This window comes from Streptomyces tubbatahanensis, from assembly GCF_022699385.1.
In the GTDB taxonomy this organism is placed as follows: Bacteria; Actinomycetota; Actinomycetes; order Streptomycetales; family Streptomycetaceae; genus Streptomyces; species Streptomyces diacarni.
The window spans coordinates 3,986,508-4,043,332 of sequence record NZ_CP093846.1; the positions used below are offsets into that span (position 1 = coordinate 3,986,508).

Consider the following 56,825-nt stretch of genomic DNA (forward strand, 5'->3'; position numbering starts at 1 on the left):
CTCGACGGCCGGTGCTACGTGGAGACGGGAAGGGCATCTTCGGCCAGCCGCTGGTACTGCCGGAGCCGCTGGGGTTCAGCGTGCCGACCACCGGGTGGCGCCCGTATCCGGCCCGCTGAGCCCCGCCCGTGCGAGCGGGGCTCACCATGGCAGGCGGGCTCTACTTCGTCTCTTCCAGCCTGGGGCTGTGTTTTCTGGGGGCGGCCCCCAGACCCCCGGTTCTTCCCGCGCGCCCCGCAAGCCCTACTTCGTCTCTTCCAACCGCGGGAAGAGGGCCGCGCCCTTGGTGACCTTCGTGCCGGCGGGCAGCTGCCCCCAGCGGCCCGCGTCGGCGAGGGGCTGGTCGGCGAGGGCGCCCAGGGCCGGCTCGGCGCCCAGGGACTCCCACAGCTTGGCGCTGGACTCCGGCATCACCGCGTTGAGCAGCACCGCGCAGCCGCGCAGCGACTCGGCGGCGGTGTAGAGGATGGTGGCCAGTCGCTCCTGCGCCTCCGCGGAGTCCGCCGCGTCAGCGGCCTCGGCAAACGCCGTCTTGGCGACCTTCCACGGCGCCTGCTCGGTCAGGTAGCCGTTGACCTGCTTGATGAAGTCGAAGACCGCGGCGATGCCACCCGCGAAGTCCAGGTGCTCCCCGAGCTTCTCGTCCGCCTCCCGTACGGCCGTGGCCAGGCCGTCGGCGATGGCCTGCTCGGCCTCGCCGTGCGCGGCCGGCTCCGGCAGTGTTCCGTCGAAGTACTTGCCGACCATGGCGGCCACGCGCGAGGCGAGGTTGCCGTAGTCGTTGGCCAGCTCGCTGGTGTAGCGCGCGGAGAAGTCCTCCCAGGAGAAGGAGCCGTCCTGGCCGAAGGCGATGGCCCGCAGGAAGTACCAGCGGTAGGCGTCGACGCCGAAGTGGTCGGTCAGCTCGTGCGGGGAGATGCCCGTCAGGTTGGACTTGGACATCTTCTCGCCGCCGACCATCAGCCAGCCGTTGGCGGCGATGCGCTTGGGCAGCGGCAGGCCGTTCGCCATCAGCATGGCGGGCCAGATCACGGCGTGGAAGCGGAGGATGTCCTTGCCGACGAGGTGCACGTCGGCGGGGAAGGTCTCCTCGAACTTCTGCTGGTCGCTTCCGTAGCCGACGGCGGTGGCGTAGTTGAGGAGCGCGTCGATCCACACGTAGATGACGTGCTTGTCGTCCCAGGGGATCTTGACGCCCCAGTCGAACGTGGAGCGGGAGATCGACAGGTCCTCCAGGCCCTGGCGCACGAACTGCACGACCTCGTTGCGCGCCGACTCGGGCTGGATGAACTCAGGGTGCGCCTCGTAGTGGGCCAGCAGCCGCTCGCCGTAGGCGGAGAGCTTGAAGAAGTAGTTCTCCTCCTTCAGCATCTCCACCGGCTTCTTGTGGATGGGGCACAGCTTCAGCCCCTCGTACTCGCCCTCTCCGTCGAGGAGTTCCCCGTAGGTCTTGTACTCCTCGCAGGGCACGCAGTACGGGCCCTCGTAGCCGCCCTGGTAGATCTCGCCCCGGTCGTGCAGGTCCTGGACGAACTCCCGGACGCGGTCGGTGTGGCGCTTCTCCGTCGTGCGGATGAAGTCGTCGTTCGCGATCCGGAGGTGCTCCCACAGGGGCTTCCAGGACTCCTCGACGAGCCTGTCGCACCACTCCTGCGGGCTGACCCCGTTGGCCTCCGCGGTGCGCATGATCTTCTGACCGTGCTCGTCCGTGCCGGTGAGGTACCACACCTTCTCGCCGCGCTGGCGGTGCCAGCGGGTGAGCACGTCGCCCGCGACGGTCGTATAGGCGTGGCCCAGGTGGGGAGCGTCGTTCACGTAGTAAATGGGGGTCGAGACGTAGTACGCCTTCGGCCCCGCCTGCTCTGATCCAGTGGCCGCCATACCCGAATCCTATCGGCCGCCCGCCACCCCTTTTCCCGCCCGGCACCCCGGGGGCCGCGTCAAGGCGGGGCGGCGGGTGTCACCCGCGACGGGGGGCGTCGCGGAGGAAGAACAACGGTCATCAAACGGCTACGCGTCAGCACGAAGACGACGACATCGCACAAAAACCGGTGCGACGCGGGCACGATGTGGCCTGCGGGGAGCGTTGGCCCCGTAAGGGGGAGGCTGGCCGCTGCGGAGGCCGCCGCGCCGCGACGTGACGCACGGTGAAACGCCGGGTGCGTCGTGTGCAATGTGGCGACGAAGCGACGCCAGTGACGGTGAAGGAGGTGGCGGGGTGCAGGCCGAAGGGCCCAACCCGGGCACGTGTTGCCGCTGCGATCTGCCGGTGCGGCACCGGGCGCTGATCGCGATCATCGAGACGGGCTCGGGGCCCGGCGGCAGCGCGTACGCGTGTCTGCCGTGCGCCCGCGACTACGCGAAGACCTCGCTCGCGCCCGACTGGATCGGCGAGACGATCGCCCACACGGAGGCCGTGCGGCTGGCCTGGGACGAGGAGGGCGACGGCGACCCCGCGCCGCCGCTGTAGACCTCCGCTCCTCGTCCTCCGCCGCGCCGAGAAGACTCCGTGCCGGGAAGGCTCCGTGCCGAGAGGGCTCCGTGCCGGAAGGGTCCCGTTCCCCGCGACCCTTCGGAGCGCAGCCGGTGGCCTGTTCAGCCGGGGTTCACTCCGGCGTCACACGCCGGAGTGCCCGCGGGCCTAGCGTCGCGGCGGCGTACGACGCACAGACCGGAGGATGACGATGCGAAAGCCGTTGCCGCTGCTCACCTCGCACCCGGGTGGCAGATCAGCGATGACCTGCCGCTACCGCTGCGGTGACGCCTGCTTCCACGAGGTGCCCAACACCAGTGCGAACGAGTACGCGGGGGATGTCATCGCCCGTGCCCTCTCGCGCCGTGCGGTGCTGCGCGCCGGTGCCGTGGTGGGGACCGCGACAGCGGTGGGCGCCGGCGCGGTGGCGGGCCCCGGCACGACACCGGCCTCCGCGGCTGCCCCGACGGGCCGGGGCGGCAGGCACGGCCAGGCCCCGCAGCACGGCGACCCCCACCACGGCAAGGCCGCCAAGGGGCTCCGCTTCACGCCCGTGGCGCCGAACACGGCCGACGAGGTGACCGTTCCCGAGGGGTACGGGCAGAACGTGGTGATCCGGTGGGGAGAACCGATTCTGCGCGGGGCCCCCGCCTTCGATCCGACGCGGCAGAGCGCCGAGGCGCAAGCCGGCCAGTTCGGCTACAACAACGACTTCCTCACGCTGCTGCCCCTGCACTCCCGCGGAGGCGCCCGTGGTGGCGCCGGGCACGGGGGCGGCGCCGACCAGTTGCTGGTGGCCAACCACGAGTACACGAACGAGGAGTTGATGTTCGCGGGGTACGACCCGGAGAAGCCCACCAGGGGGCAGGTGGAGATCGCCTGGGCGGCGCACGGCCTGTCCGTGGTCGCCGTCGCGGGGCAGCGCCGTACCGGCGCGCTGCGGGCCGTGCCGCGCCACCCGCTCAACCGGCGGATCACCGCCACCACGCCGTTCGAGGTGACGGGCCCCGCGGCGGGCAGCCGGCTGCTGCGCACCTCCGCTGACCCGCGCGGGCGCCGGGTGCTGGGCACCCTCAACAACTGTTCGGGCGGCACCACCCCGTGGGGCACGGTGCTCTCGGGTGAGGAGAACTTCAACCAGTACTTCGCCCACGCCGAGCAGGTCACGGACCCGGAGCGGGCGGCCACGCTCAAGCGGTACGGCGTCGTCGGCGGGGCGAGCCAGCGGCGCTGGGAGCGGTTCGATGACCGGTTCGACCTGACGAAGGAGCCCAACGAGGTCCACCGTTTCGGCTGGGTCGTCGAGGTCGACCCGTACGACCCCGACTCCACGCCCCGCAAGCACACCGCGCTCGGCCGCTTCAAGCACGAGGCGGCGCAGCCGCGGCTGACGCGGGACGGGCACGCGGTCGTCTACATGGGCGACGACGAGCGCTTCGACTACTTCTACAAGTTCGTCTCGAAGAAGGCGATGCGCCGCGGCAAGAGTGCCGAGGACCGCCGCCACAACCTGTCCCTGCTGGACGAGGGAACCCTCTACGTCGCGAAGCTGACCGGAAACAGCCCCGCCGACGAGATCGACGGGAAGGGCACGCTGCCCGAGGACGGCGAGTTCGATGGCACGGGCCGGTGGATTCCGCTGGCCGCGGGCGACAGGTCGTTCGTGGAGGGCATGAGCGCGGAGGAGGTGTACGTCTTCACGCGGCTGGCGGCCGACAAGGCGGGCGCCACCAAGATGGACCGCCCCGAGGACATCGAGCCCTCCCCGCGTACGGGGCGGGTGTACGTGGCGCTGACCAACAACACCGACCGGGGCGCGGCGGGCAAGGCGGGCCCCGACGAGGCGAACCCGCGCCGGGCCAACAAGCACGGGCAGGTGCTGGAGTTCGCCGAGCGCGGCGACGATCCTCAGTCGCTGCGCTTCTCGTGGCGCCTCTTCCTGGTGTGCGGCGACCCCGAGGACCCGGGCACGTACTTCGGTGGTTTCCCCAAGGACGAGGTGAGCCCGATCTCCTGCCCTGACAACGTCACCTTCGACGGCTACGGCAACCTGTGGCTGTCCACGGACGGCAACGAGCTGGGTTCGCACGACGGGCTGTTCGGTGTCGCCACCGCAGGGGAGCGGCGCGGCCAGGTGCGGCAGTTCCTGACGGTCCCGACGGGCGCGGAGACGTGCGGGCCGCTGGTGCAGGACCGGCGCGTCCTCGTCGCGGTCCAGCACCCGGGCGAGGTGGACGGCGCCTCCGTCGAGAAGCCCGCGTCCACCTGGCCCGACGGGCCGGGGAAGTACGTGCGGCCCTCGGTCGTCGCGGTGTGGCCCGAGGACGGCTCCGACGTCGGACGGTGACGGGTCCGTCGAGGCGACGGTGGCGTGACGGTGACGTGACGGCTGGTCGCACAGGGTGAGGGTCGGCGCGGGGGCGGGGTTGCGCCGGCCCTCGCCCCGTGCGGCGTCGGCAGCGGTGGCGACCCCCGCCGCCCCGTGCCAGGCTGTCCGGGAGGACGAAAAGGGCAAGTACGCCCATACGCACGCCAACCGTTGCGGGTGCAGCCATGGAGCGAACCAGAATTCTGATCGTCGGCGGCGGCTTCGCCGGAGTCGAGTGCGCACGCGGGCTGGAGAGTGGTCTGCGGCCCGAAGAGGCGGAGATCGCCCTCGTCACCCCTGCCAGCTATCAGCTGTACCTGCCGCTGCTGCCCCAGGTGGCCGCCGGGGTACTCACCCCGCAGTCCGTCGCACCGCCGCTGCGCAGGCTGCTGCACCACACCTCGATCATCCCCGGCATGGTCATCGGCGTCGACACCCACGACAAGGTGTGCGTCGTACGGCTGATCAGCGGGGAGACGCAGAACTACCGCTACGACCACCTGATCCTCACCCCCGGCAGCGTCACCCGCAGCTTCGACATCCCCGGCCTCACCCAGCAGGCCCGCGGCATGAAGACGCTCGCCGAGGCCGCGTACGTGCGCGACCACGTCATCGCCCAGCTCGACCTGGCCGCGGCCAGCACCAACGAGCAGGAGAAGGCCGAGCGGCTGCAGTTCGTGGTCGTCGGCGGCGGCTACGCGGGCACGGAGACGGTGGCCTGCCTCCAGCGGCTCACCAACTCCGCCGCCCGCCGCTATCCACGGCTCGACCCCGACCTGATCAGATGGCATCTGCTCGACATCGCTCCGAAGCTGATGCCGGAGCTGGGGGCGCGGCTGGGCCGGCGGGCGCAGCAGATCCTGCGGGAGCGCGGCACGGACGTGTCGCTGGGTGTCTCCGTCGCCAAGGCGGAGGAGCGGCGGATCACCCTCACCGACAACCGGGTGCTGCCCTCGCGGACGCTCATCTGGACGGCGGGTGTCGCCGCGAGCCCGCTCATCGGCACGCTCGACGCGGAGACGATGAAGGGCCGTCTGGCGGTGAACGCCGACTTCACCGTGCCGGGGCACCGGGGCCTGTACGCGCTCGGCGACGCGGCGGCCGTACCGGACCTGACGAAGGTCGGCGGCGCGGTCTGCCCGCCCACGGCGCAGCACGCCAGCCGCCAGGGCAAGCACATGGCGCGCAATCTGCTCGCCACCCTGCGCGGGGAGCCGATGACGCCCTACCGGCACAAGGACCTGGGTCTTGTCGTGGATCTCGGCGGCACCGACGCGGTCGCCAGGCCGCTGGGTTACGAGGTCTCGGGCTTCCCCGCCCAGGTCATCGCGCGCGGCTACCACCTGATGGCCCTGCCGACCTTCACGGCCAAGGCGCGCACGGTGGCCAACTGGAACCTCAACGCGCTGACCGGTGACGACTTCCTGCGGACCGGGTTCCTCTCCCGCCGTCCCGCCACTCTCCAGGACATGGAGGCCACCGACGCCTACCTCACCCAGGAGCGCGCTCGGGAACTGACGGCGTGAGGTGGTTCTTCCGCACGGTGCTCGGCGCCGTCATCCGGGAGGTCGTCCGCGCGTTCAGCCGCGGCGGCCGGTGACGGACCCGGGCCCGGGTCCGCCCGCCAGCGACTCGGGCCCGGTTCCCTCGATCGGGGAGAGGTGGAGCGCGGCCAGGCGCCAGGCGGGGCGCACGGTGGCGGACGTGGCGGAGCTGCCGTGCGCGGGGACCGCGGAGGCCGCCGTGGTGAGGTGGTGGGTGGCGCGGAAGTGGCCGTCGACGTCGCGGCCCTCGTAGACGGACTGCTGGCTCTGGACGCCGAGGAGGACGGCGTTGTCGCCGTGGCGGCGCAGGTGTTCGGTGCGCCAGGTGAACAGGTCGTGCACCAGCGCCCCCGTCTCGTACCGTGCCAGCCAGCGGCGTTTGTCCAGCAGGAAGCCGCGCGGCCCGACGGCCACGAAGTCGTCGGTCAGCAGGGCCTCCAGCCGGGGGATGTCACCGTGCAGTTCGGCGTCCGCCCAGCGGGCCCCGAACGTCGTCAGATCGCGGGAGACCGTGGGTGTCGTGGTCGCGGCCATCCGGACCCCTCCCTTCTTGGCGCGTGGACTGCCCCCGTGGGTGCGCGCTCGCGCGCAGGCGTGGCCCGCGTCCCCCAGGGTGGGCCCCGCGGCGTTCCCGCGCGTCGGGCGGAAGGACGAGCGCGGGTTACTCCGCCGGGTGCACGCCCCCTACCCGCCGGTACCCCCGGGGGAGTACGGGCGAGGCCCGCGCATTCGGGCGCGATTTGCGGGCACAGTTGGGGGAGACCGACGACGACGAGGAAGCCGAGGAGCCCCCACATGCCCACGGTCCCGGTGGTGCGCAGCCTGCGCCGGGTGGTGCGGCCCCGCCTGCCGCGTCCCTCGGTGGATCTCTCCCACCCGGCGCGCTCGCCGCTGGGCACCTCGGTGGTCAGCTGTGTCGCCTACGACAGCGAGGGCACGCGGCTGATGGCCGAGTGCGGCGTCGAGGAGGCGCTGGCCTGCGTCCGCAAGGGCCGCGACGACGCAGCGGGCGCGGGCGGGGGCGGTTTCGTGTGGATCGGGCTGCACGAGCCGTCGGAGGCGGAGTTCGAGGGCGTCACCGAGCTGTTCGGGCTGCATCCGCTGGCGGTGGAGAACGCGATCGAGCCGCATCAGCGGCCGAAGGCCGAGTGGTTCTCCTCGCAGTCCGGCAGCGGCGGCGAGATGATGTTCGCGGTCTTCAAGACGGTCAGCTACGCGGAGCACGAGGAGCTGACGACGACCAGCGAGGTGGTGGACACCGGTGAGATCGTCGTCTTCGCGGGCGCCGACTTCGTGATCACCGTGCGGCACGGCAGGCACGGTTCGCTCGGCCCGGTGCGGGAGGCGTTGGAGGCCGATCCGGAGCGGCTGGCGCAGGGCCCCGCCGCGGTGCTGCACGCGGTCGCCGACCAGGTCGTCGATGACTATCTGCTGGTCGCCGACGAGGTGCAGACCGACATCGACGACCTGGAGAGCGCCGTGTTCGCGCCGCAGGCCCCTTCCGCGCGGGGCGGCGGCGCCTTCGAGACGGGCCGCATCCACCAGCTGAAGCGGGAGCTGCTCGAACTCAAGCGCGCCACGCAGCCGCTCGCCCGCCCGCTGGAGCTGCTCTCCTCCCGCCCGAACCGGCTGATCGACGCGGAGATACGCAAGTACTTCCGGGACGTCGCCGACCACCTGGTGCGCGTCACCGACCAGATCGCGTCCTTCGACGCCCTCCTCGACTCCATCCTCCAGGCGCACCTGGCGCAGGTGTCCACGGCGCAGAACGAGGGCATGCGCAAGATCAGCGCGTGGGTCGCCATCGTCGCCGTGCCGACGATGGTGTGCGGGATCTACGGCATGAACTTCGACCACATGCCGGAACTCGACTGGGTGTTCGGCTACCCGCTGGTCCTCGTCGTCATCGCCGTGGCCTGCGTGGCCATGCACCGCGCCTTCCGCAGAAACGGCTGGCTGTGAAACCCGACCTGACCGGCATCACCACCGTCGTCCTCGACGTCGGCGAGACGCTCGTACGCGACGACCGCTACTGGGGGTCGTGGGCGGACTGGCTGGGCGTGCCCCGGCACACGCTGTCCGCGCTCGTCGGCGCGGTCGTCGCGCAGGGGCGGGACAACCAGGAGGCGCTGCGCCTGGCCAGGCCCGGGATCGACGTGGACGCCGAGCGCGCCGCGCGGGAGGCCGCCGGGCGCGGCGAACACCTGGACGAGTCCGACCTGTACGAGGACGTACGCCCGGCCCTCACCGCGCTGGCGGCGGCCGGCGTCGCCGTGCACGTCGCGGGCAACCAGACGGCCCGCGCGGGCGCCCTGCTGCGCGCGATGGACCTGCCCGCCGCCACGGTCTCCACCTCCGAGGAGTGGGGCTGCGCCAAGCCGGACCCCGCCTTCTTCGCCCGCGTCCTGGCCACCACGGGCAGCGCACCGGCCACCACCCTCTACGTCGGTGACCACCCCTCCCGCGACGTGGGCCCGGCCCGCGCCGCGGGACTGCGCACCTGCCACCTCGTCAGGGGCCCGTGGGGCCACCTGTGGGCCGGGTGGGACGCGCCGGCCCCCGATCTGCGCGTCACGGGCCTGCTCGCGCTGGCGGAACTGCTCCAGGCGTAAGGGGCGGGGGTTCGGTGCGGGGGTTCGGTGATTCCGAACCCCCGATACGGGGGGCGGCTCCCTCGTGGCGCGGCCCGCGCGTTCGTAGCGTCGTGCCCATGAGGAACAGGCGAGACGACAACGGCGGCCACGGCGGTGCGCCCGCCCTCGTCATGACGGGGGTCACCCGCTGCTACGGGCGGCGGCAGCAGCGGGTGCGGGCGCTGGACGGCGTGGACGTGACGCTGCCACGGGGCAGCTTCACCGCGGTGATGGGCCCCTCGGGCTCCGGGAAGAGCACTCTGCTCCAGTGCGCGGTCGGCCTGGACCGGCCGAGCGGGGGCAGCGTGCGGCTCGGCGGCCACGAGCTGACCAGGATGGGCGGGCGCGCCCTGACCAGGCTGCGCCGCGAGCGGGTCGGCTTCGTCTTCCAGTCGTTCAACCTGCTCCCCGCCCTCACGGCCGAGCAGAACGTACGGCTGCCCCTGCGGCTGGCCGGCGGCGGCGCGGGGCGCGCGGACCGGGCCCGCGCCGTGGACGCGCTCTCCCGCGTCGGCCTCGGCGACCGCGCCCGCAGCCGCCCCGCCGAACTCTCCGGAGGGCAGCAGCAGCGCGTCGCCCTCGCCCGCGCCCTGATCACGAAACCCGAACTGGTCTGCGCGGACGAGCCGACGGGCGCCCTCGATCCGGCCACCGCCGAGCACGTTCTCGGCCTGCTGCGCACGTCGGTGGACACCTCGGGCGCGACGGTGCTGATGGTCACCCACGACCCGGTGGCCGCCTCCTACGCCGACCGCGTGCTGTTCCTGGCCGCAGGCCGGGTGGTGGAGGAGCTGGCCGAGACCGGGGGGTGGGAGCCCGGTGCGGCCGCCGCCGCGCGGATCGCCGCGCGTATGCGGTCACTGGCGGGGCGGGCGGGGGCGGGTGCCGGGCAGGGTGCGGGCCCGGACGCTGGGGGCCCCGCCGGTGTGGGTCCGGGGGCGCCGGCGGGCGTGGCCGGGGCGCGCGCGTCGGAGGTGGCCGTATGACGAACGGACTCGCGCGGGCCTCGGTGCGGGCGCGGCCCGTCGCGTTCGCCGGGGTGTTCTCCGTGCTGGTGCTGTCCGCCACCGTCGTGACCGCCTCCGTGGCGATGCTGCGGACGGCGTCCGGGGTGCGCCGGGCCGCCGTCCGCGAGCAGCTGACCGCCATGGGGGCGGGGTTCACGGTGGTGACCGTCTACCTCTCGCTCTTCGTCATCGCGCTGGTGATGGCGCTCGCGGTGGCCCAGCGGGCCCGCGAGCACGCCCTGCTGCGGGCGGTGGGCGCGGTGCCGTGGCAGATCCGGCGCACGGTCGCCGTGGAGACGCTGTGCACCGCCCTGCCCGCGGTGCCCCTCGGCTACGCACTGGGGTGGCTGCTGGCGCGCGGCTGGCTGGCGGGGATGGCCGCGCACGGGCTGGTGCCGGACGGCGTTCCGCTCCTCGTCGGCTGGCCGCCCGCGCTCGCGGCCTGCGGCGTGCTGGTCGTCACCTCGCAGCTCGGCGGACTGCTCGCCGCGCACCGGGCCGCCCGCGCCCGCCCCGCCGACGCCCTCTCCGAGACGGCGGGGGCGCGGCGCGGGCTGACGGTGACGGGTGTGGTGCGGGGCGCCTCGGCGCTCGTCGCGCTGTGCGGTGCCGCGCTGTTGACGGCGGTCACCGCGGCGGGCCCGCGCGAGGACGTCGGCGAGCACCTGCCGCTCGTCCTGCTCGCCCACCTGGTCGCCGTCGGGTGCGCGGGCCCGGTCCTGACACGGGCGGCGGCGCTGCTGCTGTCCTGGCCCCTGCGCGTGGTCACGGCACCGCGCGCGCTGGGCGGGGGAGCCGCGACGCAACTGGCCTTCGCACAGCTCGGGGCGCAGGCGAGGCGACTGTCCTCCGCCGTCACCCCCGTGGCGCTGGTCGTCGCCTTCACGCTGGTCAAGCTGGCGGCCCTGGCGCAGGCTGCGGAACCGTCGTGGGTCGACCTGTTCGCGACCGTCCTCTACGCCGCGTTCGCCGCCCTCGCCGCCGCCAACACGCTGGTGATGCTCAGCGCCGAACGCCGCCGCGAGGTCGCCCTGCTGCGCTCGGTGGGCGCCGCGTCCTGGCAGGTCGTGCGGGTGTGGGTCGTGGAGGCGTTGACGGTCGCCCTCGCGGGCTTCGGCGCGGGCACCGCCGTGGCGCTCGCGGTGACCCTGCCCCTGGGCGAGGCCGCGGGCGCCTCTCTGGCCGCCCTGCCGGCCACCGCGTGGGCGGGCCTCGGCGGCGGCGTGCCGGCCCTCGCACTCCTGGCGACCCTGGCACCGCTACCGGGGCACCTGCGCCGGGCCCTGCCCCGTTGACCGTACGGGTGCACGAGGGCCTGCGCGTTGACCGTACGGTGCGCGAGGGCCTGTGCGTTGACCGTACGGTGCGCGAGCGCCTGCGCGGACGGGCGCACCGGCGGGGAACCACCGAGCCGTGCACCAAGATGGCTCGCGACAGCCGCCCACCCACGAAGACGAGTCCCGTGACTGCGACCGCCGCCTCTGACGACACGCCCCGCGCCCCCGCGACGCGGAAGGCGCTGCGTGCCCTCGCGTACGCGGTGGCGGGGCTCGTGCCCGCGCTGCTGGGCCTGCCCGCGCTCGCACTCGTCGCGCTCGGCGCCGTGCTCTGTGTGACGAGGGCGGGCATCCCCGTCCTCTCCCTCGCCCTGACGGCGGTCCGCGCCCTCACCGACCTGCAACGCCTGCTCGTGCGCGGGCTGCTCGGCGAGAACGTTCCACCACCCCCGCGCCCCGGGCCGCTGCGCGCCGCACACGACGGCGCGACGTGGCGGTGCGCGGCGTTCGCCGTCCTCAACGCGCCGCTCGGCGCACTGCTGTTCGCCGTGCACCTGCCCGTGCGGCTCTACGGGCTGGCGCTGCTGTCCTACCCGCTGTGGTTCCGCGCCGTGCACCAGAACGGGCACGACGGGCTCGAACTCACCGCCGCCACACCCCTCGACACCTGGCCGCGCGTCTGGGCTGTCGCCGCCGCCGGACTCCTCGTGCTGGTGCTCGCCGAGTGGGCCGCGCGCAGGCTGACCGCGCTCGTGAGGCTGCTGGCCCGCACCCTGCTGGCCCCGCTCCGCCTCGCCGAGCGCGTCCACGACCTGGAGGAGACCCGCGCTCTTGCCGTCCGCGACGCCGCCACCACCCTGCGCCGCATCGAACGCGACCTGCACGACGGTGCCCAGGTGCGCATCGTCGCCCTCGCCATGGCGCTCACCCGCGCCCGCGAGGCGCTGAGCGCGCCCGAGCCCTCCCGTGCCGAGGCCGACAAGGCCCGCCACCTCCTCGACCAGTCACTCGGCAACGCCCGCACGGCGCTGGCCGAGTTGCGCGACCTCGTACGCGGCATCCATCCGCCCGTCCTCGACAACGGGCTCGCCCCCGCCCTCGCCTCTCTCAGCTCCGACATCGAGACCCCCGCCCTCCGCGTCGACCTGCGCACCGCGCTGCCCAAGACGCCGCGCCCGGCCGAGGCCGTCGAGACCCTCGCCTACTTCTGCGCGGCCGAACTCCTGGCCAACGCCGCCCGCCACGCCGGCGCTGCACACATCGCCGTCAGCGCCCGCACCGAGGAGGACGACCGGATGCTCGTCCTCGTCGTCGAGGACGACGGACGCGGCGGAGCCGCCGCGCGCCCCGCGGGGACGGGCACCTCCTCGGGGCTGCGCGGCCTCGCCGAGCGGGTACGCACCGTGGACGGCACACTGTCCCTCGACAGCCCGCCAGGCGGACCGACCACGGCGACGGTCCGCCTGCCGCTCGCACCCCGGGGGGAGACGACGTGACCGGAAGGACGCAAGGACCGCCACTGCGCCTGGTCGTCGCCGAGGACGCCGCCGTCCTGCGGGAAGGGCTGGTCGGACTCCTCACCGACCGCGGCCTGGAGGTGACCGCCGCCGTCGGCGACCCGGAGGCGCTGCACGAGGCCGTCGAGCGGACCCGGCCCGACGCCGTCGTGGCCGACATCCGGATGCCGCCCACCCACCGCGACGAGGGGCTGCGCGCCGCCGTCGCGCTGCGCGGGCGCCACCCCGGGCTCGGGATCCTGCTGTTCTCCCAGTACATCGAGACCAGCTACGCCCACAGCCTCCTCGCCGACGGGCCCGCCGGCATCGGCTACCTGCTCAAGGACCGGGTGCTCGACGTCGACGAGTTCGTCGACGCGCTGCACCGCGTCGTCGCCGGCGGCACCGCCCTCGACCCCGACGTCATCTCCCGCCTTCTGCGGGCCGGACCCGGACGCGAGGCGCTCACGCCCCGCGAGGACGAGGTGCTCGGACACATGGCCGCGGGCCTGACCAACGCGGCCATCGCCGCGCGCCTGGGCATCTCGCAGCGCGCGGTCGAGAAGCACACCGCCGCGCTCTTCGACAAGCTCGGCATCCCCCGCACCACCGCCGTCCACCGCCGCGTCCAGGCCGTACTGCACTACCTCGCCGCCTCCCCCCGCTGACGCCCCTCCCGCACCGGCGGGAGGACGCCCCGCCCCCCTATGAGGACGCCCCGCGCACGAGGACGCCCCCCGCCGCCGGGGGGGGCGGGGCGGGGGGCGTCGGCTGGGGGCCGAAGGCGGCTACACCACCAACGAGAGCAGCAGCAGGAGCACCAGCGCCACGACGGAGATGATGGTCTCCATCACCGACCAGGACTTGATGGTCTGGCCGACGTTCATGCCGAAGTACTCCTTGACGAGCCAGAACCCGGCGTCGTTGACGTGGCTGAAGAACAGCGAACCCGCGCCGACGGCGAGCACGACGAGGGCGGCCTGCGCCGTGGACATGTCGGCGGCGAGCGGCGCCACGAGCCCCGCGGCGGAGACGGTGGCGACCGTCGCGGACCCGGTGGCCAGCCGGATACCGACGGCGATGAGCCAGCCCAGCAGCAGCGCGGGGATGGACCAGTCCTGCGAGAGGTCGAGGATCATCTGGCCGATGCCGACGTCCACGAGCGTCTGCTTGAAGCCGCCGCCGGCGCCGACGATCAGCAGGATGCCCGCGATCGGCCCGAGGGAGGAGCCGACGGTGGACGACAGCCTGTCCTTGGTGAACCCGGCGGAGCGGCCGAGCGTGAACATGGCCACCAGCACGGCGACGAGCAGTGCGATCATGGGATCGCCGACGACGTCCATGACGCGCTGCACCGTGTTCTCGGCGTCGTCGATGACGATGTCGGTGAGCGCCTTGGCGAGCATCAGTACGACGGGCAGCAGCACCGTGGCGAGCGTGATGCCGAAGCCCGGCCGCTTGTCCAGCTCTGTGCTGGCCCGTTCCGGGACGACGCCCTCGGGCGGGGTCGTGTCGACCCAGCGTGCGGCGACCTTGCCGAACAGCGGGCCCGCGACGACCAGCGTCGGAATGCCCACGACGAGGCCGAGCGCGAGCGTCACGCCCAGGTTGGCGTCGATGGCGTCGATGGCCACCAGCGGACCCGGGTGCGGCGGGATCAGCCCGTGCATCACGGAGAGCCCCGCCAGCGCGGGGATGCCGACCCGCATCACCGAGTAGTTGCCGCGCTTGGCGACCAGCAGCACGACGGGGATCAGGAGGACCAGCCCCACCTCGAAGAACATCGGCAGCCCGACGATCCCGGCGATCAGTGCCATGGCCCACGGGATGGTGCGCCTGCTCGCCCTGGCCAGGATCGTGTCGACGATCTGGTCGGCACCGCCGGAGTCGGCCAGGAGCTTGCCGAGGATGGCGCCGAGGGCGATGAGCACGCCGACGCCGGAGACGGTGTCGCCGAGCCCGGTGGTGAAGCTGGAGATGGCCTTGTCCAGCGGCGCCGCGGCCACGGCGCCCAGCACGAGGGAGCCGACCGTCAGCGCCAGGAACGCGTGCAGCTTGAACCGCGTGATGAGCAGGACGATGACGGCGATGCCGACGAGGGCGGCGATCCCCAACTGCGCGTTGCCGGCGGACGTGATGGGGTCGGGCTGCGACCCCGCGGCCAGCATCTCGACGCTGAGATGTCTCACGGCTCTTCCTTCTTCGCTGTGGGTGGAGGGTGGTGAGGGGGGGAGGGGACGGGGGCGTGGGGGCTCGGGGCTCGGAGGTCAGGCGTGCGACGCGGCCCCGGTGGGGGCCTCGGCCGCGCCCTCGGGGGTGGTCAAGGGCGAGGGGACCGGCGCGTGCGCGGACCGCAGTGCGGCCAGGGCCCGCCGGGCGACGGCCCGCGGCCCCGGGGCGACGGAGACGGACACGCCCCGTTCGTCGGCCTGGAGGGGTTCGAGCGTCGCGAACTGGGAGTCCAGCAGGGCGACGGGCATGAAGTGGTCGGCGCGCTCGGCCATGCGGCGGCCGATCAGCGCGCGGTCGCCGGTGAGGTGGACGAAGACGAGGTGGGGGGCCGCGGCCCGCAGCCGGTCGCGGTAGGCGCGCTTGAGCGCGGAGCAGCTGACCACGCCGCCGTGTTCCGCGTGGTCGTGCGCCCAGGCGCCGATCGCGTCGAGCCAGGGGGCACGGTCGGTGTCGTCCAGGGGGGTGCCCGCGGACATCTTGGCGACGTTGGCCGGCGGGTGGAAGGCGTCGGCCTCGGCGTAGGGGACGTCCAGGTCCTCCGCGAGCAGCCGGCCGACGGTGGTCTTGCCCGTGCCCGCCACGCCCATGACGACCACGACGTGGTTCTGCGTGGTTTCACCCGCTGTGTTCATCGGCCTCACTGCTGTCCTCATCGACCTCGGCGCCGAGCACACTCAACCTCATAGGTCACATGTATTCAATAGTCGGACACGAATTAGTCATACTTAATGGGGGTGACGAGGAGCACGTAGGCTGAACGTCCCGGTGCGCTCGCCGAGCGTGCACACGACGGCCGCCGCAGGGGCCGCACGGCCCGGCACGGAGGGCCGGTCACGGCCGGACACGGGACGCACGGCGCGGGAAGACGAGGAGAACACCACTCATGACCAGCCAGGGGGCGGGCCGCGACGAGACACCCGCGCGCGAGCGCGGTCTGCACGCGCGACTGCTGGCCTCCCTCGGTCCCTCGATCACCGCGGGCGAGCACCCGCCCGGCACGGTGCTGCGCACCGAGGAACTGGCGAGCAGGTACGAGGTCTCCAGGACGGTCGCGCGGGAGGCGGTGCGGGTGCTGGAGTCCATGCACCTGGTCGAATCCCGCAGGCGGGTCGGCGTGACGGTGCTGCCGCCCGAGGAGTGGGACGTCTACGACCCGCAGGTCATCACCTGGCGGCTGGCCGGCACCGACCGCGGCCGCCAGCTGCGCTCCCTGACCGTGCTGCGCTCCGCCGTCGAACCCGTCGCCGCCCGGCTCGCCGCCGAGCTGGCCACCCCCGAGGAGTGCGCGGGCCTGACCGAGCACGCCCTGGGCATGGTCGCCACCTCACGCGGCCAGCAGCTGGAGAACTACCTGGTGCACGACATCGCCTTCCACCGCACCGTGCTGCGCGCCTCCCGCAACGAGATGTTCGCCCGCCTCGGGGACGTCGTCGCCGCCGTGCTGGCCGGGCGCACCCACCACGACGTCATGTTCACCGACCCCCGCCAGGAAGCCGTCACCCTCCACGTCAACGTCGCCGAAGCCGTGCGCGAGCGCGACGGCGCACGCGCCGAGGCCGCGATGCGCACGATCACCGAGGACGCGATGGCCGAACTGGACGTCCTCGCTCCCTGACCTGACCGCCCCGTCCGGCCCTCGGGCGGTCCCCCGGGCGGCGCCTTCCAGAGCGCGCGAGGCGGCCGCCGCGCGGACGATGGCCCCATGGCGCAGCCCCCCGGACCACCCCAGGACGGGCCACCCGACCACCCGTCCCCGGTCCGGCCGACCGAACGGCCCCCCGAACGGCCCCCCGAACGCCCGCCCGACCGGTCCCGCTGGACGTGGCCGCTGCTGGGGCCGCTGGTGGCGGGCCTGTTCGTCGCCTACTTCCTGCTGCCCGCACGGACGCTGGGCCCCGAGCGCCCGGAACTGAGCTGGGCCCTGCTGATCCTCGCGCTGACGGCCATCGCCGCCCTGCTCCTCAAGCACATGCGCGACGCCCTATTCGACCGCCCCGGCACCGTGGTCGCGCTGATGTCGCTGATGTGCCTGTCCGTCCTGGTCTTCTCCTCCGCGTACTTCGTGATGTCCCACCACCCCGGAGAGTTCCAGGGGCTGCGCACCCGCCTCGACGCCCTCTACTTCACGCTGCTGACCGTGGCGACCGTCAGCTACGGCGACATCCAGCCGCGCGGCCAGTCCGCGCGGCTGGTCATCCTCCTGCAAATCCTCTACACCCTCGTCTTCCTCACCGCCGCGGCCACCTCCCTCTCCGGCAAGCTCCGCCGCGCCGCGGCCAGCCGGCCCCCGGGCGGCGGCCGGGAACACAAGCGCGGGCCTCCCCCGTGACCGGCCCCTCGCTACCCCTCCAGCGCCGCGAGCTCGTCCCGCAGCCACTGCGGGGCCAGCGGATAGGCGGCGTACTCCCGCGCGTGCGGCACACACGCCTCCACGACACGGCCGGGACCCGAGTTCACCTCCACGACCGCCACCACGACGGTCGCCTCCCGCCACCGCCCGCACGGCAGGCAGTACCCGCCGCTCACCGCTCGCCCCGCAGGGCCGCGCGGAGCCGCTCCGGGTCCGTCAGCGCGGAGCCCGCCTCGTACGGCACGGCCCAGTAAGGACCCGGCGGCCCGGTACGGTCCCGCGCGGGCACGGGCAGCCAACACGCCACCGACAGGCACGCGGCCTCCCCCGCCGCCCCCCACTCCACCCCAGCGCGCGGCGGAACCAGCCAGTACAGCCACGCGCCGTACGGATCCCCGACGACCCCACCGCACGCCCGCCCGAGCCGTTGGATCGCCCGGCTCCCCCGCCCCCACGGCACCCGCACGGCGTCCCACCACACCCCCACGGGCGTCAGCGTGAACGGCGCGTGCGACGGAGGGGACCACGAGTCTTCGACAGCCGGGCCGAGGTCGCCTGGCGAGGTGTGCGTCATGCTGACCGTCCTGTGTCCGCGAGGGGGCGCGGCACCGCTGATGTGCCGGTGCCGCCGTACTCGCGATGCACCGTAGGTCCGCGCTGGGGGCGCCCCCAGGGACGCCGTGTGCCAATCCGTCCGCCGGGTGGGACGTGCTGTCCTACCCGGCCACGTGCAGGCGGGCGGCGAGTTCTGTCAGGGGGGAGGTGCGGCGGCGTTCGCGGGTGTGCAGGTCGGTGACGAGGCGGCGGGTGGTGCCGTGGTAGCGCATCCACTCGGGGGCGTCCCGCTCAGCTGTGAGCAGGGCGTGGGTGGCGGACTCGTCCTGGCCGAGGCCCGCGTGCGCGAGTGCGCGGTCCACGTGGAAGCGCGCGCGCCAGGTCGCGGGCAGGGTGCGCAGGCGTGGAACGGTACGGGCGGTGGCGAGGGCCGGTGCGCAGCGGTCCATCTCGACCGAGAAGTTGACCTGGGCGACGGCGGTGTTGGTGGGGCCGAAGGGCGTCGCGTAGTCGATCCGGTCCGCTCCGATACCGGCGGCTGCCGCGCTCGCCATGCGCAGCAGCTCGTCCACCCGGTCGTAGTGGCGTTCGCCCTGCCGTACGACGGCCGTCGCGGCCCGCAGCAGCAGGACGCCCCACAGCGACAGGTCGAGGGGGGCTGAGCGGAACCCCGGCTCGCTGCGGTCGGCGTACGAGAGGGCCACGTGTGCGGCGTCCTCCAGCCGCCCCTGTTTGGTGAAGACCCACGCGAGCGTCGCCGCGCCGACGGACTCCAGGTGGGGATCGTCCGAGCGGTGGGCCGCGGCCATGGCGCGCTCCATGGCGGTGAACGCGGCGTCCGGGTTGCCCAGCGCCGTCAGGGTGGTCGCCGCTACCTGGTAGGCCTCGCAGAGCACCGCGTACGCCGCCGTCCGGTCGCGGTCGCTGCCCTCGTACGCGCGGACGGCGGCGCGGGCGTCGCGGATCAGTTGGGGGAGCACGGCGCCCACCGCGCCCATGCGCCCCTCGCGCCGTGTTCCCTCGGTCGCCCGGAGGGAGGCGCGGAGCGCGCCGATGGTCGGCGGGTCCTCCGGGTCCGGGTCCGGTTCGTCCGCTCGGGCTCCGATCACGCCGTGGACCGGTGAGACCGCCCGGCGCAGCGCGAGCACGGACGGCGCGCTGCCGTCCGGCCGGGGCTCGAAGGTGACGGGCGAGCCGACGAGCACGGACACGTCGACGTCCAGGGCGCGCGCGAGCTGGTTGAGCGTCGCCATGCGCGCCGTCTGACGCCTGTTCTGCTCCAGCTTGCGGATGGTGTCGACGCAGACCGCGGCCAGCTCCGCCAGTTGCTCCTGCGTCAGCCCGCGCCGCGTACGGAGCCGTCCGAGGCGGTCTCCGATGCTGTTCTCGAACCCCTCGTGCACTGCGCACCCCCACACGTGGACAACTCAACGCTACCGGTGCCCGCCACACGGTGTGGTGCTGTCTGCCCCTGCCGGGCCGGCCTCGTGGAAAAATAAGGGTGGCCGTGCGAGTGGATCGCTGACGGGTGGATGGCCGTCCCTGCCACGCGAGTCGGAGACGACGTCGATGACGATGCGCACCGTGACCATCACCGGGACCCGGACGACGGGGCACCGGGACACCGCCCACTACGCGCGGCTCTTCGCGCACTACCTGGCCCCCTTCGCGCCGGAGGCGCACTTCCATCTCGGCGGGGCGCGCGGCATCGACAGCCTCGCGCTGGCCTGGCTGGCCGCGCACACGCGGGCCCGGATCACCGTCGTGGTGCCCGGCACCCTCGACCAGCAGCCGCCGGAGGCGCGGCACGCGGTCGCCCGGGCCGGGGACCGGGTCGCGGAGCTGGTCGAGTTGGGTGCCGACCCGCTGGACGACGCCGCGTATCTGGCGCGGAACCGGTGGATGGTGGACCGCTCCGCACTCGTGATCGGTTTCCCCGTCGGCACCAGCACCGTCTCCGGCACGTGGCAGACGCTCGAGTACGCGGCCCGCCAGGACAAGGCCCGTCTGATCGTGCCGATCCAGTAACCGTCCTCGGGGCATGGTGTGCATGGCGTGGGGGAGGCGGGGCACTCGGGCCGCGGAGGTGGAAGAACATGGGACCGTTGCTGCTCGTGCTGTTGCTCGCCCTGCTGCTGTTCGGCGCGGGGTTCGCGCTCAAGGCGCTGTGGTGGATCGCGGTGATCGTGCTCGTGGTCTGGCTGCTGGGCTTCGTCGTCCGGCCCACGACGGGAGGACGGCGCGGTCGCTGGTACCGCTGGTAGCGCCGCAGCCGGCCCGCACAGCGCCAAGGCCCGGCCCACCGGGCACCGCTCCGCCGGGCACCGCCCCGCCCCGTCACCGGGGCGGGGCGGTCCAGCGGGGCGGGGGCGAAAAGGCACATTGCACGTATGACGCGTCGTAAGGTCGCGAACATGGATACAACCGCCCTTCTTGAGGATGCCTTCACGCGGGTGAACGGCGAGGTCCACGCCACGCTCGACGGCATCCAGAGCACGCAGCTGACCGAGCGGATCGATCCGGGCGCGAACACCGTCGCCTGGCTGGTGTGGCATCTGACGCGGGTGCAGGACGATCACGTCGCGGACGCCGCCGGCAGCGAGCAGGTCTGGCACGCACAGGGGTTCGAGGAGCGGTTCGGGCTGCCCCTCGACGCGGACGACACGGGTTTCGGCCACTCGCCCGAGGACGTGGCGGCCGTCCGGGTGGATTCGCCGGAGCTTCTGGTCGCCTACCACGACGCGGTTCACCAGCGCACTTGTGAGTATCTGGGCACGTTGAGTTCCCAGTCGCTGGGCCGGATCGTCGACGACGCGTGGGACCCGCCGGTCTCCCTCGGGGTACGCCTCGTGAGCGTCATCGGCGACACGATGCAGCACGTCGGGCAGGCGGCTTTCCTGCGCGGCGTGCTGGAGCGTCGCGGCTGACGGCCGCACCCGGCCGCCGGGAGTACGACAACGGCGGAAGACACCGAGCGACAGACAAGAGCACAACCGAGCGACACACAAGAGCACACCGAGCGACACACAAGAGCAGAAGAGAGGCGCGCCCCGTGATCCCCCAGCGCACCGCGACCAGCTCGACCCTCACCCTGCACGTCAACGACACCGCGCACACCGTCACCGTCGACCACCGCGCCACCCTGTTGGACGTGCTGCGTGAACACCTGGACCTCACCGGCAGCAAGAAGGGCTGCGACCACGGTCAGTGCGGCGCCTGCACGGTGCTGCTGGAGGGGCGCCGCGCCAACAGCTGTCTGCTGCTGGCGGTGGCCCACGACGGCGCGCATGTGACCACCGTCGAGGGGCTGGGCGACGAGGAGCGGCCGCACCCGCTCCAGCAGGCGTTCCACGAGCGGGACGCCTTCCAGTGCGGTTACTGCACGCCGGGGCAGATCGTCTCGGGTGTGGGCATGCTGTGCGAGGCGGCCGAGGGCCATCCGTCGCACGCGACGCCCGCCGAGGCGCTCGGCCGCTCCACCGGGGCGCCGGCGCAGCTGAACCGCGACGAGATCCGCGAACGCATGAGCGGCAACATCTGCCGCTGCGGCGCCTATCCGCACATCGTCGAGGCGCTGGAGGACGTGGCCGCGGACGGCCTCCAGGCCCGGCAGGGCAGTGAGCACGGCAGCGAGCGTGGCAGTGAGGTGTCGGCGTGAGGCCCTTCACCTTCGAGCGGGTCACCAGCCCCGAGCAGGCCGTCTCCGCGTTCGCCGCGCAGCCGCGCGCCCGCTATCTGGCGGGCGGCACCAACCTGGTGGACCTGATGAAGCTGGGCGTCGAGACGCCCGAGCATCTGATCGACGTCTCCAGGCTGCCGCTGAACGAGGTCGCCACGACCCAGGAGGGCGGCCTGCGGATCGGCGCGAACGTGCGCAACAGCGACCTGGCCGCGCATCCGGCGGTCTGCCGCACCTATCCTGCGCTCTCGCAGGCGCTGCTGGCCGGCGCTTCGGGGCAGCTGCGCAACCTGGCCACGACCGGCGGGAACTTCCTCCAGCGGACCCGCTGCCCCTACTTCCAGGACACTTCGGCGCCCTGCAACAAGCGCGAGCCCGGCACCGGCTGCTCGGCGCGCGAGGGCGTCAACCGGGACATGGCCGTGCTGGGGCACTCGGAGCACTGCGTGGCCACGCACCCCTCCGACATGGCCGTGGCGATGGCCGCCTACGACGCCGAGGTCGAGGTGCTGGGCCCCGAGGGGGCGCGGACGGTGCCGGCCGCCGAGTTCCACCGGCTGCCCGGCGACACCCCCGAGCAGGACACGGTGCTGCGCCCCGGGGAGCTGATCTCGCACGTGACGCTGGGGCCGCCGCCCGAGGGGGCGCGCGCCGCCTACCGCAAGGCGCGCGACCGCGCCTCGTACGCCTTCGCGCTGGCCTCCGCGGCTGCCGTACTGGCCGTGGACGAAGGAGGCACTGTCCGGCACGCCGCGCTGGCCTTCGGCGGGCTGGCGCACCGGCCGTGGCGGGCCCGCACCGCCGAGGAGGCGCTGATCGGCTCGCGGGCCGACGCCGAGAGCGTGGGGCGCGCCGTGGACGCGGAACTGGCGGCGGCACGGCCGCTGTCGGAGAACGCCTTCAAGGTGCCGCTGGCCCGCAGCCTGGCGGTCACCCTCGTCACCCGGCTCGCCGAGAACCCGACCAGCCCCGCAGGGACGTGAGGACGATGGCCGTGAGCGAGACCACCGAGGGCGTCCTGGGGGCGCCCGCACTGCGCCGCGAGGGCCGGGCCAAGGTCACCGGGACCGCCCGCTACGCCACCGAGCACACGCCGCCCGCCTGCGCCTACGGCTGGCCGGTGGCCGCGACCGTGGCGCACGGCCGGGTCACCGGCGTCGAGGACGGCGAGGCGCTGGCGATCCCCGGCGCGCTGGCCGTCCTCACCCACGAGAACGCGCCCCGCCTGGTCGAACCCGACGACCCCACGCTCTTCCTGTTGCAGAACGACCGGGTGCCGCACCGCGGCTGGTACGTGGCGCTGGCCGTCGCCGAGACGCTGGAGGCGGCGCGCGAGATGGCGCAGACCGTGCGCGTCAGCTACGACGAAGAGCCGCACGACGTGCTCGTCCGCGCCGACCACCCCGACCTGTACCACCCGGAGTGGGCGAACGGCGGCTACCCGGGCGACCAGCACAGCGGCGACTTCGAGAGCGCGTACGCCGCGGCCCCGCACCAGCTCGACGCCACCTACGACATCACCCCGCTGCACAACCACCCCATGGAGCCGCACGCCTCCACAGCCCTGTGGGAGGCCGGGCACCTGATCGCCTACGACTCCAGCCAGGGCGCCAGCACGGTCTGCCAGGTGCTCGCCAGGATGTTCGACCTCGAGGAGAAGCAGGTCACCGTCGTCGCCGAGCACGTCGGCGGCGGCTTCGGCTCCAAGGGCACCCCGCGTCCCCCCGTCGTCCTCGCGGCGATGGGCGCCCGGCACACCGGACGCCCCGTCAAGCTCGCGCTGCCGCGCCGCGAGATGCCCGCCGTCGTCGGGCACCGCGCCCCCACCATCCAGCGGCTGCGGCTGGGCGCCCGCGACGACGGCACGCTCACCGCCCTCCAGCACGACGTGGCCACCCACACCTCCACCCTCAAGGAGTTCGTGGAGCAGGCCGCCGTGCCCTCCCGCGTCATGTACGGCGCCGACGGCATTCGCACCGGACACCGCGTCGTCCGGCTGGATGTGCCCACCCCGTCCTGGATGCGGGCGCCCGGCGAGGCCCCCGGCATGTACGCGCTGGAATGCGCCATGGACGAGCTGGCCCACTCCCTCGGCCTCGACCCGGTCGAACTGCGGCTGCGCAACATTCCCGAGACCGAACCCGAGAGCGGCAAGCCCTTCAGCAGCCACCACCTCGCCGACTGCCTGCGCGAGGGCGCGCGCCGCTTCGGCTGGGAGCACCGCGACCCGCGCCCCGCCTCCCGGCGCGAGGGCGACCTGCTGCTGGGCACCGGCGTGGCCGCCTCCACCTACCCGGTGATCGTCGCGCCCTCCACGGCTTCGGTGCAGTCCATGGGTGACGGCACCTACCACGTGCGGATCAACGCCACCGACATCGGCACCGGGGCGCGCACCGTGCTGGCCCAGGTCGCGGCCCAGGAGCTGGGCGTCGCGCTGGACGCCGTCCGTATCGACGTCGGCAGCAGCGACCTGCCGCAGGCGCCGCTGGCCGGCGGCTCCTCCGGTACCGCCTCCTGGGGCTGGGCCGTGCACAAGGCGTGCCGCGAGCTGCGCGAGTCGGACGGCAGCATCGTCACCGTCGACACCACCTCGGACGTGGAAGCCCAGGAGGACTATGCGCGGCACGCCTTCGGCGCGCTCTTCGCCGAGGTCTCCGCCGACATGGTCACCGGCGAGGTGCGGGTGCGCAGGATGCTGGGCGTCTTCGCCGCGGGCCGCATCCTCAACGCCCGCACGGCGCGCTCCCAGTTCATCGGCGGCATGACGATGGGCCTGGGCATGGCGCTGACCGAGCACAGCAGCCTCGACGCCCGGCTCGGCGGCTTCGTCCAGAAGGACCTGGCCGGCTACCACGTCCCCGCGAACGCGGACGTCCCCGACCTCGACGCGCACTGGATCGAGGAGCACGATCCGCACCTCAACCCGGTCGGCGGCAAGGGCATCGGGGAGATCGGCATCGTCGGCACCCCCGCCGCGCTCGCCAACGCCCTCCACCACGCCACGGGACAGCGCCTCCGCGACCTTCCGCTGACGCCGGACCGGGTGGGGGTGCTCGGCTGACGCGGGGTTTCCGAGCCCGACGCGGGGCCGGCGACCACGGCTGTTGACCGACCCGGCTCCCGACCGCGCCTCGCGGTCGGGAGCCGTCGTCCGTGGGCGCGGCGCCCCGGGTCACGACCCGCGCGGGGCCAGGGTGCTCACCTGCTCGTGCGAGGTGAGGAACGGCGCCGTCGTGTTGACCCGCGAGTAGCCCTGTGCGAAGCCGTCGTCGGAGTACAGCTCGGCCCAGCTGAGCGAGACGTCGACGTCGTGCTCCTTCGCGATGGCCTCCAGGATCTTCTCGTTCTGCTGCACGTCCCTGCGGGACATCTCGTCGTACAGCCGGCCCGCCGCGTCGGCCTTCTCGATGGTCTCGTCGAACGAGAGGTACTCGCGGTCGAAGTCGTTGGCCCACGCGCCCTCGGCCCCGATGATCATGCTGGAGACGGTCACCGCCGCGACGGGGTTGGGCGCGAACCGCGACATCGCGGAGGCGCCCGCGACCACCGTCCCGAAGCCGCCGTTGGCCCACAGGCGCTTGCTGAGGATCGCGCCGTCGAACTCCTTCATCTCGCGGACGGCGTCGCCGATGGTCGCCTCCTGCCGTCCGATGGCCATCGTGCCGGCGACCTCGCCGGAGGTCCGCAGAATCTCCTCCACCGTGTTCTCTCTGCCGGCCTGGTACTTCTCGGCCGCCGGAAGGTCACCCGCCAGGTGGTGTTCGAGTACGTGCTGCGTGTAGAGCTTCTGACCGCCGTACAGCGCCGCGTTCGCCTCGGGGTTCTGCCCCAGCTGGACGAGGAAGCGGGTCGCGTCGGCGTGCGTCATCTCGGCCTGGTGCCCGCGCATCGGGAAGAGCGTGTCGTCACCGCTGCCGTCCTTGATGGCGCGGAAGAGGTCCGGCGTGTACTCGGCCGCCGCCCTTCCGAGGTACTCGTGCATGCCGGGCTGCAACGCGAAGTCGTCCTTGATGTCCGCGGTGCCCTTGATGATGCGGCTCATCAGTTCGGCCTGGTCCCCGGTGTGCGCGGGCAGCCGGTCGGGCAGCGGCTGCTCGTAGTCGTGCCCGGTCGTCGCCGACGCCAGAGCGTGGGACAGCGCCTGGACACCGCCCTTGACGCCTTTCAGATCGCCCGTCTCGGCGACCTCGCCGTCCCTGGGCCACTCCCGCTGCGAGGTCAGATAGTCGAAGTTCCCCTCGTTCTTGAAGAACTCCGTGGACGCCTCCGGATTGTGCCCCAGAGCCTCCATGAAACCGGTGAGCGGATCCTCCCCCGCGTCGTTCTCCGGGCCGAAGTTGAGGAACGCCGCGTCGGACAGACCGCCACTGATCCACTTGCTGGGCGGATCGTTGCGGTGGTTCCTGAGCGCGTCCTCCTTGTCCAGCTTGATGATCTTGTCGCCGTAGTCGTGCAGAAAATCCGTGTCCCACTTCCCCGTGCGCATCAGATTGCTGAGCACCTGCGCGTTGTAGGGGCCCGGATTGCCGCCGATCCTGCCCTTCGCCTCCTCGGCGTGGATGCGCTCGGTGCTCAGCTCCAGCATGTCCTTCTTCCAGGCCCGCATACCGTCGGAGTCGGACTGGCTGGCCAGCCCGAGAATCACCCCGAGATTGTCCTGGAGCCCGGCCCGGCGTGCGTTCTCCGCCTTGCTGCGCTCGACCCGCACGCTGCCCGCCGCGCCGTTCCGCCGCGTCTCTGGCTCGGCCATCCCGAGCCAGAAGTCGAGCGTTTCTTGCGGGCCCATCTTCAGGGCGAACTTCTCGGCGAAATCCGGGTTCTGCGCGTTCTTGGCGAGAAGGCCGTTGAGACGGGTCAACTCCCTCTCGCTCATGTCGGTGCCCTTGTCCTTCGCGAGGTCGAGCGCCGCGTCGAGGTCCTTCTTCGTCTCGGCGTCCACGTCCCGCAGATGGCCCGCGATGTCGTCGTTGAAGCCCTTGCCCTGCGGATCGATCCGCAGGGCCGTCGACAGGTCGTGGTCCGCGTCGCTGGCGCTGCGGATGGCGGCGAGGATGCGGTGGTTGTAGTCGGCAATCGTCTCGTGGTACGCCTTCTGCAGACCCGGGGAGGTCTTCATGTCGTCCGGCGGGTCGAGATAGACGACGCCTTCCTTCTCGTTGACCCTGAGGTAGTTCTCGCCCTGCTCCGGCTTGGTGCGCACCGCCTTGTCGATGCGCCGGATCTCGTCCCGCGCGTCCTCGAACTTCGTGAGCGCCTCGGACATCACGGTGCCGATCTTCCGGGCCTGCCCCGAGGCTTCGGCCATCTGGTTCCGGATGTTCCGGAACTTCTTGAAGGCGGCATCGGCCGTCTCCCCGTACCAGCCGGACTGCTCCAGCGGTGAGGAGACCGTACGGCCGAAGGTGGTCGACACCTCGTCCATCTTTCCGGGCAACTTCTGCCACTTCTTCACGGCTTCCCGGAGCGGTTCGAGATTCACGTCGCGGATCGCGGTGTAGGCGAGATAGGGGGTGGTCATCACCGCGCTCCTATGAGGTGGGTTCCGGCGTGACGGGCGGAAGAGCGGGGCCTTGCGCACCGGGGGCCGGAACGCCGGACTCGGGCGTGGGAGGCGGGGAGACGAAGGGGCCGTACACCGGCTTCTCCGCCCCGTTCACGAACGGCCCGTACACCGGTCCCTTGTTCAGGCCCTGCCCGTCAGGGACGGCCTTGTCGATCTCCGCCTTGCGCCGCACGTCCTCCGCCTTGAACGTCTTGGCCGCCGCTCGCAGCGCCTTGGCGACCCCCGTGTAGAGGCCGTCCAGATAGCGCATCTGGCCGCGCCACATCTCCTGGAAATCCTTGAAGGCCTCATCGCTGGCGAAGCCCTTCATGGAACCGGGGACCTGCTCCGTCTCCGCCATCGTCTCGTTGTCCGTCTTCTGGAAGTCGTCACTCACCTTCTCGGCCTTGCCCGCGAAAGTGCGCAGCACATGCGGTGTGACATGCAGACCCTTTCCCGGACCCCGACCCCCACCGTTTCCCCCGCCCGACCCCTGATCCGGTGACGGTGCGTGATTGAGCCGCATGGAAGGCGACTGACCCGCACGGGCGTTGGCCACCAGCTCCGCCCACTCCTCGCCGAACGACATGAATCCCCGCTTTCGCCGGTGAACGTCTCCGACCTTTCCGGGAACCTACAAGACAAGCGGAGGAAACAGCTATCAACTGACAGTGAGAAGCGAGACGTTGATGCCTGCCGGTGTGGTATCGCTGCCCGCCGGATGGGGGCTGCCGCCGGTGGGGCCTGCCGTCTGTGGGGCCTGCGGCCGGGGGGCCCGCGCCTGGGGGCCTGCGGGCTGTGGCCGTGTGGCCTGCGGCCGTGCGGTCCGCGGTGCCGGTGAGCTCGGCGATCGCCTCCGGGGACGGCTTGACGTAGCGGCGGACGGTCTCCGGCTTTCTTGTGCTTCGACTTCGCCACGAGCATCAGCAGCGAGGTGCCCTGCTCGCCGAGGTGGGTCAGTGTGGAATGGCGGTACTCATGCGGGGCCCGGCCGGTCCCGGGCCCCGGACGGCGGTCTCGTAGAGCATCCAGCATCCGGTAGGGGGCTTCGAGCCGGGCGAGCCGGCGGCCAGTGTGGGGCCGCCGCTGTGGAGCGCGTGCGGGCCCTCGCTGGTGCGTGCGGGACGGGCCCTTGGTGCCCGTACCCGCCCGCGGCCGTACCCGCCCGCCCGCCGAGCCGGTGCCGCGCCTCGTACACCCTGACCTCGGCTCCGGCCTCCCGCGCGCACAGGCGTACGAGCCCGCGCGGGGCGGCGTCCGTCCTCCTACGCTGGAGACGGAGGACGCGTCGCCTATCAGCGAGGTGTGACAGCGATGCCCGAGCTCCCCGACGTCGAGGGCTTCCGCAGGGTCCTGGCCGACTGCGCGCGGGGCCGGACGATCGAACAGGTCGACGTACGGGACACGGGGGTGCTCCACGGGGTCGGTGCGGGGCGGCTGAGCCGCGACCTGGAGGGGCGCAGGTTCACCGAACCCGAGCGGCACGGCAAGTGGCTGCTGGCCCACACCGGCGGGCCGACCCTCCAGTTCCACTTCGGTATGACCGGGCGGCTGGTGTGCGCCGACGCCGACGACGCCCCGCACGCACACGATCGTGTGCTGTTCACCCTCGCCGGCTCCCGGCAACTGCGCTACCGCGACCAGCGCAAGCTCAAGGGACTGTGGCTCGCCGGCGACCCGGAGGCCGCCCGCCTCCTCGACGAGCAGGGTCCCGACGCGCTCGCGGTCTCCCGAGCCGACTTCGACGCGGTGCTCACCGGACGTCGCGGCGGGCTCAAGGCCGCCCTGACCGACCAGTCGCTCCTCGCCGGCCTCGGCAACCTGCTGGCCGACGAGATCCTGTGGCAGTCCAGGCTGCACCCCTCCCGCTCCACCGGCTCCCTCACCGACGGCGAGCGCGCGGAGCTGTACCGCACGATGCGCCGGGTGCTGCGCACCTCGGTGCGCGCCGCACAGGTGCCGCCGCGCGACGACTGGCTGACCGGCCACCGCGACGCCCCGGACCCCGGGGCGCCTTGCCCCCGCTGCGGCACGCGCCTGCGCTCGGGCCGCACGGCGGGGCGTACGACGTACTGGTGCCCGCACTGCCAGCCGGCCCCGGACTGAGCCCGTTCCGGCCCGGGGTACCGGGACCGCCGCTCACCCTTGCTCGTGTGCCTCGTCTGCCACATCAGAAAAACAGGCTCCCTATTTGTATAGGTGTACAATGCAAATAGATCGCCGTCGCGGCAGCGGACAGCAGCGGGGACGGGACGGCCGACGAGAACGGAGGATGTGACCCGGATTGGCCTGGACGGCATCGCTCGCACACACCGTACGCAAGGGCTTCCACACGGAACGGGTCTTCGCCGACCCCTGGGCCATCGGCCGCGCCGTGCTCGCCGTCGCCCTCGGAGCCGCCCTCGGCTGGGCGCGCGACGACCTCCTCGCCACCACGATGATGAGCGTCGGCGCCTTCATCTGCGGCATCGGTACCCTCCTCGCCCCCCTGCGGCACCGCCTCGTCAACGCGTCCGTGATGGCTCTGGCCTTCAGCGGCGCCACGGCGCTGGGCGTCTTCCTCCAGCCGACCGGCTGGTACTTCCTCATCGCCCTGTCCTTCGCCGCCTTCCTCGCCGGCCTGTGGCGTGCCCTGGGCGCCGCACCCGGAATCCGCGCCTGCCTCGTCGTCATCGGCATGCTGATCACCGCCGACGTCTCGCCGGGCATCGACGCGGGCCTGGAGATGGTCGAGTGGATCGCCGCCGGCTCGGGACTGGTCGTCCTCGTCCACCTGCTGCCGCCGTACGGCCGCCGCCACGCCGCGCAGCGCCGCAAGCTCGCCGACGTGTACGCGTCACTGGCCGACTACGCCCGCCGCGAGGGCGCCATGGCCGCCCGCCGCGCGGACGGCGCCGTCGGCCCCGAGGGCGCCGCTGCGAGCGTCTCCCCGGCCCCCTTCTCCGCCGCCCGCACGGCACTCGGCCTCCTCCCGCCGTACGCCCGCCCGGCCGCCGCACCGTTGTTCGGGCTGCTCGGCGAGGCCGAACGTGTCCGCCGCGCCCTGTACGCGGCTCAAGGCGCCCGCGACGTGCCGTACGAAGCGCTGGCCGCCACCCTCGACGCGCTCGCCCGCACCATCGCCACCGGCCGCCACCAGCGGTCGGCCGCGAAGGACCCTGCCGTCGGCGTCCCCGGCCCTCCCGCCCTCCACGACTGGCGGGGGCCGCTCGCCGACACCCTGCGCGCCCGCCTCGCGGAAGCCCGACGGCTGGCCGCCCTCGCGGTGACGGATGCGCAGGGCGCCACCCACCCTCATACGGCGGCCGCCGCTCCCCGCGACGCGGCGAACCCGACCGCCAACGGTTCGGCCCTGACTCCGGCCCCGACTCCGGCCCCGGCCCCGGCCCCGGTCCCCGCCGTTACCCCCGCCGTCGCGGCACCGCACGAGGAGATCCCCGCTCTCTACCGGCCCGAAGGGCTGGCCCGTGGCGGGTTCCGCCGTCTCACGGCGGAGCTCAGCCCGAGGCTGACGGGCACGCCGCTGCTGCGGCACGCCCTCCGGGTCGGCATCGGTACCACCGTCGGAGAGGCGGCGGGCCGCGCCCTCGGCGACTTCTGGGGACACGGCCTGCCCGCCCACGGATTCTGGGCGGCGCTGACGACGATGCTCGTCCTCTTCCCCGACTACCAGCACACGTTCGCGCGCGGCTGGAGCCGCCCCGTCGGCTCCATCGCGGGAGGATTCCTCGCCTGGGGCCTGCTCCAGTTCTCCTGGTCGCACGGCGCGCTCGCGCTCGCCACCGTCGCCTTCGCCGCCGTGACGTTCGTCGTCCTGCGCACGGGCCAGCACACACTCAACCTCGTCCTGACGGCGTGGATCGTCTTCCTGCTGCACCAGATGGGGACGGCGCAGGACCTGGTGGCGTGGGGACGCCCCGCCGACACCGTGCTCGGCGCGGCCATCGCCCTGGTGATCTTCCTGGTGCTGCCCACCTGGCACCACCACCGCATACCCGACCTGCTCGCACGCTGGCTGCGAACGCAGCAACGCCTGCTGCCCGCCCTGCTGACCGGCTACACGGACGCCGCCGCCACCGACAGGGCCACGCTGGAGCAGCTGCGCGGCGCCGCCCGCCGCGCCCGCGAGGAGCTGGAGTCCGCCATCGGCCACCTGCCCCACGAGCCGCGCGGCCACCGGGCCCGCTGGAGCGCTGACGAGCTGACCCGCATCACCTCGTCCGTCTTCGCCGTGACCCGCTGCACCGCACTGCTGAGCGAACACCTGCCGGCGGACGGCACCGAAACCGTCCCCGAACTCGCCGAGTTCGCCGCTCCGCTGCAAGGCCACCTCGCCGCGCTGGAGGAACTGGCGGCGAGCGGGGAGACCGTACGCCCCGGGGAGCTGCGCGCGCTGTTCACCGCACTGTCCGCGAAGAGCGGGCTCGCCTGGGTGGTCGACCCCGCCGCGCCCGGCACCGTCTCCACGCCCCGGGCCAGAGCGCTCGCCACCTGCCTGCGCACGGTCCTCGCCCTGGAGACCCTCACCGCGGACCTCGCCCAGGACCTCACCCCGGACCACGCCCCGCCCAGCGGCCCCGAACACGGTCCCCGGGACCACGTACGCCGTCGGGGACACGCAGGCCGCCGCCGGGGCCACGCCCGCCACGCACGTCACGCGGCGCACACCCCCGCGTGACGCCGCTCCCCTCCCTCCCTCCCTCCCCTCTCTCCGTTCTCTCCGACCGCTCAGCGGGTACCGCCGTCCGGCAGCATGGTGGACGCCGCCGACGGCGGGCCCGCAGACCCGAGCAACCGCGCCATGGTCTCGGCGTCCCGCACCGCCGCGTCACCGCAGCAGTTGTTGAACAGGACGTGGACCTGCCCCGCCTGCTCGGCGAGCCCGCGCAACCGTGGCAGCCACGCGGCGAGTTCGCCCTCGCCGTACGCGTACCGGAAGCGCTCCTCCTTGCTCCCGGTACCCCAGGCGGCGCTGCGCCCGTGGAACCGTACGACGGACAACCCGGACGAGGTGACGCACACCGTGGGCGGCACCGAGGACGGCAGCTCCTGGTTCATGTCGACGGCGACGGCGGTCATGCCGTACCGCTCCAGCAGTGCGGCCGTGCCGTCCGACCGCCCCTCCCGCCACCACGCGGGGTGCCGGAACTCGACGGCGACGGGCCAGCCCTCCGTCCGCCGGGCTGTCGCCGCCAGGAACGCCTCGGCCCGCTCCCCGGGCCGGAACCACGGCGGAAACTGGAACAGCACACTCCCCAGCCGCCCCGCCCGCCGCAAGGGCGCGATCCCGTCGGCGAAGCGCGCCCACACCTCGTCCAGCACCTCCGGGTCGCGCGCGTCGGCCGGCAGCCCGTCCGGCATCACCGCACTCCGCGTGGGGTGCCCTGTGAGCAGCGAGAACGCCTTCACGTCGAACACGAACCCGTCCGGTGTCCGCTCCGCCCACAACCGGCTGTTCCGCTCGCCGGGCAGCGCGTAGTAGGTGGTGTCGACTTCAACGACCGGAAACCGCTCGGCGTAGTACCGCAGCCGCCCCTCGGCGCCCCGCCGCCCCGGCGGATACCAACCACTCGCGACCAGCGCGCGATCCGCCCACGAGCACGTGCCCACAAGGATGTCGCCCATGCCGCCGCCGGTTACCCACCCGCCCGCCAGGCAGACCCGCCGGGGACGTTTCCCTCCACGACGTTCCCTCCACGACGTTCCCTCCACGACGTGGCCCGTTCCGCCGGAGGCGGAACGTCCGTGCCTGACGTCGAGCAGGACCCGCTGCCCGCCGTGAAACGGGCGCGCCCCGCCGAGTTGCCCACCGCTCGACGGATGGTCACAGAAAAGTCACTTCTCTCGCAGGACTCTCACATTTCGTTTCCCCGAGCACTACGGTCACTTCACCCAAAACGCTCCGGGGGGCTGTCATGAACAATCCGCACACGGCACCGATACCGCCGATACCACCGGCTCCACGCCCACCCGGCACACCTGACGACCGCCCGCTCCGCAAGCGCGCACTCGTATGGGTCGTGGGCTCGGCTCTCTTCCTCGGAGGCGTGGCCATCGGCTCCGCCGGAGGCGACGGGCAACAAACCGCCGCACACGCGGCCAAACCCGCCGCGACGATCACCGCCACCACCACGGCCAAGCCCGAGCCCCGTCCGACCGTCACCAAGACCGTCGAAGCGGAAGCGGAACCCGCCCCCACGGTCACCGTCACCAAGACCGTCACCGCTCCCGCCGCCGACCCGGGGAACGGCTCCGGTGGGGGCAGCAGCAGCCAGGACAGCGCCGACAGTAACTGCACCCTCACCTCGAACTCGGGCAACTGCTACGCAGCGGGCCAGTTCTGCCGCAACAGGGACCACGGCGCGACAACGTCCACCGCAAGCGGCCGGTCCATCAAATGCGCCTACCGCTCCAACGCCTGGCGCTGGACGTACAGCTGACACGGCGCCCCCGCCGGCCCGGGCCCCCTGCCCGGGCCGTCCGACGCACTGGTACGCCGCGTCTCCCTCACCCCTCGGCCACCCGGGCCCGGCCACGTCCCAGGCCACCCGTAACGGCGTGGTGAGAGGCCTACCGGGGCAGGGGTCCTGTGACGGGGAGGCATTATGGACGGCGAGAGCGACCTCCACGCACGACTGCGGACGGGACTTCGCTTCGGGGGCGCCACCATCGCGTTCATCGTTATCGGCGCCCTGCTCTCCCTGCTCGGGACACCGGCTGTCGTGGTGTGGCCCGGAGCCGTCGGGGCCGGTGTCTGGGGCTACTGGGGTGGCGGAGAGCTCATGCGCCGCTATGACGGCCGACGCCGATAGCCCCCCACACCCCGTCCTGCGCGGCTGCTTCACCAGGAGCACGCGGCGCGCCTCGTCCTCGTGCCCGGACCTGCGGTAGCAGGAGGCGAGTTGCTCGTACGGCTGCGGCGCGTACACCCGCTCGTGGCGCAGCCACGCAAGCCGGTTGCGCACGTCTTCGCCTCGCGTGCCCGCGGTCTCGCCGAGTCAGTCGTAGGTGAGTCCGTCCAGGCCGAGCGTCGAGGGCCAGGTACGCGGGTTGTCCTGGAGTCGGCTCGCGTGCGCGTCGCGCAGGTTCACGCCGCCCGTGGGCGGTCGGGCGAACCGCAGGTCGAGCGCCTCGGCCCGCATCCCTACGCACACGACCGACGCGCCTGATCCGGTGAGTTCCGCACTCTGGAGGGAAACCAGATCGTCCACCTGCGCGCCGCGCAGCTGTATCCGGCCGTCGGCCCGCAGGCTCTGGAGCCGCACGTTCGACGCTTTCAGGGCGTCACCGTGCAACGCGAACGCGCCCGCCACCCCCACCGTGATCCCCGTCCCCCCCCCGGTCCGCGCCCCCCATCCACAGGCCGCCCGGCAGGTCGGCACCCGGGAAGCCGACCTCGCCCTCCGCGATGAAACCGCCTTCGCAGAAGACGTCGCCCCGGACGACGAGTCCGCCCCTTTCGGGGCAACTCGCCCCGGTGCGACCAGACGCGCCGCGTCGAGCCGTATGCCGCCCGCGACGGAACTGCCCGCGCTCCACGACTGCCTCTCCTGACCACCCGGCACGACACCGCACCTATGACACGTCGGCCACGCCAAGGAGGGACCCACAGCCGGAGACGCGGCCGCGGGAATCCGGCTATACCACCGCCGCCAGCCCGCCCTCACCGCCCTCGTCGCCTTCCCGGGGAGCCTCGCAGACGGCGCTGTCGCCGTCACGATCACCGTCACCGCCGCAGGCGTCGGCGTCGGCGTCGGCCTTGACGACGTACACCTCCCAGGGTTCGCGGCCGGGGCCGTGGACCCAGACCTTGTCCTGGAGGGCGTAGCAGCAGGTGGTGTCGTTCTCCTCGAAGGTGGCCAGTCCGGCCTCCCGCAACCTGCCCGTGGCGCTGGTGACCTGCTCGGTGTGCTCGACCTCGACGCCCAGGTGGTCCAGACGGGTGTCCTGGCCGGCCTCGCCCTCGATGAGGACCAGCTTCAGCGGTGGCTCGGCGAGGGCGAAGTTGGCGTAGCCAGGGCGGCGCTTGGCCGGTTCGACGCCGAAGAGCTTGGAGTAGAAGGCCACCGATCCTTCCAGGTCGGGGACGTTCAGTGCGAGCTGGAGACGTGACATGGGGCCCTCCCGAACAGGCTGTATCGACGGATGCCAATGAAGAGCTTGCGCCTCGGATCGAAGAACGTCAACATAGAAGCATGTCGAATCAAGAGCTCGGGGTGCTCGGCCAGGACGTCGAAGGATGTTGCCCGGCGCTGCTGACCGCCCCGCTGGCCGAGGACCAGGCCACGGAGCTGGCGAAGGTGTTCAAGGCGCTGGGCGACCCGATCCGGCTGCGCCTGCTGTCGATGATCGCTTCGCGCGCGGGCGGTGAGGTGTGCGTGTGCGACCTGACGCCGCACTTCGACCTGTCCCAGCCGACCGTGTCCCACCACCTCAAGCTGCTGCGGCAGGCCGGGCTCATCGACTGCGAGCGGCGCGGTACGTGGGTGTACTACTGGCTGATCCCCGAGATGACCGATCGCCTGGCCGGCATCCTCACCCGCCCTTCGGGCACCCCGCTCCCGGAGCGCGCCGAGGCCGGCTCATGACTGCCGCCGAGGGTTCCGCTGACGGATCCGCCGAGGGGTCCATTGACGGACCCGCCGAGACGTCCGCCGCGGGGCCGGTGGCCGGGAAGTTGTCGTTCCTCGACCGGTGGCTGGCGGCGTGGATCCTGGGCGCGATGGCGGCCGGTCTGGGCCTGGGGCGCCTCGTGCCCGGTATGGGAGACGCACTGGCCAAGGTGACCGTCGCGGGTGTCTCGCTGCCGATCGCGCTGGGACTGCTGGTGATGATGTACCCGGTCCTGGCCAAGGTCCGCTACGACCGGTTGGAGACCGTCACCCGGGACCGCCGGCTCCTGCTCCCCTCCCTGTTGCTGAACTGGGTACTCGGCCCGGCGGTGATGTTCGCCCTCGCGTGGGTCTTCCTGCCGGACCTGCCCGAGTACCGCACTGGGCTGATCATCGTGGGGCTAGCCCGCTGCATCGCCATGGTCATCATCTGGAACGACCTGGCCTGCGGAAACCGCGAGGCCGCCGCCGTCCTCGTCGCGCTCAACAGCGTCTTCCAAGTGATCGCGTTCTCCGCGCTGGGCTGGTTCTACCTCTCCGTCCTCCCCGGCTGGCTCGGCCTGCCGCAGACGGCGCTGGAGGTGTCGGTGTGGGAGATCGCCCGCAGCGTGCTGATCTTCCTCGGCCTCCCGCTGCTCACCGGATATGCCACCCGACGCCTGGGCGAGAAGATCAGGGGACGCGCCTGGTACGAGGCCGAGCTGGTCCCCCGCATCGGTCCGTTCGCCTTGTACGGGCTGCTGTTCACCATCGTCGTCCTCTTCGCCCTCCAGGGCGAGGCGATCACCTCCACACCGCTGGACGTCGCCCGGATCGCCCTGCCCCTGCTGGTGTACTTCGCGCTCATGTGGGCCGGGTCGATGGCCCTGGGGCGCGCGGTCGGTCTGGACTACCCGAAAGCGACGACACTGGCCTTCACCGCGGCGGGGAACAACTTCGAGCTGGCCATCGCGGTCGCCATCGCCACCTTCGGCGCCACCAGCGGCCAGGCCCTCGCGGGAGTCGTCGGCCCCCTCATCGAGGTCCCCGTCCTCATCGGCCTCGTCCACGTCGCCCTGGCCGCCCGCCGCCACTTCCCCCAGCCGGACGACGGAACTCCGGCCGCCGGGAAGGAGAGCCCCGCCCGTGTCTGAGCCTCACGCGAAGCCGTCGGTGCTGTTCGTGTGCGTCCACGATTGGTGTGCTGCGTCCACGACGGCGCATCCGCGGCCTGCCGGCCCCACTCGGCGTCGAGGCCCGTGGCCCGTGGCCCGTGGCCCGGACATGACGACCGCTGCGGGCGTACGCGTCGTGTCCGTGGCCCCGAACACGCCGAACAGGTACTGACGAGCTGCCAACTCGGCATCGACGAGGGCGACGCCACCTACGCCTTTCGCTTCAGGCGCCTCCGGCTCGGTGACCAGTCGGTGGTGGGCACCCCGCCCGCCAGGGGACGGTTGCCGACCGGGAAGGTCAGCGCTCTGTGTTCGGAAGCGCAGCCTGCGTTCGAGAGTGCCCGAGGTCAGGAGAAGACGACCGAGCGCAGTTGCAGACGGTCACCCGCGCCCTTTCCAGGCGGCAGGACGTAGTAGGCGCCTTCACAGCCGGCGTTGACGAAGACCGTGGCGGTGGCGTCCGTGCGGTTCTTCGGTGCCCTGGAAGCGGAGCCGGGAGCGGACCCCGGCGCGGGGAGGTCGATGCACTTGCCGCTGTCCGGACGGTTCAGGAAGCCGACGGCCTCGTATCCCTCCTCGGTGGTGTACGTGTAGCGGAACTGGCCGGTCGCGGCCGAGGCCGAGCCCGGCAGGGCCATGACGAGAACGAGAGCGCTGGCCGCGGCACCGATGGCCGCGGTGGCAGAACGAAGGAACATCGGAAAGGGACCTCTCGTGGAGAGCGATCTGGTCAAGGCCAGCGATGCCCTGTCCCGTTCGTCCTACGCGCAATGTCCCCCTAACGGACTTATGACCCGGATGTGTTCCACCATGTGCCCACGCCAGTGATCGCCGTCGGCTGGCATGCAGCCGTGGCCCTGCCCGCCCTGGCCACTCATACGCGTGGTTTCACTGACCCGCGTGCGACCAGCGGCAACGCATTGGCAGAACCCCGGGGCCCCTCGTGCTGACACCCGCTGGTGGCCGTTGCTTACCGACGTGCCGGGCACGCATCGGGCGCGGCGGTGAGTCCCGCAGCAGAAGCCCGATCCGGCTCGCTCCGGCTGCTGCGGTGACTGGTGCGACGGCCGGACAGAGATGCCGGTGTACGCCTCCGTCCGGCGCTGTTGATGTCCGGTGTGGATGTCAGAAGCCTTCTGATCCGGCCTGGGGTTCGCCATGCAAGGGATCTTGTTCAGAGCAGGTGTGGAGCCAGGCAGACTGCGGCTTCATCGCTGGTGACGGTCTTGTCGTACCGGGTAGCGATAGCGGGGACTCAGGCGACGCGGCAAGCGTAGGGTCTCTGGACGCGCAGAGGGGGGAGATCGCCATCGATGTTGTTGCGGGGGCTGTGGGCTCGCAGATTCTCAGTGCAGTGGTTGCTGCGGCGCTCACCGGTATCGGGACTCTGGTGCGCTGGTTCGTGCTCAAGCGGCTGCCCGCGCGTCGAACATGGCGCTACCTGAGCGCAGGCGATCTCTCCATCGTTCTGGACACGGCCTATATCGACACCGGCCGTTACCAGCGACCCGTAGCTGGTCTGGGACAGGTCCGGGCGCTGTCCGTGATCGTCCCCTCACTCACCCACGCTTACCGGGACCTCGACTTGGAGAAGGTGCGCTTGTCGGCACACTTGCCGGGCGGCGAGATGGAGCACGACCTGCTCATCTTGGGCGGACCGAAGAACAACGAGGCAGCCCGCCGCATCCTGGAGGCCATGGCGGAGGCGTTGCCGTTCCGGCTGGGCGGAGGAGCGATCACCTGGGAGGGCACGACTTACACGGGAGATGCGGCGGACGGCGAGGTCACACGTGATTGCGGCTACATCGTCCGAGCCTCGAACCCCCTCAACTCGAACAAGCGCGTCGTGTTGATCGGCGGTTGGTCAACCTATGGCACAGTGGCCGCAGCTCGTTGGTTGGCCGAGAACGGTGCCAGTCGTTCCCTGACCGCCGATGTCGCGGTGCTTGTAGAAGCCTCGGTTCTCCGAGATGGCCACGTGCCCACACCCCGGGTCGTGCGCCAGACAAGTCTCAGCCGATGAACCACGTCTCCGTTTGAACGCGGGCCCGAGCCCCAGGTGATCGATCCCGCTCCGGTCCCGCTCCGCGAAGCCGCCGGCCGGTCACTTTGCGATGGCGGAACCGGCCCGCGGACCGCGACGAGACCGGGCGCCGCGCCACGGGCCTTGTCGGTCTCATGCGCATGTCGTGCCGGTGCTGACGGCGTCCATCGATGACCGGGCCGGGTCGGATGAAGCCGTCCGAGCTCCCCCGCCGGGGCAGCGGGTTGCAGTCTGCTCTGTTCGAGGCCGTGGGTTGCTTGTGGCCGAGCCATGTGCGGGCTCGTCTGTAGGGCGCTTTGTCCAGGGTGGTGGCGTTCGTCATGAGGCTGAGGCGCGTCCATCGCAGGGCTTCGCGTGGGCCGTAGACGTCGTAGGCGCCGATGCGGCGCTTGTTGACGTAGCACTCTCGACGCTGTCGGGCGCCAACCTCATGGACACGATGGTCCGAGCCGGCCAGTCCTCCGAGAAGGCGGCGCTGCGATACCAGCACTCGAACGACGACCGGCAGCGCGAGGTAGCCGACGGCATCGACGCCTGCGTACAGGCTCGTCGGGCACGCACCGACGAGCAGGGCGGCTCCGCCATCGGGCACGCAGCGGGCAGGGGACACGTAACCGCCCCCCGACAACAAACAAGACCCAGGACGCTGACCTGGGTCTTCGTCGTGGAGCGGGCGACGGGAATCGAACCCGCGCTCTGAGCTTGGGAATCAGAGGGCTGGTGGGGGCTGTTGGGCTCGTGAGCTGGGCGGATGGCGGGTTCGGTGGGGAGCGGTTGGTGGGCTCGGTGACCGCTGTTGACCGGTGATCACCGGGGGTTCTGGTGCGGTTCTGGTGCGGGACTGACAGGCGCGCACCTGCTGTCTACAAGCTGGAGGCGGGTGGATCGGTGAGGGGCATACCGGCTGCTGCGGGTGTGGGAGAGGCGGTGTTGAACACCGACGATCGCCGAGGTTGCTGTACTTCGCTGCTGTACCGCAACGGCCTCCGCATGGACCTCAGCCACAGACAGCCCGCCACGACGGCGGGAGCGCCGAACGATCAGGTGCGCGTGTGGTTCGCGGTACCGGTCACTAAGCTCAGCCGAGAAGCATGAAGACACAAAAACCCCACGGCAAATATTTTTGATGCCACGATCGCGCGGGTTTACTGTGACAGATAGCACTGGTCACGAGCCGCATTTAATAGCTGATCCGAAAACAGGTCGAGAAGATACCGGACAGAGTCCAAGCGTTCTTCTGCATCTTGGCGATCGAACCTGACAAGTTCCCCATGTGCTACTTTATTTCTTCCGTGAAGCAGTTTTTCGTCAATGAAAGCACTTCGTGTTTCGTATTCACCCAAATAATCGAGTCCGAGTCCCTGTACGAGCGCCTTGAATGCAATCGAGGAAAGATTACTTTCAGTATCGAAGCAGTTGTTGGGGTTTGCCGAGAAGGTTTTCTTTCTGTCGGTGTCGATACAATCAAGCAAGTCGCCAAGAAAGTGATTTTTGGAACTTGCCGATGCCTGCTTAAACCGCGAAGCGACGTAGGCTGCTTGCAAAGGGTACTTGAGTCTCTCTACAGGCAATTGACAAGCATTTATGTGTTTTACGTAAAATGAGCTCCCGGACTTCACGAAGCCCTCCCAGTGGGCATATGAGAGGATCACTGCTGCACGGTGCAGGAGGTCCTGGTGGGGTTGGTCCGTTCCTTCTTGGAATAGAACCGAGAATCTTGACAGTTCAACCTTGCGCAGAGACAGGTCTCGCTGCACCTTGTCGTTGAATTTTTCCAGATCCACGTGCTCCCCCGGCGCTAGCTGGAAAAGAGTTGGCGTCCGAATGGGATCGTGGACTTCATTCGCTGATCGGCGCGAATGCCGGTAGCGTGTCCAGCGCTGAATTGGGCATCTGACCAGAGGGTTTCTCGCTTCTCTCGAATCTCATCAGGTCCTGGCGCCTCGCCAGGCAGATGGAATCCCAGTCCTAGAGCAATCGCCTCAAATGCCGTCAGAGAGAAGGGCCCTTCGGATCGGTTGCGCGCAGAGTTGAAGCGCCTCAAGATGTCGGGCCCGCCGGCCCCGTACAGGGCTTGGAAGGTGGCCCTGAAGGCTTGACTCTCTTCACTAAGACGCTCATCGCTGTATTCAACAAAAGAAACGATCTCAGCGGTTAGGAAGTCTCCGATGTTTCCCACAGTGGTCAGATTTTTCTGAGGGATTTTCCGCAGAAGTACGAACCTTAGAGCAAGCTCCATATGATAGCGCTCATTGATCAGCCTTTCTGGTAGGTCAACCACGCTCACAAATTTCTGGTATCGTGAAATATCCACCAGCCACTTGTAGTGCTTGTTGCTGAGGCTCACAAGCAGGCAGTTTCGCAACTCTTGCGGAGTTGCCATAGAGCCGAAAGAATTCAGTCTCTGAAACAGGTCGTACTTTGTTCGGTTGTCGCTCTCGCGCTTGATGATTTTTACGTCGACGCGTGCACGCTTGAAGTCAATCCGTTGTGCGGAAGTAAGACTTCTCTGGGTGCCTTCACGGTCTTCGAATGAACAGCCCTCTAGTTGAGTCAAGAACGGAGGCTTAGTGCAGACTAGAGGGGGATGGAGATCCCCTTCTTCATCTTTAAGGATGCCCATAAACTGAAAAATCGTGGACATGCGCTGAACGCCATCTACTACATCCCAGACGCCTTTTTCATTTTGAGCAACAAACATGCTCGGGAGTGGGATTCCGAGGAGAATGCTTTCGATTAGCCGACTACTCTGTTCGGGACTCCAGCGGAAAATCCTTTGAAACTCGGGGTGAATGTCAATCTCGCCGTCCCTGTAAAGGTTAGCCAGCTCGCCGATAGACATCGGATACGAATCCGTTGCGATCCTGCGGCGGTACTGCTCGATCTCACCTTCAAGCGTCATACCGGGAGATTAGCAGCCCACACGGATGGTTCACGGGCCTTCTCCATCATCCCCTTGCTCAGCCCGTTCACAGGGGGCTCGGCAGTCGGTCTGCTGTTGTGGCCCCCCGAGGGGTTGAAGTGGGGAGGGCCTTGCCGTTTGTATCGCTGAAGGGGAAGCGAGGAAGTCCCGCTTCGTGGCTACACCCGGAACGCCAGTGCACCACCGCGCCCCCCACCCACCACGCTCACCAGTTCCGTCGGCCGTCGACTCTCACACCGTCATCAGCTCGCACCCGCGAACGACGCCTCGTCCATCCCGGAGCCTGAGCGCCCCGCCGGAGCCATCAGTCTTTGACTCCAGGTGGCCGCGGCCGTTATCGCGCGGGGTGGTGGGGGCGTGCCGGAGCGGGGCGGAGACAGGAGCGGCGGCGCGATCCCGCCGGGCCGCGCGCGGGCCGCGTCAGCGGGCCGCCTTGAAGTCGTAGAGAAACGTGTTACGCACGCGCTTCGTGCGCTGGTGGGCATGGTATCGGGCTGACTGTCCAAGTTGCCTGTGTGGTGCGTTGCTTGAGTGTGAGGGTGTGGGGCTTGCCCTGTTCGAGGTCGTGGGCTGCTGCTGGTTGGCCGTGGTCGAGCCATGTGCGGGCTCGGCGGTAGGGCGCTTCGTCCAGGGTGGTTGCGATCATCATGAGGCTGATGCGCATCCACCGCAGGGCTTCGCGTGGGCTGTAGGCGTCGTAGGTGCCGATGCGGCGTTCGTTGACGTAGCACTCGCAGTAGTAGATCCGCACCGGCGGCTGCGGTCGCTCACTCATGCCATCGACCTCGGGGCGGGCAGACCTACGCGGACCCCTCGCGCTGAGGGCCTGGCCGGCGCCTGGTGCTGGTCGCTGATCTCGACGGTGACCGTTCGGCCGTAGTCGTCTCCGGTGACGCGTACGCAGTTGGCCAGTGCTGCGACCAGGCCCAGGCCGCGGCCGTGGGTGTCGTCCTCGTCCGGTGTCGCGACGTGGGGCTTCGTTGCGCCTCCGCCGGTGTCGGTGACCGCCAGGACGACTGTGCCGGGTGATCGGTGCAGGGAGACGTGGAAGCTCCCGTTCGGGCTGCCGCTGGCCGAGTGGACGAGTGCGTTCGAGCCCAGTTCGCTCACGATCAGTGCGGCGTCGTCGGCGTGCGGGCTGTCGCGTAGGACGTCACGGGTCCAGCGGCGGGCTCGGCCGATCTCTTCGGGGAGTCCTGGGCAGGTGAGTTCCCAGATCCGCCAGTCACTCATATACTCGTGCATACAAGCTCCTCCATGCTGGTGGCCGCTATGGGTAGTGGAAGTGTTCTAGATGAGTCGCACGCCGTCGTGCGCCCGGATGGCCGGCGGGGATGCCCCATCGAGCGCGTCCAGGACACGGACCGCGTACGCCTCGTCGGCGAGCTGGGTGACCTCTTCGCGGGTGGCCCAGCGAAGCGCGTAAGTCTCGTCCCCGGTGGTCGGGGAGCCGTCGGCCGCTTCGCAGCGGAAGACCATGGAGACGATGAGGCCGGTCATGTTCTTGTAGATGCCCGTGAGGGTCGCCGGAAGGGCGATCTTCATGCCCGTTTCTTCGAGGACCTCGCGCTGAAGCGCGTCCGGGATGGTCTCCCCGGGTTCCAGGACGCCGCCGGGCGGCTCCCACTGGCCGTTGTCGCGGCGCTGGACGAGCAGTGCTCGGCCCGAGTCGTCAACGATGACCCCTGCGACGCTCACGGAGTGGGGGCGCTCTACCGTGCTCACGTTCCTCGGTCCCCTCAGATGGCTAGGCTTCTCCACCGTAACAACGGTACTCAGCATCTCGTCTAGATATCTAAAGGAGTACACGCCATGGCGGCTCTTCCCTCCGGCATTCTCGGGGCACTGGACCCCACCAGCGACCGAGCGGTCTTCCGACAGATCGCCGACCAGATCCGGGAAGCCATTGACAAGGGCCGCTTCAAGGAAGGCGCCAAGCTGCCCTCCGAATCGGAACTGGTCGAGCACTTCGGCGTATCCCGGATGACCGTCCGCAACGCACTCTCGATCCTCCAGAGTGAAGGTCTGGTCTCGTCCGAACACGGCAAGGGCGTCTTCGTCCGACCACGGCCCCCAGTGCGGCGGCTGGCCTCCGACCGGTTCGCGCGCCGTCATCGTGATCAGGGGAAGTCGGCGTTCACGGTGGAGGTGGAAGCCGCGGGAAGCAAGCCCGAGGTGGACAGCCTGGAAGTACGGGAAGAGAAGCCCACCCCGGACACCTCCGCGCGGCTCGGCTCGGCCCGCAAAGTCCTCGCCCGGCGGCGGCGCTATCTGTTGGACGGTCGACCGGTCGAGTTCGCCGTCTCGTATCTGCCCCTGGATTTGGCACGCGGTACGCAGATCGCCGAACCCAACCCCGGGCCCGGCGGCATCTACGCCCGGCTTGAAGAGCTGGGGCACCGCCTGGACCACTTCGACGAAGAGGTCCGCGCCCGGATGCCTTCCCCGGCCGAGGTCAAGATGCTCCGCCTCTCCTCCGGCGTCCCCGTGATCAGCCTGATCCGCACTGCCTACGACACCGAGGGACGCGCGGTCGAGGTCTGCGACACCGTCATGGCCGCTGACGCCTACGTCCTCGCCTACCAACTCCCCGCCAACTAGGGCATGTCAGGCCCGTGATGACGGCGCTGGGTCGTTTCTCGCGGACTCGTACACACCGAGAGGCATACGCGTATAGATGAGTCGCAGAGGTGGTGCGGCAGAGGTTCCGGTATCCCAGCACGGCTGGGGCAAATCATTGTTCGGGCGTAAGCGGCGGCGGGCGCGGCAGAAGGCGGGGTTTCCGGAGGACTTCCGGTTCTGCAACCTTCGGTACGCCGGGCACACCCTCCCCACTCGCTCCGGGGCAACGCTCAAGGACGCGATGGTGTTCGAGCCGGTCAGTCGTCGAGCGGGCCGCGCTGATCTACCCGCATTCCGACGACGACCGTCAGACGGAGGTGGCCGCCGGGCTGGACAAGCTGGTGTGTGCCGAGAGCAGAAGGCCACCACCAGCGCTCCCGACGACGGCGAACCGCCTTCTGGCGCGCACTGGTGCAAGCTGTCTGGACCGGTACAGACAACAAACAAGACCCAGGTCGCTGACCTGGGTCTTCGTCTCTGAGCGGGCGACGGGAATCGAACCCGCGCTCTGAGCTTGGGAAGCTCATGTTCTACCATTAAACTACGCCCGCGAGGAACCGATGAGGGGTTGGCTCTTCGCGAGACACTGTACCGCATGGGAGGCCCGGGCCGCATATGGCCTGGGCCTTTTTGCTGGAGTGCAGCCGTTGTCCATGCCCCCGGCAAGGGAGTTGAGGGGCGTACGGTGGTGGCGGAGTGCCGACGGTGAGGGCGTCGGACTCATCCCCTAACGTGGCTTTTGTCGTCCACGCATCCACGTAACTGGGGAGAGGGAAGCGATGGAAACCACCGTCGTCCGGTGTGCCGAGGGCCATGTGTTCAGCACCTCGACGTTCCCGATGCAGCATCTTGGATCCTCCCGGATCGGCCCTGGGCGGCTGTTGCGCTGCCCGCGCTGCGGGCGGCTGCGGCAGGCGGTTCCCGTGGGCCGGCAGCGCAAAGGATGAGCGGCTGACCGATGAGTGTCTGACGGTGGCCGGATGTGGCCGGATGTGGCCGGCCCCGGCCGCCGTCCCCCGCACGTGAGTCACGTGGGTCACCTGAGTGACGCGCACGGGAGCCGGCAGCTGAGGCGGGAGTGAGGTGCCCGGCGCCATCGGGGCCGGTCCGATTGGGCCGGCCCCGACTCGTGCGCGTAGTCTCGGGCCGTGCTTCTCTCAGACAAGGACATCCGGGCCGAGATCGATGCCGGCCGGGTGCGGATCGATCCCTACGATCCGGCCATGGTGCAGCCGTCCAGTATCGATGTGCGGCTGGACCGCTTCTTCCGGGTGTTCGAGAACCACCGCTATCCGCACATCGACCCGGCCGTCGAGCAGCGTGATCTCACGCGTGCGATCGAGGCCGAGGGGGACGAGCCGTTCATCCTGCACCCCGGGGAGTTCGTGCTGGCGTCCACGTACGAGGTGATCTCGCTTCCCGACGATGTCGCCTCGCGGCTGGAGGGGAAGAGCTCGCTGGGCCGGCTCGGTCTGCTCACGCACTCGACCGCCGGGTTCATCGACCCGGGCTTCTCCGGGCACGTGACGCTGGAGCTGTCGAACGTGGCGACGCTCCCCATGAAGCTGTGGCCGGGGATGAAGATCGGCCAGCTGTGCATGTTCCGGCTGACGTCCCCGGCCGAGTTCCCGTACGGGTCGCCGCAGTACGGCTCCCGCTATCAGAACCAGCGCGGGCCCACGCCCTCCCGTTCGTACCAGAACTTCCACCGGACCCACGTCTGAGCGCCGGGCCCGACAGCGAGCAAGCGGAGCAAGAGAGATTCCTGTGAGTGACGAGCGCGAGAACCTGACGTACAGCCTCTTCGGGCAGGCCATCCGGGAGCTGGCGCAGAGCGTGGCCGACGACGGGTACGAGCCCGACATCATCCTCTCCATCGCCCGTGGCGGTCTCTTCGTGGCGGGTGGGCTCGGCTACGCGCTCGATGTGAAGAATCTCCATGTGATGAATGTCGAGTTCTATACCGGTGTGGGCGAAACGCTCGCTATGCCGGTGATGTTGCCGCCTGTTCCCAACATCGTCGATCTGAGCCGTAAGAAGGTGCTGATCGCTGACGACGTGGCCGACACCGGGAAGACCCTCAAGCTGGTGCAGGACTTCTGCGCGGAGCACGTGGCCGAGGCGCGCAGCGCGGTGATCTACGAGAAGTCGCAGTCGCTGGTGAAGTGCGACTACGTCTGGAAGCGCACCGATCAGTGGATCAACTTCCCGTGGTCCGTCGAGCCCCCGGTCGTCCACCGGGATGGGCAGGTCCTCGACGCCTGAGAGTGGTGGGTCGAACGGCACCCCCCCCGAGTCGTACAGGTGCGGGCGCAGGTACTTGTACCGGCGCAGACCCGTACCGGCATCGCGTCCTCGTCCCGTGCGTCGGGACGAGGACGTTTGCGCGCTGCGTAGTGATCCCTGCACGGGTGGTTCCCTTTTCGGGTACCAGCCGGTAAGAACCGCTGGTAACAACAAGTTGCCGGCCGTAGGGAGACCACCTCATGGCTCGTGTGAGACCCGCGCTCATGGCTCGTGTGAGACCCGCGACAGCGCTCGCGGCGGCTCTGGTCGTGGTGCTCGGAGGGGCGGGTGCGGCGGCGGCCGCGCCCGTGAGTGGGGGAGACGCGAAGGTGGCGGCGAAGGCGGCTGGTACGCCGTTGCCGCCGGAGCTGGAGGAGATCCGGGCGAAGGAGGCGCAGGAGCTCTACGGCAGTCCGGAGGCTCCGCCGTTGGACGAGCGCAAGGCCGGTGTGATCTCGCTCGGGGACAGTGAGATCTCCGGCGAGGGCGTGGGCACGTACGAGCCGGGGACCGACGGGCCCGACAACTGGTGTCACAGGTCGCCGGATTCGGCCGTGCACCGTACGGGCATCGACGTGGACGTCTCGTACAACGTCGCCTGCTCGGGCGCGAGCACCGAGAACATCCGGATCGGCGGCACCAAGCAGTACCCCGATGAGCTGGTGCAGAGCGACAGCCTCGCCATCAAGGCCCGCAACACGCGGCTCAAGCAGATCGAGCTGGTCGTCGGCGCCAACGACGATCTCCAGTTCGGGCCGGTGATGACGGACTGCGTCACGCGCTACCTGACGCTCCAGGGCCGGTGCGAACCCAAGTACGACGCCGGCTGGGACGCCAGGGTCGACGGGCTCGTGCCCAAGGTCGAGGGCACGATCGAGGACCTGCGGACGGTGATGCGCGAGGCGGGGTACGCCGACGACGACTACCAGCTCGTCGTCATGGGCTACCCCAGCCCGATCGGCCCCGACGTCAAGGATAATCCGGACTTCCCCGGCAAGCTGATCGGCGGCTGCGTCGGATACACCAGCGACGCCGCCTGGGGCCGCAACACGGCGGTGCCCAAGTTCGAGAAGGGCATCCGCGAGGCCGCCCAGCGCACCGGGGCGAGCTACCTGGACGCCTCCCGGCTCTTCCACGGGCACGAGGTGTGCATGGAGAACACCTGGGCGCGCGGCCTGTACGTGGACCTGTCCAACCCGATCCCGCCGGACGCCAACTCGGTCCGGCAGTCCTTCCACCCGAACGAGCGAGGCCACGGCGCCTTCGCCACGTGCTTCACGAAGATGTACCAGGCCGGTCGGCAGGGTGCCCGTGAAGCCTCCTGCGCCGACCCGCGGGGCGCGGGGAAGCCCCGGCTGTACGAGCTGGCCTGGGACGACGCCTTCGAGCGGCTGCGCAACGAGGACACCGGCACCTGCCTCGACGCGGACGGCGGCCAGAGCGCCGTGGGCACCGACGTACGCGGCTGGTCCTGCAAGCCGGGCCAGCGCAACCAGCTGTGGTGGTACGACGCGGAGGGCGAGTCCCTGTACGCGGGGCAGACCCACGACCGGTGCGTGCAGAGCGAGGGCGAGGCCCGGGACGGGGCCGGGCTGGAGCTCGGCAACTGTTCCGACGCCGCCGCCCAGCGGTTCGTGCGGGACGGTGCGACGCTGCGGCCCGCCTCCGACACCGGGCTGTGCGTGACGCTGGCGGGGCTGGAGGACCGTGCGGAGCTCGCGCCCTGCGACGGCTCGGCGGCTCAGCGTTTCTCCAGCTGAATCACGCGAGAGCCGAACCACGTGACAGCTGAACCACGTGACAGCTGAACCACGTGACAGCTGAACCACGCGGTAGCTGAATCACGTGACAGCTGAACCACGCGGTAGCTGAACGACGCTGAACCGTGCGGTCAGGCGGCGGCGCCCCTTCTCGGCGCGCGCCGCCTGGCCGCTTACAGCGTGCCCAGCTTGATCAGGAAGAGCAGGGCGAGGAGCTGGATGGCGCTGGCGCCCAAGGCGCGGGGCCAGGGGAGGTCGTGCGAGCGGCTCACCATCGAGGTGAAAAGGAACCCGGCGAGCACCCAGGTCGCCCATCCGATGACCTGGACCACGGGCGCCGTCCCGCCCAGGAAGAGGGCGAACAGCAGCCGGGGCGCGTCCGTGAGCGACATGATCAGCATGGCGAGCCCGACGGTGGGCTGCCACGCGCCGTCCCCGCCGAACTGGCGGGCCAGCGTGTGGGTGACGGCGCCGAGGATGAGCCCGGCGATGACGACGGCGACGCCGGTCGTCAGCACGTACGGGATGGCCTGCCCGATCGTCGTGTTGATGACGTCCTCGCGGGCCTGGTCGAGGCCGAAGACCGCGAGCAGCCCGTAGACGAAGGTGACGATCAGCGCGGGGCCCCACACCGGGTAGTCGCGCATCTGCCAGAACGTGGCGTGGGGGCGCGTGACGATCCCGGCCAGCAGATCCTTCCAGTGCAGCCGGGGTCCGGCCGGCGGGGCGGGGGAGTTGCCCGCGTGGTAGGTGGCGCCGTCGCCGTAGTAGCCGCCGGGGCCGCCCTGGGGGTCGGGGCCCGCGGCGCCCTCGGGGCCGTACGGTTCGCGGATACTGAAGGACTGGGTGTGACCCGGGTTGTTGGCGCGCGGGTCCTGCCCGTGCCACCCCTGCGGCGCGCCGGGGCCGCCGGGGCCCGCGGGGGCGCCGTACGGTGCCCCGTGCTGCGGGTAGGGGCGCGGGGGCTGCGGGTCGCCGAAGTACTCGGGCTCGCCGTGTCCTGGGCCGCCGCCCTGCCAGGCGCCCGGTCCCGCACCGGCGCCGGGGCCGTGACCCTGTTGCGGGTACGGCGGACCCGGGGGGTGCTGCGGGTACTGCCCATGCTGCTGCGCGTCCCGGGAGCCCCGGCCGCGTCCGCTCCTGAATCCAGCCACGTTCTCGAACGTACCCTCTCACGCCGACCGCGTGCGCCACAGCCGGGTGAGATGGCCGGACATCGCTGCTGAGCTGTGACATCCCCTAGGGGGACCCGGTGGTGCCAGGTACACCCCGGGGCGGAGCCGGGCCCACCAGGGGCGGAGCCGGGCCCACCCCGGGGCGGAGCCGGAGGGGATGCTCAGCCCTCGGGGAGCTTGACGGCGAAGGTGACGACGGAGCCGTGGTCTGCCGCGTCGGCCACGGTGAGCCGGTCGGTCACCAGTTTGGCCAGCCACAGCCCGCGGCCGCTGGGGGCGCCGTCGAGGCCGGGGAGCAGTTCGGGGATGACGTCCTCGGTGAACCCCGGTCCCGAGTCGGCGACCTCGCACTCCAGCTCGTTGCCCAGATTGCGCAGGACGAGGCGGCCGCCGCCGCCCGCGTGTTCGACGGCGTTGGTGGCGACGGCGTCGACCGCGACCACGAACTCGCCGCGGCGCGGCTCGCCGAGCCCCGCGGAGGCCGCGCACGCCTCCACCTCGGCCCGGAGCCGCGGCAGGGTGCGGAGGGTGAAGCGGAGCCGGCACAGGAGTTCGGGACTCAGCATGCGCCCCCCTCCTTCCGACAGCGGCCCGCCCGGTCTTCCCGGCGGCACCGCCCGCGGCGCCCGCGAAACCCGCGAAGTCCACGGCGCTCGCGAAGCCCGCGGCGCTCGCGAAGCCCGCGGCGCTCGCGAAGCCCGCGGCGCCCGTGAGAAGCGCGCCGCCCATGACGCTCGTGAGGCCCGTCCTCGGCCCTGCGTTCCGGGGCCTCGCGGTCCGCCACCTGGTGTTCCTCCTCGCGTTCCGGTCCGCTCCGCGAGCGCGCCCGCGCGTGCTACCGCGTACCGCCGCGCCACGTGCGTGCGCGTTGAGGCGAGGCTAGGCCCGGCACGCGGCTATGGGTATACCGCGACAGCGGTTTGGCTCGTGTGGTGCGGTAACTGATCGCATTTGACCACGACTTGCCGGAAAACGCGCAATGGCCGGTCCCGTGGGCACGGGACCGGCCATCGGCAGCCGGGAGGGCGACGCCGGGTCGCCGGGCGGTCGGTACGGGGACCGGTCGCGGCCCCCGTACCGACCGCCTGCTACTTCGCGGGTTCCGGTTCGGGCTCCGGGTCCGGGTCGGCAGCCGTCTCGCCGTCGTCGGCTGGCGGGTCGGTCGGCGGCGTCCTGACGGAGTCGAGCAGGAGCTGGGCCACGTCGACGACCTGGAGGTTCTCCTTGGCCTTGCCGCCCGCGGCGGAGCCGTCCTCGGCCGCGCCCTTCTTGCCGTTGACGGAGTCGGTGAGCATGACGAGGCAGAACGGGCAGGCCGTGGAGATGATGTCCGGGTTCAGGGACAGCGCCTCGTCCACGCGCTCGTTGTTGATGCGCTTGCCGATGCGCTCCTCCATCCACATGCGCGCACCGCCCGCGCCGCAGCAGAAGCCGCGCTCCTTGTGCCGGTGCATCTCCTCGTTCCGCAGGCCCGGCACGCGCCCGATGATCTCGCGCGGAGGCGTGTAGACCTTGTTGTGGCGGCCCAGGTAGCACGGGTCGTGGTAGGTGATCAGCCCCTCGACGGGGATGACGGGCACGAGCTTGCCCTCGTCGATGAGGTGCTGGAGCAGCTGGGTGTGGTGGATGACCTCGTAATGGCCGCCCAGCTGCGGGTACTCCTTGGAGAGCGTGTTGAAGCAGTGCGGGCAGGTGGCGACGATCTTCTTCTTCGACGTCTCCACGGTGACGCCCTCGTCCGCGTCCTCACCGAAGGCCGCGTTGAGGTTGGCGACGTTCTCCTCGCCCAGCTGCTGAAAGAGGAACTCGTTGCCCAGGCGGCGGGCCGAGTCGCCGGTGCACTTCTCGTCGCCGCCCATGATCGCGAACTTGACGCCCGCGATGTGCAGCAGCTCGGCGAAGGCCTTGGTGGTCTTCTTGGCGCGGTCCTCCAGGGCGCCGGCGCAGCCGACCCAGTACAGGTACTCGACCTCGGTGAGGTCCTCGACCGTCTTGCCGACGATGGGCACCTCGAAGTCGACCTCCTTGGTCCACTCCAGGCGCTGCTTCTTGGCCAGGCCCCAGGGGTTGCCCTTCTTCTCCAGGTTCTTGAGCATCGTCCCGGCCTCGGAGGGGAACGCGGACTCGATCATCACCTGGTAGCGGCGCATGTCGACGATGTGGTCGACGTGCTCGATGTCGACGGGGCACTGCTCGACGCAGGCGCCGCAGGTGGTGCAGGACCACAGGACGTCCGGGTCGATGACGCCGTTCTCTTCGGCGGTGCCGACCAGCGGGCGCTCGGCCTCGTCGAGGGCGGAGCGCGGGACGCCGGCGAGCTGCTCGTCGGTGGCCTTCTCCTCGCCCTCCATCGTCTTGCCGCCGCCGGCCAGCAGGTAGGGGGCCTTGGCGTGCGCGTGGTCGCGCAGCGACATGATCAAAAGCTTCGGGGAGAGCGGCTTGCCGGTGTTCCAGGCGGGGCACTGCGACTGGCAGCGGCCGCACTCGGTGCAGGTGGAGAAGTCGAGGATGCCCTTCCAGGAGAAGTCCTCGACCTGGGAGGCGCCGAAGCGGACCTCTTCCTCGTTGTCGTCGTCCAGGGCGGTCTCGAAGTCGATCTCCTTGCCGCCTGACATCATCGGCTGGAGGGCGCCCAGGGCCGTGCCGCCCTGCGCGTCGCGCTTGAACCAGATGTTGAAGAAGGCCAGGAACCGGTGCCAGGCCACGCCCATGTTGGTGTTCAGGCTGACCGTGATCATCCAGATCATGGTGGTGCCGAGCTTGATCAGTGCCCACAGGTAGACGAGCGTCTGGAGAGTGCTGACGTCCAGCCCGTCGAACGCGGCGACCAGCGGGTACGAGACGAAGTACGCCGGCTCGTAGCCGTCCACGTGGTGCAGCGCGCCCTCCAGGCCGCGGAGCACGAGGATGGCCAGGCCGATGACGAAGATGACGTACTCGACGAAGTAGGCCTGCCAGGCCTTCGAGCCGGCGAAGCGGGACTTGCGGCCGGCGCGGGAGGGCAGGCTCAGCAGCCGGATCACCATCAGGACGGCGATGCCGACGGTGGTCGCGGCGCCGATGAACTCGATGTACATCTCGTACGGCAGCCAGCCGCCGATCACCGGCAGCGTCCAGTCGGCCTGGAAGAGCTGGCCGTAGGCGTTGATGATCGTCGGCGGGAGGGTGAGGAAGCCGATCGCCACGAACCAGTGGGCGACGCCCACCACGCCCCACCGGTTCATCCTCGTGTGCCCGAGGAACTCCTTGGCGAGGGTGGCCGTTCGCTGCTTGGGACTGTCCTTGCGCGTGCCCGCGGGGAGTGGCTGTCCGAGCTTGACGAAGCGGTAGATCTGCGCGACGGCGCGGGCGATGAGCGCAACGCCGACCGCGCTGAGGACCAGCGTGATGACGATGGCGGCGAGTTGCATATCGGCTCCTCGGAGCACGGAGGTTTTTTACTAAGCAGTAACTTATCCAGTCCGTATGAGACTACCCACTCGCCGCGGCTTGCCGCACCGCGTGTCCCGGTGATTTGCGTCGCCCTTGCAGGGCTGCCGTACCCCGGCCTTCCGCCCGTTTCCGCGGGTCCGCCTCGCGCCCCGCACCTGCCCCACCGCGCCCCCGCGCCCCCGCGCCCCCGCGCACCTCTCCCGCAGTCGGCCATGCGCGCACCGTAAGCACAAGCATTGAGTCTGCTCGACTCAGGCTTGTTGACGCGTCGGCTTCCGTGAGGCACTCTTGAGCCAGCTTCACTCAAGACGAAAGTCAGCAGACAGCTGGAGGAAACCGAAATGGCACGTGCGGTCGGCATCGACCTGGGTACGACGAACTCCGTCGTCAGTGTTCTCGAGGGCGGTGAGCCCACCGTCATCACCAATGCCGAGGGCGCCAGGACCACGCCGTCCGTCGTGGCCTTCGCGAAGAACGGCGAGGTCCTCGTCGGTGAGGTGGCCAAGCGCCAGGCCGTCACCAACGTCGACCGGACGATCCGGTCGGTCAAGCGCCACATGGGCACCGACTGGAAGGTCGGGATCGACGAGAAGGACTTCAACCCGCAGCAGATCAGCGCGTTCGTGCTGCAGAAGCTGAAGCGGGACGCCGAGTCCTACCTGGGCGAGAAGGTCGCGGACGCCGTCATCACCGTGCCGGCGTACTTCAACGACGCGGAGCGCCAGTCCACCAAGGAGGCCGGCGAGATCGCCGGCCTCAACGTGCTGCGGATCGTCAACGAGCCGACCGCCGCCGCGCTCGCGTACGGCCTGGAGAAGGAGGACCAGACGATCCTGGTCTTCGACCTCGGTGGCGGTACGTTCGACGTCTCGCTGCTGGAGATCGGCGACGGCGTCGTCGAGGTGAAGGCCACCAACGGTGACAACCAGCTCGGTGGTGACGACTGGGACCAGCGCGTCGTCGACTACCTGGTCAAGCAGTTCCAGTCCGGGCACGGCGTGGACCTGTCCAAGGACAAGATGGCTCTCCAGCGCCTCCGCGAGGCCGCGGAGAAGGCGAAGATCGAGCTGTCCTCGTCCACCGAGACGACGATCAACCTGCCCTACATCACGGCGTCCGCCGAGGGCCCGCTGCACCTGGACGAGAAGCTGACGCGCGCCCAGTTCCAGCAGCTGACCCAGGACCTGCTGGAGCGCTGCAAGACGCCGTTCCACAACGTGATCAAGGACGCGGGCATCCAGCTCAGCCAGATCGACCACGTCGTCCTCGTCGGTGGCTCCACCCGGATGCCGGCCGTCGCGGAGCTGGTGAAGGACCTGACCGGCGGCAAGGACGCCAACAAGAGCGTGAACCCGGACGAGGTCGTGGCCATCGGTGCCAGCCTCCAGGCGGGTGTGCTCAAAGGTGAGGTCAAGGACGTCCTGCTGCTGGACGTGACGCCGCTGTCGCTCGGTATCGAGACCAAGGGCGGCATCATGACCAAGCTGATCGAGCGGAACACCACGATTCCGACGAAGCGCTCGGAGACCTTCACGACGGCCGAGGACAACCAGCCGTCGGTGCAGATCCAGGTCTTCCAGGGCGAGCGGGAGATCGCGGCGTACAACAAGAAGCTGGGCATGTTCGAGCTGACGGGGCTGCCGCCGGCGCCGCGCAACGTGCCGCAGATCGAGGTCACCTTCGACATCGACGCGAACGGCATCATGCACGTCTCGGCGAAGGACCTGGGGACGGGCAAGGAGCAGAAGATGCAGGTCACCGGCGGGTCCAGCCTGCCGAAGGACGACATCGAGCGCATGATGCGCGAGGCCGAGCAGTACGCGGAGGAGGACCACAAGCGCCGCGAGGCCGCCGAGACCCGCAACCAGGCCGAGCAGCTGGTCTACACCACTGAGAAGTTCCTCCAGGACAACGAGGAGAAGGTCCCCGCCGACACCAAGTCGGAGGTCGAGACCTCCCTCACCGACCTGAAGGAGAAGCTCAAGGGAGAGGACACCGCGGCCATCCGCGAGGCGTCCGAGAAGGTCGCGGCCACCAGCCAGAAGCTGGGCCAGGCGCTGTACGCCGACGCGCAGCAGGCCCAGGCCGGCGGCTCCGAGGCGGGTGCCGGCGCGGCGGACGCGGGCAAGCCCGAGGGCGGCGCCGAGGATGACGTCGTGGACGCCGAGATCGTCGACGACGAGCAGAAGCCCAAGGGCGGTGCGGCGTGACGGAGGAGACCGCGGGCGCCGGCAAGAAGCCGACGCCCGACGTCCCCGCCGACGCCGGCGAGCAGACAGCAGCCGGGGCCGCCTCCGAGCAGGAGGCGGCCCCCGGGCCGGCGGCCGGGGACGCCCAGACCCTTGAGAACGCAGAGGGCGATGTGAGCGCGCAGGACATGTCCAAGCCCGAGGACGCCACCGAGGAGCAGGGCGCCGAAGGCGCCACCGAGGGCGGCGGCAGCGAGCTGGAGGCGGCCCGTAAGGCGCTGGGCGAGCGAACCCAGGACCTCCAGCGGCTCCAGGCGGAGTTCCAGAACTACCGCCGCAGGGTCGACCGGGACCGGGCCGCGGTCAAGGAGATCGCCGTCGCGAACCTGCTGACCGAGCTGCTGCCGGTGCTCGACGACATCGGCCGGGCGAGGGACCACGGCGAGCTGGTCGGCGGCTTCAAGTCGGTCGCCGAGTCGCTGGAGATGGTCGCCGCCAAGATGGGCCTGATGCAGTTCGGCAAGGAGGGCGAGCCCTTCGACCCGACGGTGCACGAGGCGCTGATGCACTCCTACTCTCCGGATGTCACGGAGACGACGTGCGTGCAGATCCTCCAGCCCGGGTATCGGATCGGCGAGCGGACCATCCGTCCCGCACGGGTCGGCGTCGCCGAGCCGCAGCCGGGTGCCGCGGCCGGCACAGGCGGCAAGAGCGAGGGCGGAGCCGACGCCTCGGCAGCAGAAGAGGAGACCGGTGGCCCGGAAGAGGGCTGACCGCGGACGGGAGGAGGGACGTCGAGGATGAGCACCAAGGACTTCATCGAGAAGGACTACTACAAGGTCCTCGGCGTCCCCAAGGACGCCACCGAAGCCGAGATCAAGAAGGCGTACCGCAAGCTGGCGCGGGAGAACCACCCGGACGCCAACGCCGGCGATCCCAAGGCCGAGGAGCGCTTCAAGGACGCCTCCGAGGCGTACGACGTCCTCGGTGACCCCAAGCGGCGCAAGGAGTACGACGAGGCGCGCACCCTCTTCGGCAGCGGCGGGTTCCGGCCCGGCGGCGCCGGCGGCCAGGGCGGCGCGGGCTCGTTCAACTTCGACCTGGGCGACCTGTTCGGCGGCGGGGGCCAGGGCCAGGGCGGCGGCGCGGGAGGGCCCGGCGGCTTCGGCGGCGGCCTCGGCGACGTCTTCGGCGGGCTGTTCAACCGCGGCGGTGCCGGCACCCGCACGCAGCCGCGGCGCGGCCAGGACATCGAGTCCGAGGTGACGCTCAGCTTCACCGAGGCGGTCGACGGGGCCACGGTCCCGCTGCGGATGTCCTCCTCCGCGGCGTGCAAGGAGTGCGCCGGTACGGGGGACAAGAACGGCACCCCGCGCGTGTGCCCCACGTGTGTGGGCACCGGGCAGGTCTCGCGCGGCGGGGGCGGCGGTTTCTCGCTGACCGACCCGTGCGTGGACTGCAAGGGGCGCGGG

General features: G+C 70.9%; 51 protein-coding genes, 1 tRNA gene and 2 pseudogenes (1 of these 54 only partly in view). 33 read left to right on the forward strand and 21 right to left on the reverse strand.

The genetic code is table 11. From position 1 onward, the window contains the following. Positions 1-243: 243 nt before the first annotated feature. Positions 244-1,881, reverse strand: coding sequence for a methionine--tRNA ligase (metG, locus tag MMF93_RS17105; protein WP_242752557.1), 1,638 nt, complete (start codon positions 1,879-1,881; stop codon positions 244-246). 388 nt (positions 1,882-2,269) lie between these two features. Here metG and MMF93_RS17110 point away from each other — a divergent pair, with 388 nt between their 5' ends. The 3 genes from MMF93_RS17110 to MMF93_RS17120 all read left to right on the forward strand — a co-directional run bounded on the left by MMF93_RS17110 (position 2,270) and on the right by MMF93_RS17120 (position 6,367). Beyond that, entirely contained in the window at positions 2,270-2,470 is a 201-nt protein-coding gene (locus MMF93_RS17110) for a hypothetical protein (protein ID WP_242752559.1), read from the forward strand. A 214-nt stretch (positions 2,471-2,684) separates the two neighbouring features. Then, positions 2,685-4,820: a PhoX family protein gene (locus MMF93_RS17115; RefSeq protein WP_242757620.1), complete on the forward strand. Its 2,136-nt coding sequence runs from the start codon at positions 2,685-2,687 to the stop codon at positions 4,818-4,820. A gap of 206 nt (positions 4,821-5,026) precedes the next feature. Beyond that, entirely contained in the window at positions 5,027-6,367 is a 1,341-nt protein-coding gene (locus tag MMF93_RS17120; RefSeq protein WP_242752561.1) for an NAD(P)/FAD-dependent oxidoreductase, read from the forward strand. 54 nt (positions 6,368-6,421) lie between these two features. On the opposite strand, the gene MMF93_RS17125 is transcribed toward MMF93_RS17120, so the two are convergent. Then, positions 6,422-6,919, reverse strand: coding sequence for a nuclear transport factor 2 family protein (locus MMF93_RS17125; RefSeq protein WP_242752563.1), 498 nt, complete (start codon positions 6,917-6,919; stop codon positions 6,422-6,424). Between the two features lie 261 nt (positions 6,920-7,180). Here MMF93_RS17125 and MMF93_RS17130 point away from each other — a divergent pair, with 261 nt between their 5' ends. The 6 genes from MMF93_RS17130 to MMF93_RS17155 all read left to right on the forward strand — a co-directional run bounded on the left by MMF93_RS17130 (position 7,181) and on the right by MMF93_RS17155 (position 13,466). Beyond that, the gene (locus MMF93_RS17130) at positions 7,181-8,347 is read left to right on the forward strand and encodes a magnesium and cobalt transport protein CorA (RefSeq protein ID WP_242752571.1); all 1,167 of its coding nucleotides are present in this window, start codon (positions 7,181-7,183) and stop codon (positions 8,345-8,347) included. Positions 8,348-8,364: 17 nt separating this feature from the next. Further along, positions 8,365-8,997, forward strand: coding sequence for an HAD family hydrolase (locus MMF93_RS17135; protein WP_242757621.1), 633 nt, complete (start codon positions 8,365-8,367; stop codon positions 8,995-8,997). A gap of 98 nt (positions 8,998-9,095) precedes the next feature. Then, positions 9,096-10,004, forward strand: a complete 909-nt coding sequence (locus MMF93_RS17140; RefSeq protein ID WP_242752573.1) for an ABC transporter ATP-binding protein — start codon at positions 9,096-9,098, stop codon at positions 10,002-10,004. Continuing rightward, positions 10,001-11,320, forward strand: a complete 1,320-nt coding sequence (locus MMF93_RS17145; protein ID WP_242752576.1) for an ABC transporter permease — start codon at positions 10,001-10,003, stop codon at positions 11,318-11,320. The genes MMF93_RS17140 and MMF93_RS17145 overlap by 4 nt, the downstream gene beginning before the upstream one ends. Positions 11,321-11,487: 167 nt before the next feature. Then, positions 11,488-12,798, forward strand: a complete 1,311-nt coding sequence (locus MMF93_RS17150; RefSeq protein WP_242752578.1) for a sensor histidine kinase — start codon at positions 11,488-11,490, stop codon at positions 12,796-12,798. A gap of 23 nt (positions 12,799-12,821) precedes the next feature. Further along, complete coding sequence (locus MMF93_RS17155) at positions 12,822-13,466, forward strand: response regulator transcription factor (RefSeq protein ID WP_242757622.1); 645 nt, start codon at positions 12,822-12,824, stop codon at positions 13,464-13,466. A 120-nt stretch (positions 13,467-13,586) separates the two neighbouring features. Here the strand turns inward: MMF93_RS17155 and MMF93_RS17160 are convergent, their stop codons facing one another. Then, a complete protein-coding gene (locus MMF93_RS17160) occupies positions 13,587-14,987 on the reverse strand; it encodes a GntP family permease (RefSeq protein ID WP_242752580.1) in 1,401 nt (466 codons plus the stop codon). Between the two features lie 78 nt (positions 14,988-15,065). Next, positions 15,066-15,662 (reverse strand): gluconokinase, encoded by a 597-nt coding sequence (locus tag MMF93_RS17165; RefSeq protein WP_242752588.1) that lies wholly within the window; start codon positions 15,660-15,662, stop codon positions 15,066-15,068. A gap of 251 nt (positions 15,663-15,913) precedes the next feature. Here MMF93_RS17165 and MMF93_RS17170 point away from each other — a divergent pair, with 251 nt between their 5' ends. Together MMF93_RS17170 and MMF93_RS17175 are read left to right on the forward strand one after the other, a co-directional pair. Beyond that, a complete protein-coding gene (locus MMF93_RS17170; protein ID WP_242752590.1) occupies positions 15,914-16,645 on the forward strand; it encodes a FadR/GntR family transcriptional regulator in 732 nt (243 codons plus the stop codon). An 87-nt stretch (positions 16,646-16,732) separates the two neighbouring features. Next, positions 16,733-17,359: a potassium channel family protein gene (locus MMF93_RS17175; RefSeq protein ID WP_242752592.1), complete on the forward strand. Its 627-nt coding sequence runs from the start codon at positions 16,733-16,735 to the stop codon at positions 17,357-17,359. Positions 17,360-17,370: 11 nt separating this feature from the next. On the opposite strand, the gene MMF93_RS17180 is transcribed toward MMF93_RS17175, so the two are convergent. Together MMF93_RS17180 and MMF93_RS17185 are read right to left on the reverse strand one after the other, a co-directional pair. After that, positions 17,371-17,556: a hypothetical protein gene (locus tag MMF93_RS17180; RefSeq protein WP_242752593.1), complete on the reverse strand. Its 186-nt coding sequence runs from the start codon at positions 17,554-17,556 to the stop codon at positions 17,371-17,373. A 540-nt stretch (positions 17,557-18,096) separates the two neighbouring features. Next, positions 18,097-19,338 (reverse strand): helix-turn-helix domain-containing protein, encoded by a 1,242-nt coding sequence (locus tag MMF93_RS17185; protein WP_242752594.1) that lies wholly within the window; start codon positions 19,336-19,338, stop codon positions 18,097-18,099. A gap of 166 nt (positions 19,339-19,504) precedes the next feature. Between MMF93_RS17185 and MMF93_RS17190 the strand changes: the two genes are divergently transcribed. From MMF93_RS17190 to MMF93_RS17215, 6 genes are all read left to right on the forward strand, one after another. Beyond that, positions 19,505-19,963, forward strand: coding sequence for a DNA-processing protein DprA (locus MMF93_RS17190; protein WP_242752599.1), 459 nt, complete (start codon positions 19,505-19,507; stop codon positions 19,961-19,963). A 68-nt stretch (positions 19,964-20,031) separates the two neighbouring features. After that, on the forward strand, positions 20,032-20,199 hold the full coding sequence (locus MMF93_RS17195; RefSeq protein ID WP_114016874.1) for a DUF5670 family protein: 168 nt from the start codon (positions 20,032-20,034) through the stop codon (positions 20,197-20,199). Positions 20,200-20,349: 150 nt separating this feature from the next. Beyond that, entirely contained in the window at positions 20,350-20,862 is a 513-nt protein-coding gene (locus MMF93_RS17200) for a mycothiol transferase (RefSeq protein WP_242752601.1), read from the forward strand. Between the two features lie 125 nt (positions 20,863-20,987). Beyond that, the gene (locus tag MMF93_RS17205; RefSeq protein WP_242752607.1) at positions 20,988-21,593 is read left to right on the forward strand and encodes a 2Fe-2S iron-sulfur cluster-binding protein; all 606 of its coding nucleotides are present in this window, start codon (positions 20,988-20,990) and stop codon (positions 21,591-21,593) included. Continuing rightward, positions 21,590-22,597 (forward strand): FAD binding domain-containing protein, encoded by a 1,008-nt coding sequence (locus MMF93_RS17210; protein WP_242752608.1) that lies wholly within the window; start codon positions 21,590-21,592, stop codon positions 22,595-22,597. The genes MMF93_RS17205 and MMF93_RS17210 overlap by 4 nt, the downstream gene beginning before the upstream one ends. A 5-nt stretch (positions 22,598-22,602) precedes the next feature. Further along, a complete protein-coding gene (locus tag MMF93_RS17215) occupies positions 22,603-24,675 on the forward strand; it encodes a xanthine dehydrogenase family protein molybdopterin-binding subunit (RefSeq protein ID WP_242752609.1) in 2,073 nt (690 codons plus the stop codon). A 111-nt stretch (positions 24,676-24,786) separates the two neighbouring features. Here the strand turns inward: MMF93_RS17215 and MMF93_RS17220 are convergent, their stop codons facing one another. Beyond that, positions 24,787-27,132: a DUF6571 family protein gene (locus MMF93_RS17220; RefSeq protein WP_242752610.1), complete on the reverse strand. Its 2,346-nt coding sequence runs from the start codon at positions 27,130-27,132 to the stop codon at positions 24,787-24,789. A gap of 10 nt (positions 27,133-27,142) precedes the next feature. Further along, a complete protein-coding gene (locus MMF93_RS17225) occupies positions 27,143-27,745 on the reverse strand; it encodes a WXG100 family type VII secretion target (RefSeq protein WP_341483278.1) in 603 nt (200 codons plus the stop codon). A 725-nt stretch (positions 27,746-28,470) separates the two neighbouring features. On the opposite strand from MMF93_RS17225, the gene MMF93_RS17235 reads away from it, so the two are divergent. Next, on the forward strand, positions 28,471-29,262 hold the full coding sequence (locus MMF93_RS17235; protein WP_242752612.1) for an Fpg/Nei family DNA glycosylase: 792 nt from the start codon (positions 28,471-28,473) through the stop codon (positions 29,260-29,262). A 178-nt stretch (positions 29,263-29,440) separates the two neighbouring features. Continuing rightward, positions 29,441-31,834, forward strand: coding sequence for an FUSC family protein (locus MMF93_RS33365; RefSeq protein WP_274709472.1), 2,394 nt, complete (start codon positions 29,441-29,443; stop codon positions 31,832-31,834). 50 nt (positions 31,835-31,884) lie between these two features. Here MMF93_RS33365 and MMF93_RS17250 read toward each other — a convergent pair whose 3' ends face one another. Further along, positions 31,885-32,781 (reverse strand): DUF72 domain-containing protein, encoded by an 897-nt coding sequence (locus tag MMF93_RS17250; RefSeq protein ID WP_242752618.1) that lies wholly within the window; start codon positions 32,779-32,781, stop codon positions 31,885-31,887. Between the two features lie 422 nt (positions 32,782-33,203). Between MMF93_RS17250 and MMF93_RS17255 the strand changes: the two genes are divergently transcribed. Together MMF93_RS17255 and MMF93_RS17260 are read left to right on the forward strand one after the other, a co-directional pair. After that, the gene (locus tag MMF93_RS17255; protein ID WP_423835457.1) at positions 33,204-33,596 is read left to right on the forward strand and encodes a hypothetical protein; all 393 of its coding nucleotides are present in this window, start codon (positions 33,204-33,206) and stop codon (positions 33,594-33,596) included. A 165-nt stretch (positions 33,597-33,761) separates the two neighbouring features. After that, positions 33,762-33,968, forward strand: coding sequence for a hypothetical protein (locus MMF93_RS17260; protein WP_242752620.1), 207 nt, complete (start codon positions 33,762-33,764; stop codon positions 33,966-33,968). 186 nt (positions 33,969-34,154) lie between these two features. Here MMF93_RS17260 and MMF93_RS17265 read toward each other — a convergent pair whose 3' ends face one another. Both MMF93_RS17265 and MMF93_RS17270 read right to left on the reverse strand, forming a co-directional pair. Continuing rightward, positions 34,155-34,421: a hypothetical protein gene (locus MMF93_RS17265; RefSeq protein WP_242752621.1), complete on the reverse strand. Its 267-nt coding sequence runs from the start codon at positions 34,419-34,421 to the stop codon at positions 34,155-34,157. A 373-nt stretch (positions 34,422-34,794) separates the two neighbouring features. Continuing rightward, positions 34,795-35,271 carry an ArsI/CadI family heavy metal resistance metalloenzyme gene (locus MMF93_RS17270; RefSeq protein WP_242752624.1) on the reverse strand — a complete coding sequence of 159 codons (477 nt, stop codon included), beginning with the start codon at positions 35,269-35,271 and terminating at the stop codon, positions 34,795-34,797. Positions 35,272-35,351: 80 nt separating this feature from the next. Here MMF93_RS17270 and MMF93_RS17275 point away from each other — a divergent pair, with 80 nt between their 5' ends. Together MMF93_RS17275 and arsB are read left to right on the forward strand one after the other, a co-directional pair. Further along, a complete protein-coding gene (locus tag MMF93_RS17275; protein WP_242752626.1) occupies positions 35,352-35,744 on the forward strand; it encodes an ArsR/SmtB family transcription factor in 393 nt (130 codons plus the stop codon). Next, positions 35,741-36,901 carry an ACR3 family arsenite efflux transporter gene (arsB, locus tag MMF93_RS17280; RefSeq protein WP_274709473.1) on the forward strand — a complete coding sequence of 387 codons (1,161 nt, stop codon included), beginning with the start codon at positions 35,741-35,743 and terminating at the stop codon, positions 36,899-36,901. Before MMF93_RS17275 ends, arsB begins: the two co-directional genes overlap by 4 nt. A 368-nt stretch (positions 36,902-37,269) precedes the next feature. Here arsB and MMF93_RS17285 read toward each other — a convergent pair whose 3' ends face one another. After that, positions 37,270-37,620: a hypothetical protein gene (locus MMF93_RS17285; protein WP_242752633.1), complete on the reverse strand. Its 351-nt coding sequence runs from the start codon at positions 37,618-37,620 to the stop codon at positions 37,270-37,272. A 656-nt stretch (positions 37,621-38,276) separates the two neighbouring features. Here MMF93_RS17285 and MMF93_RS17290 point away from each other — a divergent pair. Together MMF93_RS17290 and MMF93_RS33725 are read left to right on the forward strand one after the other, a co-directional pair. Next, positions 38,277-38,945 (forward strand): sugar phosphate isomerase family, encoded by a 669-nt coding sequence (locus MMF93_RS17290; protein ID WP_242752634.1) that lies wholly within the window; start codon positions 38,277-38,279, stop codon positions 38,943-38,945. Between the two features lie 424 nt (positions 38,946-39,369). Then, positions 39,370-39,666: pseudogene (locus tag MMF93_RS33725) on the forward strand (hypothetical protein); the annotation flags it as partial. Positions 39,667-40,111: 445 nt separating this feature from the next. Here the strand turns inward: MMF93_RS33725 and MMF93_RS17300 are convergent. The 5 genes from MMF93_RS17300 to MMF93_RS17320 form a co-directional block, all read right to left on the reverse strand. After that, positions 40,112-40,750: an MAE_28990/MAE_18760 family HEPN-like nuclease gene (locus MMF93_RS17300; RefSeq protein ID WP_242752635.1), complete on the reverse strand. Its 639-nt coding sequence runs from the start codon at positions 40,748-40,750 to the stop codon at positions 40,112-40,114. A 14-nt stretch (positions 40,751-40,764) separates the two neighbouring features. Beyond that, positions 40,765-41,868 (reverse strand): DUF262 domain-containing protein, encoded by a 1,104-nt coding sequence (locus MMF93_RS17305; RefSeq protein WP_242752641.1) that lies wholly within the window; start codon positions 41,866-41,868, stop codon positions 40,765-40,767. Between the two features lie 475 nt (positions 41,869-42,343). Further along, positions 42,344-42,664, reverse strand: a complete 321-nt coding sequence (locus MMF93_RS17310) for a hypothetical protein (protein WP_242752642.1) — start codon at positions 42,662-42,664, stop codon at positions 42,344-42,346. Next, the gene (locus MMF93_RS17315) at positions 42,661-43,134 is read right to left on the reverse strand and encodes an ATP-binding protein (RefSeq protein ID WP_242752643.1); all 474 of its coding nucleotides are present in this window, start codon (positions 43,132-43,134) and stop codon (positions 42,661-42,663) included. Before MMF93_RS17315 ends, MMF93_RS17310 begins: the two co-directional genes overlap by 4 nt. Before the next feature lie 45 nt (positions 43,135-43,179). Next, positions 43,180-43,587: an NUDIX hydrolase gene (locus MMF93_RS17320; RefSeq protein ID WP_242757624.1), complete on the reverse strand. Its 408-nt coding sequence runs from the start codon at positions 43,585-43,587 to the stop codon at positions 43,180-43,182. 114 nt (positions 43,588-43,701) lie between these two features. Between MMF93_RS17320 and MMF93_RS17325 the strand changes: the two genes are divergently transcribed. Then, complete coding sequence (locus MMF93_RS17325) at positions 43,702-44,490, forward strand: GntR family transcriptional regulator (RefSeq protein WP_242752644.1); 789 nt, start codon at positions 43,702-43,704, stop codon at positions 44,488-44,490. A 130-nt stretch (positions 44,491-44,620) separates the two neighbouring features. Next, positions 44,621-44,864, forward strand: a pseudogene (locus MMF93_RS33730) (tyrosine-type recombinase/integrase); the annotation flags it as partial. A 127-nt stretch (positions 44,865-44,991) separates the two neighbouring features. Here MMF93_RS33730 and MMF93_RS17335 read toward each other — a convergent pair. After that, a tRNA-Gly gene (locus tag MMF93_RS17335) sits at positions 44,992-45,062 on the reverse strand. A 597-nt stretch (positions 45,063-45,659) separates the two neighbouring features. Here MMF93_RS17335 and dcd point away from each other — a divergent pair. The 3 genes from dcd (at position 45,660) to MMF93_RS17350 (ending at position 48,557) form a co-directional block, all read left to right on the forward strand. Beyond that, positions 45,660-46,235, forward strand: a complete 576-nt coding sequence (gene dcd, locus MMF93_RS17340; protein WP_242752645.1) for a dCTP deaminase — start codon at positions 45,660-45,662, stop codon at positions 46,233-46,235. Positions 46,236-46,278: 43 nt separating this feature from the next. After that, entirely contained in the window at positions 46,279-46,776 is a 498-nt protein-coding gene (locus MMF93_RS17345; RefSeq protein ID WP_242752647.1) for a phosphoribosyltransferase, read from the forward strand. Positions 46,777-47,021: 245 nt separating this feature from the next. Beyond that, positions 47,022-48,557 (forward strand): ricin-type beta-trefoil lectin domain protein, encoded by a 1,536-nt coding sequence (locus MMF93_RS17350; protein WP_242752649.1) that lies wholly within the window; start codon positions 47,022-47,024, stop codon positions 48,555-48,557. A gap of 173 nt (positions 48,558-48,730) precedes the next feature. On the opposite strand, the gene MMF93_RS17355 is transcribed toward MMF93_RS17350, so the two are convergent. The 3 genes from MMF93_RS17355 to MMF93_RS17365 form a co-directional block, all read right to left on the reverse strand. Continuing rightward, positions 48,731-49,711 carry a Yip1 family protein gene (locus MMF93_RS17355; RefSeq protein ID WP_242752651.1) on the reverse strand — a complete coding sequence of 327 codons (981 nt, stop codon included), beginning with the start codon at positions 49,709-49,711 and terminating at the stop codon, positions 48,731-48,733. Between the two features lie 182 nt (positions 49,712-49,893). Continuing rightward, positions 49,894-50,298: an ATP-binding protein gene (locus MMF93_RS17360; RefSeq protein WP_242752653.1), complete on the reverse strand. Its 405-nt coding sequence runs from the start codon at positions 50,296-50,298 to the stop codon at positions 49,894-49,896. A 522-nt stretch (positions 50,299-50,820) separates the two neighbouring features. Further along, on the reverse strand, positions 50,821-53,142 hold the full coding sequence (locus MMF93_RS17365) for a (Fe-S)-binding protein (protein ID WP_242752655.1): 2,322 nt from the start codon (positions 53,140-53,142) through the stop codon (positions 50,821-50,823). A gap of 363 nt (positions 53,143-53,505) precedes the next feature. Here MMF93_RS17365 and dnaK point away from each other — a divergent pair, with 363 nt between their 5' ends. The 3 genes in view from dnaK to dnaJ are tightly spaced (at most 27 nt apart) and all read left to right on the forward strand, a layout consistent with a single transcriptional unit that may run on beyond the window. Next, complete coding sequence (gene dnaK / locus MMF93_RS17370; protein WP_242752662.1) at positions 53,506-55,374, forward strand: molecular chaperone DnaK; 1,869 nt, start codon at positions 53,506-53,508, stop codon at positions 55,372-55,374. Next, complete coding sequence (gene grpE, locus MMF93_RS17375) at positions 55,371-56,126, forward strand: nucleotide exchange factor GrpE (protein ID WP_242752664.1); 756 nt, start codon at positions 55,371-55,373, stop codon at positions 56,124-56,126. Before dnaK ends, grpE begins: the two co-directional genes overlap by 4 nt. Before the next feature lie 27 nt (positions 56,127-56,153). Next, positions 56,154-56,825 carry the 5' portion of a molecular chaperone DnaJ gene (dnaJ, locus tag MMF93_RS17380; RefSeq protein WP_242752666.1) on the forward strand. It continues 525 nt past the right edge of the window, so only the first 672 of its 1,197 coding nucleotides appear in the window; its start codon is at positions 56,154-56,156; the stop codon falls past the right edge of the window.

What these genes read in the sequence shown, in the direction of transcription:
- dnaK (WP_242752662.1), top strand. Translation starts at nt 53,506, where the DNA reads ATGGCACGTGCGGTCGGCATCGACCTGGGTACGACGAACTCCGTCGTC.
- MMF93_RS17130 (WP_242752571.1), top strand. Translation starts at nt 7,181, where the DNA reads ATGCCCACGGTCCCGGTGGTGCGCAGCCTGCGCCGGGTGGTGCGGCCC.
- MMF93_RS17165 (WP_242752588.1), bottom strand. Translation starts at nt 15,662, where the DNA reads ATGAACACAGCGGGTGAAACCACGCAGAACCACGTCGTGGTCGTCATG.
- MMF93_RS17260 (WP_242752620.1), top strand. Translation starts at nt 33,762, where the DNA reads ATGGACGGCGAGAGCGACCTCCACGCACGACTGCGGACGGGACTTCGC.
- MMF93_RS17310 (WP_242752642.1), bottom strand. Translation starts at nt 42,664, where the DNA reads ATGAGTGAGCGACCGCAGCCGCCGGTGCGGATCTACTACTGCGAGTGC.
- arsB (WP_274709473.1), top strand. Translation starts at nt 35,741, where the DNA reads ATGACTGCCGCCGAGGGTTCCGCTGACGGATCCGCCGAGGGGTCCATT.
- MMF93_RS17120 (WP_242752561.1), top strand. Translation starts at nt 5,027, where the DNA reads ATGGAGCGAACCAGAATTCTGATCGTCGGCGGCGGCTTCGCCGGAGTC.
- MMF93_RS17195 (WP_114016874.1), top strand. Translation starts at nt 20,032, where the DNA reads ATGGGACCGTTGCTGCTCGTGCTGTTGCTCGCCCTGCTGCTGTTCGGC.
- MMF93_RS17145 (WP_242752576.1), top strand. Translation starts at nt 10,001, where the DNA reads ATGACGAACGGACTCGCGCGGGCCTCGGTGCGGGCGCGGCCCGTCGCG.
- MMF93_RS17285 (WP_242752633.1), bottom strand. Translation starts at nt 37,620, where the DNA reads ATGTTCCTTCGTTCTGCCACCGCGGCCATCGGTGCCGCGGCCAGCGCT.
- MMF93_RS17115 (WP_242757620.1), top strand. Translation starts at nt 2,685, where the DNA reads ATGCGAAAGCCGTTGCCGCTGCTCACCTCGCACCCGGGTGGCAGATCA.
- MMF93_RS17270 (WP_242752624.1), bottom strand. Translation starts at nt 35,271, where the DNA reads ATGTCACGTCTCCAGCTCGCACTGAACGTCCCCGACCTGGAAGGATCG.
- MMF93_RS17250 (WP_242752618.1), bottom strand. Translation starts at nt 32,781, where the DNA reads ATGGGCGACATCCTTGTGGGCACGTGCTCGTGGGCGGATCGCGCGCTG.
- MMF93_RS17140 (WP_242752573.1), top strand. Translation starts at nt 9,096, where the DNA reads ATGAGGAACAGGCGAGACGACAACGGCGGCCACGGCGGTGCGCCCGCC.
- MMF93_RS17305 (WP_242752641.1), bottom strand. Translation starts at nt 41,868, where the DNA reads ATGACGCTTGAAGGTGAGATCGAGCAGTACCGCCGCAGGATCGCAACG.
- MMF93_RS17360 (WP_242752653.1), bottom strand. Translation starts at nt 50,298, where the DNA reads ATGCTGAGTCCCGAACTCCTGTGCCGGCTCCGCTTCACCCTCCGCACC.
- MMF93_RS17235 (WP_242752612.1), top strand. Translation starts at nt 28,471, where the DNA reads ATGCCCGAGCTCCCCGACGTCGAGGGCTTCCGCAGGGTCCTGGCCGAC.
- MMF93_RS17170 (WP_242752590.1), top strand. Translation starts at nt 15,914, where the DNA reads ATGACCAGCCAGGGGGCGGGCCGCGACGAGACACCCGCGCGCGAGCGC.
- MMF93_RS17350 (WP_242752649.1), top strand. Translation starts at nt 47,022, where the DNA reads ATGGCTCGTGTGAGACCCGCGACAGCGCTCGCGGCGGCTCTGGTCGTG.
- MMF93_RS17200 (WP_242752601.1), top strand. Translation starts at nt 20,350, where the DNA reads ATGGATACAACCGCCCTTCTTGAGGATGCCTTCACGCGGGTGAACGGC.
- MMF93_RS17315 (WP_242752643.1), bottom strand. Translation starts at nt 43,134, where the DNA reads ATGCACGAGTATATGAGTGACTGGCGGATCTGGGAACTCACCTGCCCA.
- MMF93_RS17365 (WP_242752655.1), bottom strand. Translation starts at nt 53,142, where the DNA reads ATGCAACTCGCCGCCATCGTCATCACGCTGGTCCTCAGCGCGGTCGGC.
- metG (WP_242752557.1), bottom strand. Translation starts at nt 1,881, where the DNA reads ATGGCGGCCACTGGATCAGAGCAGGCGGGGCCGAAGGCGTACTACGTC.
- MMF93_RS17325 (WP_242752644.1), top strand. Translation starts at nt 43,702, where the DNA reads ATGGCGGCTCTTCCCTCCGGCATTCTCGGGGCACTGGACCCCACCAGC.
- MMF93_RS17215 (WP_242752609.1), top strand. Translation starts at nt 22,603, where the DNA reads ATGGCCGTGAGCGAGACCACCGAGGGCGTCCTGGGGGCGCCCGCACTG.
- MMF93_RS17275 (WP_242752626.1), top strand. Translation starts at nt 35,352, where the DNA reads ATGTCGAATCAAGAGCTCGGGGTGCTCGGCCAGGACGTCGAAGGATGT.
- MMF93_RS17190 (WP_242752599.1), top strand. Translation starts at nt 19,505, where the DNA reads ATGACGATGCGCACCGTGACCATCACCGGGACCCGGACGACGGGGCAC.
- MMF93_RS17220 (WP_242752610.1), bottom strand. Translation starts at nt 27,132, where the DNA reads ATGACCACCCCCTATCTCGCCTACACCGCGATCCGCGACGTGAATCTC.
- MMF93_RS17175 (WP_242752592.1), top strand. Translation starts at nt 16,733, where the DNA reads ATGGCGCAGCCCCCCGGACCACCCCAGGACGGGCCACCCGACCACCCG.
- MMF93_RS17125 (WP_242752563.1), bottom strand. Translation starts at nt 6,919, where the DNA reads ATGGCCGCGACCACGACACCCACGGTCTCCCGCGATCTGACGACGTTC.
- MMF93_RS17225 (WP_341483278.1), bottom strand. Translation starts at nt 27,745, where the DNA reads ATGTCGTTCGGCGAGGAGTGGGCGGAGCTGGTGGCCAACGCCCGTGCG.